This is a genomic window from Polymorphospora sp. NPDC051019 (genome assembly GCF_040683055.1).
GTDB classification, from domain to species: Bacteria; Actinomycetota; Actinomycetes; order Mycobacteriales; family Micromonosporaceae; genus Polymorphospora; species Polymorphospora lycopeni.
In genome coordinates this window covers 1-57,531 of sequence record NZ_JBFBCH010000025.1, presented here as the reverse complement: position 1 = coordinate 57,531, position 57,531 = coordinate 1, and the positions used below count along the sequence as shown (strand labels likewise).

Here is a 57,531-nt window from a genome sequence, read left to right as displayed (position 1 = left end):
GGCGGTCGACGGCCCGAGCGGCGCCGGCAAGACCCGGTTCGCCGGCCGGCTCGCCGCCGCCCTCGAAGAGGCCGCGACCACGCCAGCCGGTCCGGCCCGAACCAACCTGGCCGCTGGTCCGGCCCGAACCAACCTGGCCGCCGATCCGGCCCGCCCCGACGTGGCCGCTGGTCGGGCCGGGCGCTCCACCCCGACCGGCGGTGCGGGCGGGCGGGTCGCGACCGTCGTGCACACCGACGACCTGCTCGACGGCTGGGACGACCAGCTCACCTTCTGGGACCGGCTGGAGGAGTCGGTGCTCGGACCGCTGCGCGCCGGCCGGCCCGGCACCCACCACCGCTACGACTGGCTGCGCGCGGAGTTCGGCCCGGACCCGGTCGTCGTCGACCCGGCGCCGGTCGTCGTCCTGGAGGGGTTCAGCGCCGCCCGGGCGGCCGTGCGTCCCGAACTGAGCCTCGCCGTGTTCGTCGTCGCCCCGGCCGACCTGCGGCTCGACCGGGCGCTGTCCCGGGACGGCGCCGCCCTGCGGCCACACCTGGAACGGTGGCGCCGGACCGAGGACGTCCACTTCCGCGCCGACCGTACCGCCGACCACGCCGACCTGGTCGTCGACGGCGCGCCCGCGGTGCCGCACGACACCCGGCACTACGTCCGGATCGGGGGCGCGCGGTGGCCGGCGTGATCCCGACCCGGCGGGCGGGCGCCCCGGCCCGCCGACGGGCCGGGACGCCGGCCGGAACCGCCATCGGCGTAGACGCGCTGGCGTTGCTGGGGCACCATCGCAGGAAGCCCACCCAATGCCGAGTCGGGGAGCCACGATGACTGCGAGCGCACCATGACAGCCAGCGACGACACCGCGGCGGCCCCCGCCCGGCGCCGGGTGGCGCTGACCGGGATCAGCTCGCGCGCCTGGGAACACCCGGCCGACCGGGGCGCCCTGACCGCCCTGCGCGAACTGCGCGGCTTCGACGACGTGGTCAAGGCGTTCTTCGGGATGTGGAACGAGCGGGGCTTCCGGCTGTCGTATCTCGCGTCGGCGATCCGGGTCGACCACCGGCAGTACCCGCGGGTCTACCGCCTCTACACCGAGGCGGCCAGCACCCTCGACGTCCTCGAACTGCCGGAACTCTTCGTCACCCAGTCGCCGATGCTCAACGCCCAGGCGATCGGCCTGGAAAAGCCGTTCATCGTGCTCAACACCGCCTGCGTGCACCAGCTCGACGACGAGGAACTGCGGGCCCTGCTGGGGCACGAGCTGGGCCACGTCCGCAGCGGCCACGCCGTCTACAAGACCATCCTGATGATCCTCACCCGCTGGGCGGCCAACCTGAGCTGGTTGCCGGTCGGCGCGATCGCCCTACGCGCGATCATCGCGGCGATGATGGAGTGGTGGCGCAAGGCGGAACTGTCCGCCGACCGGGCCGGTCTCCTCGCCGGGCAGGACCCGGCGGCGTCGCTACGGCTGCTGATGAAGCTCGCCGGCGGCGGCGACCTGACCCAGATCGACACCGCCGCGTTCCTGGAGCAGGCGGCCGAATACGAGAGCGGCGGGGACGTCCGCGACAGCCTGCACAAGCTGCGCATGACCGCCTGGAGCAGCCACCCCGTGCCGGTCGCCCGGGCCGCCGACCTGCGGCAGTGGATCGACTCCGGGGCGTACGGGCGGGTCCTCGCCGGTGACTACCCGCGCCGTGACTCCGACTCGTCGGCGTCGGTGTCGGAGGAGATCAAGGCGGCCGCGGAGTCCTACCGCGAGGCGTTCGGGCGCTCCCAGGACCCGCTGGTCGGGCTGCTGCGCCGGCTCGGCGACGGGGCGAGCGACGTCGGCGAGTGGGCCGGCGGCGGGGCCGCCCGGGCCCGCTCCTGGCTCGGTGCGGCCGGTGAGGCGGCGGCCCGCGCCGCCCGCAAGCCCCGCACCCCGTCGGGCGGCTCCGAGGAAGGCCGCGACGCCTGGTCCGACGCCAGTGACGGACCTGGATGACCGGGCGAGCGCGGCGGCACGATCGGTAAGGTTCGGCCTACGATCGCGGTCATGACCGCAACTATCTTCACCGAGTCCGAGCTGCGCGCGGCCGTCGCGCGTGAGCTGCCCGGCGTACGCGCCGATCTGGAGCGCCTGGTCCGGATACCGGGCATCGCCTTCGACGGTTTCGACCACTCCCACGTCGAGCGGTCCGCCGAGGCGGTGGCCGAGTTGCTGCGCGACCTGCGGCTCGACGTCAAGATCGTCCGTGCCGGCGGCGGGCAGCCGGCGGTCATCGGTCGCCGGGCCGCCCCGCCCGGTGCGCCGACCGTCCTGCTGTACGCCCACCACGACGTGCAGCCGGTCGGCGATCCGACGTTGTGGGAGAGCGAGCCGTTCGAGCCGACCGAGCGGGACGGCCGCCTCTACGGCCGCGGTGCCGCCGACGACAAGGCCGGCATCCTGGCCCACGTCGCCGCGCTGCGGGCGTTCGGCGACGACCTGCCGGTCGGCGTGGTGCTCTTCATCGAGGGGGAGGAGGAGTTCGGCTCCGACAGCCTCGAACAACTCCTCGCCGACCACCGCGACGAACTCGCCGCCGACGTCATCGTCATCGCCGACTCCGGCAACTGGGACGTCGGCGTACCCGCGCTGACCACCTCGCTGCGCGGCATCGTCAACTGCTTCGTCGAGGTCCGCACCGGGCAGCACGCCATCCACAGCGGCATGTTCGGCGGCGCCGTGCCCGACTCGCTGACCGTGCTGTCCCGGCTGCTGGCCACGCTGCACGACGACGCCGGCGACGTGGCCGTCGACGGGCTGCTGGCCCGGGCGGCGGCGAACGTCGACTACCCCGAGGACCGGCTGCGGGCCGAGGCCGGCCTGCTCGACGGGGTGTCGTTCATCGGCACCGGGCGGCTCACCGACCGGATCTGGCACAAGCCCGCCCTGGCGGTGCTCGGCATCGACGCCCCGCCCACCAACGCCGCGCCGAACGCCCTGGTGCCGGCCGCGAAGGCGAAGCTCAGCATCCGGCTCGCGCCCGGCGACGACCCGAAGAAGGCGTACGCCGCCCTGAGCGCGCACCTGGAACGGCACGCCCCGTGGGGCGCCCAGGTCACGGTGACCCTCGAACACGACGGGGCGCCGTGCGTGATCGACGCGTCCGGCCCGATGTTCGACGCGGCCCGGTCGGCGTTCCGCACCGCCTGGGACGGCACCGATCCGGTCGACATGGGGGTGGGCGGGTCGATCCCGTTCATCGCGACGTTCCAGGAGATGTTCCCCCGGGCGGCGATCCTGGTGACCGGGGTCGAGGACCCGCACGCCCGGGCGCACGGCCCGAACGAGAGCCTGCACCTCGGCGAGTTCGCCCGGGTCTGCCTGGCCGAGGCGCTGTTGCTGGCCAACGTCGCCGAGGTCGGCGTCCAGCCCTAGCACCGCGACGAGCCGTACGCCGGCCCGGGCGCACCGGGGCGGCGTACGGCCCCGGCGGGTGTCCCGGCCGCCTGAGAAAAGTCCTTGATCGATGGGGTGAAACTGCTGCGCGCCGGTTCGGTGGCACGCTAGGGTTTCGAACATGAGTTCTAACGAGGCCATTGCGCGGCTGGACGCCGCCGTCAGTGCTCTGGGGGACGTACACGTCTCCGCGTGGTCCGACGAAACCCTTCAGGACCAGCTCGGCGAACTTTCCGCGGCACTCTGTGCCCTCGACGCCGTGCTGTCCCGGGTCGCCGACGAGGTCCGCGCCCGCGGGCTGCGGGTCGAGGAACCGCTCGCCGCCTGAGCCCGACACCGTCACGCCCGGCGACGACCGGCGACCGTACGCCCACGCCGGGCGGCGGCCGTACGCGAGGAATGCCGGCGGCGAACGCCCGGCGGCCGTTGTCCTTCGGGGCAGTCGTTACTGCCCCGAAGGCAGCCGGCGACGCATGCCGGCCGGGGGCGGCGCTGCGGCAGGGTGACCGCGACACGCTCGACGTGCTCAAGGCCGTCCGCCGGCTGGGCTGCCGGCGTTTCGTGCTGGTCGCCGCCGTCGACTCCGACGCCGCCCTGATCCCCGCCGTGGAACTGGGGGTACGGGCCCTCGCCGCGCGGTCCGAGGCGACCGGCCACCGGCTGGCGCAGCTCGTCGTCAACACCTCGACCGGTGGGGCGGCACAGGTGGCTGCCACGATGGGCGGATGCGGTTCGTGGACCTGGCGGCCACCTCGGCGGCCGTACGAGCGATCTCCGGCCGGCGGGCCAAGACAGACCTGCTGGCCGCGGCCCTGCGCGACCTGGCCCCCGACGAGGTGCCGGCCGGCTCCGCCTACCTCGCCGGCGAGCTGCGGCAGCGGCAGACCGGCGTCGGCTACGCCAGCCTGCGCGACCTGCCCCCGCCGGCGGCCGAGCCGACCCTGACCGTGGCGTCCGTCGACGCCGCCATCGCCGAGATCGCCGAGGTCGCCGGCCCGGGCTCGCAGGCGCGGCGGCGCGACCTGCTCGCCGCGCTGTTCGCCGCCGCCACCGCCGACGAGCAGCGACTCCTCGTCGGGCTCTTCAGCGGCGAACTGCGCCAGGGAGCCCAGGCCGGGCTGCTCGCCGACGCGGTCGCCCGGGCCGCCGGGGTGCCGGTCGCCGTCGTACGGCGGGCCCTGCTGCTCGCCGGTGACCTCAAGGCGGTCGCGGTCGCGGCGCTGGCCGGGGGAGAGCCGGCGCTCGCCGGGTTCTCGCTGCGGGTGGGGCGACCGCTGGCCCCGATGCTGGCGCAGAGCGCGGCCTCGGTCGACGAGGCGTTCGGCACCGTCGGCGGTCCCGCCGCCGTCGACGTCAAGCTCGACGGCATCCGGATCCAGGTGCACCGGTCCGGTGCCGATGTCGCCGTCTTCACCCGCAGCCTGGACGAGATCACCCCGCGGGTGCCGGAGGTGGTGGCGGCCGTACGCGCCCTGCCCGCCCGGGAGCTGGTGCTCGACGGCGAGGCCATCGCCCTCGACGCGACCGGTCGGCCCAGGCCGTTCCAGGAGACGTCCGCCCGGGCCGCGACCCGGGGCGCCCGGCGCGGGGTCACCGCCGGGATCAAGGGCGCCGGCCAGGCGAAGACCGGGGCCACCCCGGCCGCGTCGACGGGCGGCGCGCTGACGCCGTACTTCTTCGATCTCCTGCACCTCGACGGCACCGACCTGCTCGACGCACCCGGCCGGGACCGCTGGGCGGCGCTCGCCGACGCGGTCGCCGCGCCGCTGCTGGTCGGCCGCGTCACGGTCGACTCCGTCGAGGCGGCGACCGCCGCCTTCTCCGCCGCGCTCGACGCCGGCCACGAGGGCGTCGTCGTCAAGTCCCCGGACGCGCCGTACGAGGCGGGCCGGCGCGGCGCCGCCTGGATCAAGGTCAAGCCGCGGCACACCCTCGACCTCGTCGTGCTCGCCGTCGAGTGGGGCAGCGGCCGGCGCCAGGGCTGGCTGTCCAACCTCCACCTCGGCGCCCGCGACCCGGCCACCGGCGGGTTCGTCATGCTCGGCAAGACCTTCAAGGGGCTGACCGACGAGCTGCTGCGCTGGCAGACCGAACGGTTCCTCGGCCTGGCCGTCGAGCGCGGCGACTGGGTGGTGACCGTACGGCCCGAGCAGGTCGTGGAGATCGCGTTCGACGGGGTGCAGCGCAGCACCCGCTATCCGGGCGGGGTGGCGCTACGGTTCGCGCGGGTGGTCCGCTACCGCGACGACAAGTCCGCCGGCGAGGCCGACACCATCGACACCGTACGGGCGATCCACCGCGGCTGAGCCGGCCGGACCGCTCAGTCGCGGGAGCCGGCGACGGGCGGCGACACCGCCGCGACCTCCAGCCGGTCGCCGCGCGGCCGGCGCTTCCCGCTGCGGGTGTGCGCCTCCCGGCGGGCCACGTAGCCGTAGCCGACCAGGGCCATCCCGGCGAACAGCCACCACTGCACCACGTAGCCGCCGTTCTGCCAGTTGTTCTCGTGCCGGATCGGGATCGGGGTGAACGCCGGGTCGGCGGCCGGGGTCTGCTCGTCGACCAGCAGATAGGCGCCGTACGTCGGGTGCGGCAGCTCGGCGGCCAGCTCCGGTACGCCGATGCGGCGGGTCTCGATCCGCCCGTCCCGCTGGCTGACCGAACCCGCCATGCTCTCCGACAGGTGCACCCGCCCGACGACGGTCACCTCGCCCTCCGGCGTCGGCGGCAGTTCCGGCTGCGCGGCCGCGCCACCCGGCGCGGGCGGCACCCAGCCCCGGTCGACCAGCACCGCGGTCCCGTCGGCGAGCACCAGCGGTACGACGATCTCGAACCCGACCCGGCTCTCGACGGTGCGGGACCGGACCAGGACGACGTTGGCGCTGTCGTAGCGGCCGGTGACGGTGACCCTGGTCCACGCCGCGTCGGGGTGCGGCGCCGGGCCAACCGTGCCGGCCGTGGCGGGCGGCGTGAGGACATCGGTGAGCGGGACCGGATCGAGCCGGGCGGCCGCGTCGATCCGCTCGTTGATCGCCGACCGATCCTGGTAGCGACTCAACTGCCAGTTGCCGAGCATGACCATCACCACCGACGCGGCCAGCGTCAGCGCGAGTATGCCCAGCCAGCGCGGGGTCAGCAGGAACCGGTACACAGCACGAGGTTACCCGTGTGACCCGAGCCACTACTCTGGTGCCCGGATCGGCGCCCCCGCGTCGTTGCCCCTACCCGGTATGGTCGCCCGCGGCGGGCGGTCGCGTCGATACCGGCGGCGGCCGGCAGCCGACTCCGCACCCGATCCACGACAGTCGTAGCGGGGCTGTCCGATGACCTCGAGGAGCCGACGATGACCGCCGTACCACGCGTGGTGGTGAGCGCCCCGTCATCCGGCCACGGCAAGACGGCCGTCGCCGTCGGCCTGCTCGCCGCCTGCGCCGCCCGGGGGCTGACCGCCGCCGGATTCAAGGTCGGCCCCGACTACACCGACGCCGGCTACCTCGGGCTGGCGGCCGGCCGGGTCGGCCGCAACCTCGACCCCCGGCTGGTCGGTCCGCAGCGGGTCGCCCCGCTGTTCGCACACGGCAGCACGGGCGCCGACATCGCGGTCGTCGAGGGCACCATGGGCCTGTTCGACAGCCTCGCCGGCCGGGCCGAGAGCGACTCGACCGCCGGGGTGGCGTCGGTGCTGCGGGCGCCGGTCGTGCTCGTCGTCGACGTCGCCGCGATGGGCCAGTCGGTGGCCGCCCTGGTGCACGGCTTCCGGGCGTACGACGAACTGCTCTGGCTCGGCGGCGTGATCCTCAACCGGGTCGCGTCCGACCGGCACGAGCAACTGCTGCGCGACGCGCTGGAGGACATCGGCGTGCCGGTCTTCGGCGCGCTGCGTCGCCGCGACCTGCCCGCCGTCCTGCCGTCCCGCCAGCACGGCGTGGTGCCGATCGCGCACCGCACGGTCGAGGCACTGCGGGCCGTACGCCGGCTCGGCGAGGCCATCGCCGGTGCCGTCGACCTCGACCGCCTGCTGGCCGTGGCCCGGTCGGCGCCGCGACTGTCCGGCGAGGCGTGGTCGGCCACCGCGTCGTTCGCCGACGCGCCGCCGCTGCCGGCCAACCCCGGCGGCCGCCGCCCGGTGGTCGCGGTCGCCGGCGGCTCCGCCCTGTCCTACGGATACGCCGAGACCGCCGAGCTGCTCGCCGCGGCCGGGGCGACCGTGGTGGCCGTCGACCCGCTGGTCGACGAGGCCCTGCCGGCGGGGACCGACGCGCTGGTGATCGGTGGGGCGCTGCCGGAGACCTGCGCCGAGGAGCTGTCGGCCAACCGGCGGCTCTGCGCGGCCGTGGCCGAGCTGGCCCGGTCGGGTCGGCCGGTGCTCGCCGAGGGCGCCGGCCTGCTGTGGCTGGCCCGCGAGTTCGACGGCCGGCCGATGTGCGGGGTGCTGGACGCGACCGGGGTGAGCATGGACCAGATCGTGGTCGGCTACCGCGAGGCGACCGCGCGGGCGTCGACGGCGGTCGCGCCGCTGGGCGCCCGGCTGACCGGTTACAAGCACCACCGCGGGGTGGTCAACCCGCGGGCCGGCCAGGCGCCGGCGTGGACCTGGGCCGCCGGGGCACCCGAGGGGTTCGTCTGGCGGCGGGTGCACGCGTCGCAGCTGACCCTGCACTGGGCCGGCAACCCGGAGATCGCGCACCGGCTGGTCGCGGCCTCGACGCCGACGTCGCCCGTACCAACCCAGGGCGGCGCCCCGGCCCTGGCTCCGACCCCGGCTCCCGCTCCGGCGAACGGCGCCCCGGCGCTGGTGAAGTCCGGTCCCGCTGGTGCCGTGCCCGGACCGGCCGTTCCGGTGTCGGGTCCGGCGGTTCCGGTGTCGGGCGCCGTGGCGCCCGGCCCGGCCCCGGTGTCGGGTCCGACGGCCGCGCCCGGCGCGGGCTACCCCGCCGACGAGCCGACGGCCGACATCCGCCCGCCGGCCGCCGGCCCGGACACACCCGCCGCCACCGGCACACCCGCCCCGGGCAAGGGGGCGTCGCCGGCCGGCCCGGCCGAGGAGCGGGCGTGAGCGGCCACGTCGCGGTCCGGCGGTTCCCGACGCTGACCGTGTCGGCGCCCCGGATGCACGTACGCCCCCTCGACGCCGGTGACGCCAAGGCGGTCACCGAGGTGTTCGCCGACAAGCAGACCCAGCGCTGGCTGCCGTTCCCGCGTGAGTACGGCCAGATCGAGGGCTTGGCCTGGTGCACCGAGATGGCCCAGGAGCGGCGGGACAGCGGCAGCGGCGACCACTACGGGGTGGTCCGGCGCGAGGATGACCGGCTGGTCGGCTGCCTGTGGACCAAGCGCACCGACTGGGTGGGCCGGGTGACCGAGGTGTCGTACGCGATGGCGCCGCACGCCCGCGGGTTCGGCATGGCGGCCGAGGCGGTCGACGCGCTGGCCATCGCGCTGATCCTGGAGCACGGCTTCCAGCGGATCGAGTTGCGGGTCGCGCCGGGCAACGTGGCGTCCCGGCGGGTCGCGGAGAAGGCCGGCTTCACCTACGAGGGCCTGCTCCGCAACGCGGGCCACGTGCACAGCGGCCGGGTCGACCTGGAGGTGTGGTCGTTCGTGGCGGCCGACCTGCGCTGATCGTCGCGGTCCCGCCCGTGCGGTCCCGCCCCGCCCGATCGCGGACCGACCACCCCTGGCCCGGCCGCCCTCCGTCACGTCGCGGCGGGTAGGTCGCTGTTCCGGGCCACAGCGAATTCGCTGTGGATACGCCGAATTCGCTGTGGGCCGCGACAGCAATACGCCGTCGCGGCGGCGGGCTCCCAGGGGGAGCCGTAGAGGCCGATGTTGCGCCGCTCGGCACCGCCCGGCCGGACGCCCTGGACGGCCCGGGAGCCGGAACCGGCGCGGCTGTCCTCCTCGACGTGCCGGCCGCCCGGATCAGGGCGTGGCGGCCGGCCGCGGGCAGCCGGGGCGCCGTCAGCTGATGATGGCCGACGAGGGTGGCACGAAGTCGCGTACCGGCCGGTCCTTCAGGGCCTCCCGCAGGGTCGTCGCGACCGAGTCGATCGGCTTGTTCGACTGCCAGTCACCGACCGCGTTGAACGGGTTGTCCGGATCGGCGATGAAGCTGGCGGCCGCCAGTTCCGGGGTGAAGCCGACGAACCACGCCGACCGGGTGCTGTCCGTCGTACCGGTCTTGCCGGCGACCGGGCGCCCGACCGTCCCGCGTACCGAGTCCGCGGTCGACCAGCCGCCGCAGGAGCCGGCGGCCGGGCGGTCGGCGACCGGGCAGCGGGCCGCGTCGGCCGCCGCCCGCGCGACGTCCTTGCTGACCTCCTGCCGGCACCGGGGCTTCGCCACGTCGACCTGTTCCCCCTGGGCGTTGGTGAACTTCGCCTGCGCGCCGTCGGGTCCCAGCACCGACAGCACCGGCATCGGCTCGCAGTAGAGGCCGTCACCGGCGACGGTGGCGTACGCGTTGGCCATCTCCAGCGGCGTCGCGTCGGACACCCCGAGGGTGAACGCGCCCCACCCCTTGGCCCGTTCCGGTGACGCCTGGTTGCGGTCGACGTCGGTCCGCCACCGCAGGCCGAGCCGTTCGGCCATCTTCACCACCTTGTCCGCGCCGACCGACTGTTCGAGCTGCACGAAGTAGGTGTTGACCGACTGGCCGAACCCGGACCACATGGCGTGCCGGCCGGTCATCGCGGCGCTGGCGTTCGACGGGCACCAGTAGCCGCCGCAACTCGACGGGCCGCCGTCACCCGGATAGATGGACCGGATCCGGTACGGCGAGTTGTAAGCCGTCGACAGCGGCTTGCCGGCGTCGAGGGCGGCGAGCATGGTGAACATCTTGAACGTCGAACCGGCCTGGTAGCCGGGCATGTCGCCGCCGCCGAGCAGCGGGTTGACGGTGTTCGGATAGTTGCCCTTCATCCGGGCGCGTTTCTTGGGGTCGGAGTGGCTGCCGTTCTCGCTCTGGTCCAGCGAGTAGACGCGGTTGACCGCCATCGCCTTGACGCTGCCGCTGCCCGGCTCGACCAGGACGATGCCGTGCGCGAAGCGGCTGTCGATGGACTCCCGGCCGCTGACGTTGTCCTTCGCGATCTCCTGCACCTTCGGGTCGAGCGAGGTGACGATCGTGTAGCCGCCCCGGCGCAGCTTGTCCTCGCGTTCCAGCGGGTTGCCGCCGAACGCCGGCTGGGCTCCCCACCAGTTCTTGAAGTAGTCGCAGAAGAAGCCCCAACTGTTCTGCGCCTTCGCGATGGAGGCGCAGTCGTTGGGCGGGGTGGTCAGCTTCAGCGTGATCGGTTCGGCCTTGGCCTGCGCCGCGGCGTCCGGGGAGATGTAGCCGATGGCGGTCATCCGGTCGATGACGTAGTTGCGCCGCTCGGTGGCGGCCGCCTTGTCCCGGGTGGCCGGGTCGTACTCGGACGGGGCCTTGACCAGGCCGGCGAGGGTGGCCGCCTCGATGACGGTGAGGTCCTTCGGCAGCTTGGAGAAGAAGACCTCGGCGGCGGCGTAGATGCCGTAGGCGCGGTGCCCGAAGTACGCCGAGTTGAGGTAGCGCTCCAGGATCTCGGTCTTGGAGATCTGCTTCTCGAGTTCGGTGGCGAGCCGCATCTCGCGGATCTTGCGCCCGCTGGTCTGTTCGGTCGCGGCCTGCACCTCGACCGGGCTCTGGGCGCTGTCCCGCAGCGCCATCCGGACGTACTGCATGGTCAGCGTCGAGGCGCCCTGGGAGACCGCGCCGGACTGCTGGTTGGCGACGAACGCGCGGGCGATGCCCTTGGCGTCGACGCCGTTGTGCTCGTAGAACCGCGAGTCCTCGGAGGCGACGATGGCCTGCTGGATGTGCGGCGACATCTGGGAGATGGGGGTGTAGCGCCGGTGCTCCTCGTAGAACATCGTCAGCAGCGTCTTACCGTCGTTGGCGTAGACGTACGTGGTCTGTGCCGGGGGCACCGTACGCAGTTCGCGGGGCATGTTCTGGATGATCTCGGCGCCGGCCTTGGCGCCCAGCCCACCGATCGCGACCAGCGGATACGCGACGGCCGACACGACCACCCCGGCGATGAGACCGGCGCGGAGGAGGGGTGCGAGCCGTCCGAGAACATGAAGGGTGCGGTTCATCACCCTTTGAAGGTATGACAAATGCTGCTATGACCTGATTAAAAGGACCAAACAAGCCGCAGGTCAGCCGCCCCGTCGCACGGCCGGGAACACCGCCTCCCGCATGCTGTACCCCGACGGCGCCCGGCAGGGCGGAGGAAGGGGTGGAAGGCGACCGATGACCGCCGAAGATCTGGCCCACCACGGCGACGCGGAGGCCACCCCCGGACTGGTCGACCTCGCGGTCAACGTCCGACGCGACCCGATGCCGTCCTGGCTCGCCGAGCCGATCGCCGCGACCCTGCACGACCTCGCCGGCTATCCCGACGCCGGCCCCGCCACCGCCGCCGTCGCCGCCCGCCACCACCGGCCCGCCGCCGAGGTGCTGCTCACCGCCGGCGCCGCCCAGGGCTTCGTGCTGCTGGCCCAGGCGCTGCGCGACGCCCGCCGGCCGGTCGTGGTGCACCCGCAGTTCACCGAGCCCGAGGCGGCGTTACGGGCCGCCGGGCACCGGGTCGAGCGGGTCCTGCTGCCGGCCGGCACCGGCTTCCGGCTGGACCCCGCGCTCGTACCGCCCGACGCCGACCTCGTCTTCGTCGGCAACCCCACCAACCCGACCTCGGTGCTGCACCCCGCCGCCGACGTCGCCGCCCTGGCCCGGCCCGGCCGCGTCCTCGTCGTCGACGAGGCGTTCGCCGACACCACCGGGCCGGGCGAACCCGAGTCGCTCGCCAGCCGGCGCGACCTTCCCGGCCTGGTGGTGCTGCGCAGCCTCACCAAGACCTGGGGGCTGGCCGGACTGCGGATCGGCTACCTGCTCGCCGCCACCGACCTGATCACCCGGCTGGCCGCGGCGCAGCCGCTGTGGGCGGTGTCGACCCCCGCGCTCGCCGCCGCCACCGCCTGTGCCGGACCGCGGGCGGTCGCGGCCGAGCGGGAGATCGCGGTACGCCTCGCCGCCGACCGGGACCATCTGGTCGACCGCCTGCGGGCACTGCCCGGGGTGACCGTCGCCGGCCGGCCGGCGAGCGCGTTCGTGCTGATCAACATCGCCGGCGCCGACCGGGTCCGGCTGGCGCTGCGCGAGCGCGGCTACGCCGTACGGCGCGGCGACACGTTCCCCGGTCTGGGCGCCGACTGGCTACGCGTCGCCGTCAGGGACACTGCCACCACGGACGGCTTCGTCGCCACGCTCGCCGAGGTGCTCGCCGACACCGGCCCGGCCACCGGCGCCGGCCCCGGACGGCCCGACGGCCCCGACGGAAGGACTGAGGATGCGTGAGACCCTGGCGGCGATCCGGCCGCTGGACACCGACGCGATGGCGGCGGCCCGCGCCCTGCACGCCCGGCTGACCAAGCCGGCCGGCTCGCTCGGCACCCTGGAGGAGCTGTCGGTACGCCTCACCGGCCTCGCCGGGACCTGCCCGCCCCCGCTGCCCGGGCCGGCCGCTGTCGGGGTCTTCGCCGGTGACCACGGCGTACACGCCCAGGGGGTCACCCCGTGGCCGCAGGAGGTGACCGCCCAGATGGTCACCAACATCCTCGCCGGCGGGGCCGTGATCAACGCGTTCGCCCGGCAGGTCGGCGCCCGGGTCACCGTCGTCGACGTCGGCGTCGCCGGCCCGCCCGCCGGAGCCACCCCCGGCCCTGCCGGCGGAGCCGCCGCCGAGCCTGCCCCGGCCGGGCCGATCGGTGCCGGCCCGCCCGGGGACGCACCGGAACTGGTCCAGGCCCGGGTCCGGGCCGGCACCCGGGACATGACGGTCGAGCCGGCCCTGACCCGTGACGAGGTCGCCGCCGCCGTCGCGGTCGGCATCGACACCGCCGACCGGCTGGTCGACGCCGGTGCCGGCCTGCTCGTCACCGGCGACATGGGCATCGCCAACACCACGCCGGCCGCCGCCCTCGTGGCCGCGTTCACCGGCGCCGACCCGCTCGACGTCACCGGCCGGGGGACCGGGATCGACGACGGGACGTACGAGCGCAAGGTGGCGGTGGTGCGGGCCGCGCTCGCCCGCCACGACCCGGACCCCGCCGACCCGGTCGGCGTCCTCGCGGCGGTCGGCGGGCTGGAGCACGCCGCTCTGGCCGGCTTCGTGCTGGCCGGCGCCGCCCGCCGGGTACCGGTGCTGGTCGACGGGGTGATCGCGGCGGCCGGGGCGCTCGCCGCGGCGGCCCTGGCCCCCGACGCGCGCGGGGCGATGGTCGCCGGGCACCGCTCGGCGGAGCCGGGCGCCACGGTCGCCCTGCGCCACCTGGGCCTCACCCCGCTGCTCGACCTCGGGATGCGGCTCGGCGAGGGCTCCGGCGCCATGCTCGCGGTGCCCGTCGTCGCCGCCGCCGTACGGGTGCTGCACGAGGTGGCCACCTTCGACTCGGCGGGGGTGTCGAGCAAGTGACCGATCCTGGCCTCTACCCGCTGGCGCTGCGCCTCGCCGGCCGTCGCGTACTGGTCGTCGGTGGCGGCGCGGTGGCCACCCGCCGGGTGCCGGCACTGCTCGACGCCGGCGCGGAGGTGCTGGTGGTGGCGCCCCGGCTGACCCCGGCCCTGCGGGCGTACGTCGACGCCGGCCGGGTGGGCTGGGCCGACCGGCGGTTCGAGCCGTCCGATGTGGACGACGTGTGGCTGGTGCAGGTGGCGGTCGACGACCCGGTGGCGGCGGCCGAGGTGAGCGCCGCCGCCGACGCCCGCCGCACCTTCTGCGTACGCGCCGACGACCGCTTCGCCGCGACCGCCTGGACGCCGGCGACCGCCCGGCACGGCAGCGTGACGGTGGCGGTGACGGCCGGCGGTGACCCACGGCGGGCGGTGGCGATCCGGGACGCGATCCGCGACCGGCTCGCCGACGGCACGCTGCCGAGCAGCCACCTGCCGGTCGCCGGACAGGTGGCGCTGGTCGGCTCCGGGCCGGGCGACCCGGAACTGATCACCGTGAAGGGCCGGCGGCTGCTGGCCCGCGCCGACGTCGTGGTCGCCGACCGGCTGGTGCCGGGGCTGCTGCTCGACGAACTCGGCCCCGACGTCGAACTGGTCGACGCGTCCAAGATCCCGTACGGGCCGTCCCGTGCCCAGGAGGAGATCAACCGGATCATCGTCGACCGGGCGCTGGCCGGCCGCTTCGTCGTCCGGCTCAAGGGCGGCGACCCGTACGTCTTCGGCCGGGGCGGCGAGGAGGTGGTGGCCTGTGCCCGGGCCGGGGTGCCGGTCGTCGTCGTACCCGGGGTCACCAGTTCCATCGCGGCGCCGGCCGGCGCCGGCATCCCGGTGACCCATCGCGGCGTCGCGCACGAGTTCACCGTCGTCTCCGGCCACGTCGGCCCGGACGATCCGGCGTCGCTGGTCGACTGGCCGGCACTGGCCCGGATGCGGGGCACCCTGGTCGTGCTGATGGGGCTGAAGAACCTGCCGGCGATCACCGCGACGCTCCAGGCACACGGCCGGTCGCCGAAGACCCCGGCGGCCGTGGTGCAGGAGGGTACGACCGGCGCCCAGCGGGTGCTGCGCTCGACGCTCGGCGAGGTGGCGCGGACGGCGGTCGCCGAGGGCTTCCGGCCGCCGTCGGTCGTCGTCGTCGGCGACGTGGTGCACGCCCTCGACGCGGGCGGCACCGGCCCGGCCCGGGCCGGTGCCGCCGCCGGCAGCGGCATGTTCGGTGCCCCGGACGACGAAGGCGTGGGCGACGCGGGGTGACCCGCGCCGCCCACGCCTTCGCGTGGGTGTCTTCTCAGACCTTGACTTCGTCGTCCAGCAGCAGCGCGCACCGGATCAGGCCGAGGTGGCTGTATGCCTGCGGGTGGTTGCCCAGCCCGCGCTCGACCATCGGGTCGTACTGCTCCGGCAGCAGCCCGGTCGGGCCCGCCGTGTCGATCATCTGGGTGAACAGCTCCTCGGCGTCACCGCGCCGGCCGGTGCGCAGGTAGGCCTCGATCAGCCACGCCGTGCAGATGTGGAAGCCGCCCTCCCGGCCCGGCAGGCCGTCGTCCCAGCGGTAGCGGTAGACGACCGGACCGCTGCGCAGGTCGGACTCGACCTTGAGCACGGTGGCGAGGAACCGCGGGTCGTCGTCGGGGAGCAGCCCGGACAGGCCGATCCACAGCGAGGACGCGTCCATCTCCTCGTCGCCGTACGCGACCGTGTAGGCGCTGGCACCGTCGTGCCAGCCGTGCTCCAGCACGTTCTGCCCGATCCGGTCCCGCAGCTCGACCCACTCCGGCCGGTCGCCGTCGCCGTGCCGCCGTACGACGTGCAGCGCCCGGTCGACGGTCATCCAGCACATGACCTTGGAGAAGACGTGGTGCCGCGGGGGGAGGCGGGCCTCCCACAGGCCGTGGTCGGGCTCGTGCCAGCGGCGTTCGACCGCCTGCACCATCGCCTCGATGACCCGCCACTCGTCCTCGCGCACCGAGCCGCGCGCGTCGGCGACGGCCGCCAGCAGGTCGGCGACCGGCCCGAACACGTCGAGCTGGAGCTGGTGGTTGGCGAGGTTGCCGACCCGGACCGGCCGGGACCCGGCGTAGCCGGGCAGGGTGTCGATGACCGCCTCGGCACCGAGTTCGTAGCCCTCGACGGTGTAGAGCGGGTGCAGCCGTTCGGGGTGGCCGCCGGTGCGCTCGATGCAGCCGTCGACCCAGCGCAGCAGCCCCTCGGCCTCCTCCAGCGAGCCGAGGTCGACCAGCGCGCGGGCGGTCATCGCCGCGTCACGCAGCCAGCAGTAGCGGTAGTCCCAGTTGCGGACCCCGCCCACCTCCTCGGGCAGCGAGGTGGTGGCGGCGGCGAGGATCGAACCGGTCGCCTCGTGGCACAGCCCGCGCAGGGTGAGCGCGCTGCGCGTCACCAGGTCGCGGGCCTGCGCCGGCAGCTTCAGGCTGGCCACCCAGTCCCGCCACGGCTGCTCGGCCGCGTGCTGCCGGTCGTGCAGGGCGATGGCGTGGTGGTCGAGGCTGTGCGAACCGAACCGCAGCTCCAGGGTGACCGAGCCGCCGGCCGACGACAGGTCGACGACGGCGCGGGCCGTGTCGTATCCGCCGTCCTCGGTGACCTCCCACTCGACGCCGGGGGAGTAGAGCGCCACCGGCTCGTTGGAGCCGAGCACCAGCAGGCCGTCGCCGACCGGCTGGAGGCGTACGGCGACCTGGCCGAACTCCGGTCGCGGGGCGAACTCGACGCGGGCCCGGCCGGAGCCGGTGAGCACCCGGATCAGGGTCGAGTCGCCGCCGGGGATGACGGTCTCGCCGGCGGCGCCGTCGGCGGCCGGGCAGTCGAGCCAGTCGGTGACGGTCAGCCCCGACCAGCGGGTCTCCACCGTCATCGTGCCGGGCCGGTAGCGCTGGCCGAGCGGCAGGCCGCCCCGGTCGGGAGCCACGCTGAAGTGACCGGCCGGGGCGCCGCCGAGCAGGTCGGCGAAGATCGCCGACGAGTCCGGCTTGGGGTGGCACAGCCAGGTGACCCGGGCCTCCGGGGTGAGCAGGGCGACGGTACGTCCGTTGGCGAGCATCGAGTGCCGCTCGATCGGCACCGCCCGCTCGCCGAAGAGCCAGTTGCGCCGGGTCTCCAGCAGCAGGCCGAGCAGCCGGGCCGCCTCGACCGGGCTGTCGACGTGGAAGTCGGCCCGGGTCTCCCCGTCGCCGATCTTGATACCGACGTCGGGCCCGTGCAGGTTGCCGAACGCGTTCTCGTCGGTGACGTCGTCACCGAGGTAGAGCACGCCGCTGGCCGAGAGCTGGGTGCGGAGCTGGTCGATGGCCAGACCCTTGTGGGTGGCGATCACCGACAGCTCGATGACCTCCTTGCCCCGGGTGACCGTGACGTCCGGCCAGTTCACCGGGCCGGCCTCGACCGCGGCGACCACCTCTTGGCGGACCTGCGGGTCGGCGCCCCGGGTGTGTACGGCGATGCTCGCCGGCTTGCTCTCCAGCCGTACGCCGGGCTTGTCGGCGACGATCCGGCGCAGTTCGGCCCGCAGCCGGGTGCGGACCTCGACCAGTTCGGGGGAGAGCCGCTCGACGAAACCGATGTCGAACTCGGAGCCGTGGCTGCCCACCAGGTGCACCTCGCTGGGCAGCCGGGAGAGCGTGGCCAGGTCACGCAGCGCCCGACCGGAGACCACGGCGACGGTGGTCTGCGGCAGGGCGGCCAGCGCCCGGATCGCGGCGACCGACTCGGGCAGCGGGACGGCCTTGCTCGGGTCGGTCACGATCGGCGCCAGGGTGCCGTCGTAGTCGCAGGCGACCAGCAGGATGGGCAGGCGGGCGATGCGGCCGATGGCGGCGCGCAGCGCCGGGTCCATCAGGTCGGCCTGGCGCGGACCCGCCTCCAGGACAGAAGTGTTCACGCCGCCTCCGTCTCGGGCACCCCGAGCTCGTTGAGGAAGGACCGGGCCCACTGGCCCACGTCGTGGGTCCGCAGGTGCCGCTGCATGATCCGCATCCGGCGGCGGGCCTCCACGTTGTCGACGTGCACGGCCCGCAGCAGCGCGTCCTTGACGCCTTCGGGGTCGTGCGGATTACAAAGAAAAGCCTGGCGCAGCTCCGTTGCCGCGCCGGCGAACTCGCTGAGCACGAGCGCGCCGCCACTGTCGGCGCGCGATGCGACGTACTCCTTGGCCACCAGATTCATTCCGTCTCGAAGCGGGGTCACCATCATGACGTCGGCGGCGCAGTAGAGCGCCGCCAGTTCACTGCGAGAGTACGACTGGTGGAGGTAATGCACAGCAGGCACGCCGACACGGCCGAATTCGCCATTAATCCGACCAACTTCGCGCTCTACCTTTACCCGTAGGGCCTGGTAGTGCTCGACCCGCTCGCGGCTCGGTGTGGCGACCTGCACCATAACCGCGTCGGGAACTGTCAGCTTTCCGTCAGAGAGCAGCTCCCGGAACGCCTTCAGCCGAAGTTCGATCCCCTTGGTGTAATCCAGCCGGTCGACGCCCAGGATCACCGTCTTCGGATCGCCCAGCTCGGCCCGGATCTGCTTGGCCCGGGCCTGGACAGCCGGGTCGGACGCCATCCGCTCCATCTCGGCGACGTCGATCGAGATCGGGAACGCGCCCGCCTTGACCGTCCGGCCGTCGACCTCGATCGTCTGCCCCGAGTAGCGCAGGCCGAGCAGGTGGCGGGCCAGCCGCACGAAGTTCTGCGCCGCCAGCCGCTGCTGGAAGCCGACCAGATCGGCGCCGAGCAGGCCGCGCAGCACCTCGGCCCGCAGCGGCATCTGCATGAACAGCTCGATCGGCGGGAACGGGATGTGCAGGAAGAAACCGATCCGCAGGTCGGGCCGCAACTCGCGGAGCATCGCCGGCACCAGTTGGAGCTGGTAGTCCTGCACCCAGACCGTGGCGCCCTCGGCCGCCGCGTCCGCCGCGGCCTCCGCGAACCGCGCGTTGACCAGCCGGTACGCCTCCCGCCAGCGGCGCTTGTAGGCCGGCGTCTCCACCGCGTCGTGGTAGAGCGGCCAGATCGTGGCGTTGGACTGGCCCTCGTAGTAGCGTTCGAGTTCGTCGGCGCTCAACGGCACCGGATGCAGGTGGATGCCCTCCACCTCGAAGGGTTCCGGTGCGGCGCCCACCCCACCGGCCCAGCCGACCCAGGTCCCCTTGTGCTGGGCCAGCACCGGGTGCAGGGCGGTTACCAGACCACCCGGACTCCGCCGCCATTGCCGGCCCTCGGGTGTGTTGACCTCGTCGACGGGCAGGCGGTTGGCTACGACCACGAATGAGCTGCGAACCGTCACGCTCCGTACACCTCCGGTGATTACGGGTCTCGCGGAGAGCCTACTTCGCGCGGTTGGTCCGCCGGCGTCCCCGGTTGTCTTTGGTGCCCAGCCCGCCGCGACCGTCAAACCCGCAGGCCGTACCCCTGATTGTGGGGCCTGCGTCACCCGGCGTCTGCGGTCTGCGCCACGCTCCGGTGCCGGCATTCGGCATCCGCGGGGTGGATTGCCGGCGGATGGCACGCTGAGACCGTGTCAGTCTTCGATACCGACCGGCCGCGCGGAGCGTGGCTCGGCCCGCTCGCCATCGCGGTCGTCCTGCTCGCCGTGATCGGCGGCGCCGTGGGTTTCCTGTTGGCCAACACCGGCGGCGACGGAGGGCGCGGGACGGGCGCCGGCCCGGGGCCGACGGTGAGCCCGACCCTGGTCGCCGAGGCGCCCGACACCCCGACACCCGACACCCCGACATACGCCCCGGACCCGACGTACGCCACGACCCCGGCCGGGCAGCCGGTCCGCACGACGGCGGCCGGGCACGGCCGCCCGACGACCTGTCCGGCGCACACCGAGACCCTGGCCAGGGAGGCGGGCTCGGCCGGCGACCTGTCGCTCACCCTCTACCTGCGCACCCGGCACTCCGAGGTGTGGATCTGCACCGACCGGCACGGCACGCTGTTCTACCAGGGCCACTCCGGGCAGCCGGGGGAGAAGCTGGTCGAGGGTCACAACGCGCTGTTCCTCACCGACGTCTCGGCGGCCGGCGGCGGCTACCTGGCGACCAACCACACCGGCCGGGGGACCACCCGTTACCTGGTGACCGCCGACAAGCTGGTGATCGAGCACGAGGGTGGCGGGACGGAGACCCAGGCCGCGATCTGACCTGGCTGTCGGGGTGATGTGCGTCCACCGGCCCCGACCTGTCAGGATTGACGACGGCGTTCGCCGACTTTCGCAGCGATTCTGGAGGTAGGCCGCACCGTGGCCCAGTACATCTACGTCCTGGAGAAGGCCCGCAAGGCGCACGGCGACAAGGTCGTGCTGGACAACGTGACGCTCAGCTTCCTGCCGGGCGCCAAGATCGGCGTGGTCGGCCCGAACGGCGCGGGTAAGTCCAGCCTGCTCAAGATCATGGCTGGTCTGGACCGACCGAGCAACGGCGAGGCCCGGCTCATGCCCGGCTACACCGTCGGCATGCTGGCCCAGGAGCCGCCGCTCAACGAGGCCAAGACCGTCCTCGGCAACATCGAGGAGGCGGTCGCGGAGACCAAGGCCAAGCTGGAGCGGTTCAACAAGATCGCCGAGCAGATGGCGACCGACTACTCCGACGAGCTGATGGAGGAGATGGGCAAGCTCCAGGAAGAGCTCGACCACGCCGACGCGTGGGACATCGACTCCAAGCTCGAACTCGCCATGGACGCGCTGCGGTGCCCGCCGCCGGACGCCGACGTCACCCAGCTCTCCGGCGGTGAGCGCCGCCGGGTCGCGCTGTGCAAGCTCCTGCTGGAGGCGCCCGACCTGCTGCTGCTCGACGAGCCGACCAACCACCTCGACGCCGAGAGCGTGCAGTGGCTGGAGCAGCACCTGGCCAAGTACGCCGGCACCGTCATGGCGATCACCCACGACCGCTACTTCCTCGACAACGTCGCCGGCTGGATCCTCGAACTCGACCGTGGCCGGGCCATCGGCTACGAGGGCAACTACAGCACCTACCTGGACAAGAAGGCCCAGCGGCTGGCGGTGCAGGGGCGCAAGGACGCCAAGATGCAGAAGCGGCTCGCCGACGAGCTGGAGTGGGTCCGCTCCAACGCCAAGGCGCGGCAGACCAAGTCCAAGGCCCGCCTCGACCGCTACGAGGAGATGGCCAACGAGGCCGAGAAGACCCGCAAGCTGGACTTCGAGGAGATCCAGATCCCGCCGGGCCCGCGGCTGGGCAACACGGTCATCGAGGTCGACGACCTGACCAAGGGCTTCGACGGGCGGGTGCTGATCAACGACCTCAGCTTCTCGCTGCCGCGTAACGGCATCGTCGGCATCATCGGCCCCAACGGCGTCGGCAAGACCACCCTGTTCAAGACCATCGTCGGGCTGGAGCAGCCGAACGAGGGCTCGGTCAAGGTCGGCGAGACCGTCAAGCTGTCGTACGTCGACCAGAACCGGTCCGGCCTCGACGGCGACAAGACGGTGTGGGAGGTCGTCTCCGACGGGCTCGACCACCTGATGGTCGGCAAGGTCGAGATGCCGTCCCGGGCCTACGTGGCCGCCTTCGGCTTCAAGGGCCCCGACCAGCAGAAGCCGACCAAGGTGCTCTCCGGCGGCGAGCGCAACCGGCTCAACCTCGCGCTGACGCTGAAGATCGGCGGCAACGTGATCCTGCTCGACGAGCCGACCAACGACCTCGACGTCGAGACGCTGTCGTCGCTGGAGAACGCACTGCTGGAGTTCCCCGGCTGCGCCGTGGTCATCTCCCACGACCGGATGTTCCTCGACCGGGTCGCGACGCACATCCTGGCCTGGGAGGGCACCGAGGAGAACCCGTCGAACTGGTTCTGGTTCGAGGGCAACTTCGAGGCGTACGAGAAGAACAAGGTCGACCGGCTCGGCGCCGACGCCGCCCGGCCGCACCGGGTGACGTACCGGAAGTTGACGCGTGACTGACCGGTTCGTCTACCACTGCGCCCTGCGCTGGTCCGACCTCGACGCGTACGGCCACATCAACAACGCCCGGTTCCTCACCCTCTACGAGGAGGCCCGGGTCGCGCTGATGTTCATCGGCGGGCGGGCCTGGGGGGTCGGCTCGTTCGCCGACGGCGTCGTGATCGCCCGGCACGAGGTCGACTACCTGCGGCCGGTCGACTACAGCACCGCCCGGACGACCGCCGACCAGCCGCCGACGGTCCGCATCGAGCTGTGGGTGGAGGACGTCCGGGCATCCCGGTTCACCATCGCCTACGAACTGTTCGACGGCGAGGTGCTGGCCAGTCGGGCCCGCTCCGTGCTGGTGCCGTTCGATCTCGCCGCCAAGCGGTCCCGCCGGTTGTCCGACGACGAACGGGAGTTCCTGCGGCCGTACGTCCTCGAGCCGCCGGTGCCCACCACGTCCGGTCGGTCGTAGTGGCGGGGACGGGTCACGGGTTGGCCGCCGGCGGTGACGCGGCGGCCTTCCTGGCCCGGCTGACCCGGCTCGACCGGGCCGCCGTCGTACGGCTGCGGCCGGTCCCGGCCGGCGACGGCCCGGCGGTGACCGCGCTGTGGGGGTGGCTGCCCTGGTCGGTGCTGGTGACCCGGGTGGTTGCCGGCGCCGTCCCCGGCGACGCGACGGTTGCCGCCGCCGACCTGTTGGCCGAGCTGGGCCGCGGCGGCGGCGACCTGCCGGCCCGGTGCGACGTCCGCTGGCGGTGGCCGCTGCCGCCGCCGGCGAGCCGGGTGGTGGAGACGATGGCCGGTGCCGACGTACGGCGGGTGGCCGATGCCGCCGCCGGCACGCTGCGTGCCGCGTCGACCGCCGGGGTCGGCGGCCGGGCGGTGGGGCAGCGGGCGCTGCGCGACGCCCTGCTCGACCACGTCGCGGTGGTGGTGGAGCACGGGCCGGTCGACGGCACCGGGCCGGGCCGGGTGGAGGTGCCGCAGCGACTCGTCCAGGCGGTGGTCCGGATGGGCTTCCTCGGCACCGTCGACACCACCGTCGAAAGCCCCGTCCGGGTACGTCTCGCCGGTCGATGGATCGGCCTCGCGGCACCTTTTGGGACCGCCTGGTTGCCCCCGGTGCAGCAATTTGCGATAAGTCCGACCAGACATCGTCCGAAAGTATGAGACGGCATGGGCCGTCTGGGTTTCTGGTGTCGTTGGGGGGATGCCCTCTGTCGGCTATCCGGGTACCGTCTTGCCTCGGGCCGAACGCAAAGTAGGCGATTGGATCCGCTGGGGAGCGAGGTGCACAAGCTATGCCGTGGTGGTCATGGCGCCCCGGCCACGCCGGTGGCGTAGAGCCGGAGACCCGGAGCAGGATCGCAGAGGACGGCAACATCAGGGTAGGGCCACCGGCACAACGGGAACCCGCCCACGACCGCGCGTCCACCGAACGGACGCTCACGAAGGACATGCCCACGACCGTCGCGCCGGTGACCCTCTGCCGAATCGGTGAGGCGCTGGATCTGCTCGACATCCGCTACCTGGCCGACGGCTACGGCAGCCTGCTGGCCATGTGGGAGCGGCACGCCGTGCTCTTCGCCCTCGAAGGGCCGGAGGACGAGATCCTGGTCATGCGGGCCCGCCCGCACTCGACCGTCCCGCCCGACTGGGCCGACCGCGCCTACCGCGTGGTCAACGAATGGAACCTCGCCGGCCGGTTCGGCAAGGCGTACGTCGGTGACCCCACCGAACGCGGCCAACTGCCGGTCTACGCGGAGATCCAGGTACCGCTGCGCGCCGGCGCCCACGACGCGCTGCTGGTCGAGATGGTCGACTCCGGGCAGACCATGTCGGCCGCGTTCGTCGACTGGCTGCACGACGAGGGTGCCCTGCTCTGATCTGACCCTCGACCCCCTCGTGGCACCGGCCGGCCGCCCACCCCCGCCGGGCGACCGACCGGCCACGAGGGCGGGGGCGCCGGCCTCGGCCGGCCGCTCGCTCACGGCATGGGGAACATGCCGATCCGGCCGTGGTACTCACGGCCCAGCTGGTCGGTGTCCGAGCCGACCCAGAGCCCTTTCGGTGTGGCGAGGAACGCGCGCACCCCGACCCCACGGCTACGGGTCGGGTTCCACGGCAGTGCCTTGCCCGAACGCGGGTCGATCGCGCCGATACCCGGCCGGGACACCGCACCCGGACCGGCCGACTTGTCGCCGTACGGGTTGTCCAGCCAGCGCTGGTGACCGCCGACGTACACGGCACTGCCGGTGACGGCGACCGAGTAGAGCGTGTTGCCGCCGGTGTGGTTGATCCACGTCGGGTTGTGCCGGCCGGTGCCGGTGGTCTCGAAGCGGGCGGCGGTGTTGCACAGCCGGCCCGGACCGGAGTCGTGGCCGGTGGTCACCACCACCAGGTAGGAGCCGTCCGGCGCGAAGTCGACGCCGCGCAGGTAGGTGGCGTAGTCGCCGTCGCAGGTCTGCCGGTAGGCGTCGGTGTACCAGTTGGCGAGCACCGCGTTCGGGCCGCCGGTCTCCAGCATGACCAGTTGCGGGCGGGCCACCCCGCGTACGTGGGTGATCGCACCGGCCAGGACGAGCCGGTTCCCGTCGGGGGAGAGGGCGAAGTCCTCGACCCGTACCCGGGGCAGGCCCTGCCCGGTGAGCGCGGCGTCGAAGCCGGCGTCGACGGCGCCGGTGGCCGCGTCGAGGCGGGCCAGCGCGGTCCGGTTCACCCCGCTGACCTGGCTGAAGGTGCCGCCGGCGTAGAGCCGGGCACCGGAGACGGCCAGGGCGCGTACGTCACCCCAGTTGATGCTCGCGGCGAACCCCGGGACGCGGGCGCCGTCGGCCAGCGACAGCCGGGCCAGCCCGCGCTGGTGGACCCCGTTGACCGTACGGAAGGCGCCGCCCGCGTAGATGGTTCCGTCGGCGCCGGGGGCGAGGGCGTACACCGGGCCGTCGAGGCGGGGTGCGAAGGACCGCACGGTGCCGTCGCCGGCGTCGAAGGCGAGGAGGTACTGGCGGCGCTGGGGATTGCGGCGGTCGCTGTCGGTCACGGCGGTGAAGTCGCCGCCGACGACGACGGTGTCACCGACCACCGTGATGGCCCGGACGGTTCCGTCGAGGATGTGCGGCGTCCAGTCGACCGGGTCGTCGGACACGACGGTGGGGTGTGCCATGTCGGCGACGGCGGGCAGTACGCCGGCGAGGCCGGAGACGGCCAGCACGGTGGCGGCTGCGATGAGGCGGCGGCGCATGGTGTGGGGGACTCCTCGGCGGCAGAGTGGCCGGGAGTCGGCGCCCCCGGTCGTTGACTACGTGCGGATCAACGACCGAGGACGGCGGGCGACGCGTTATGGGGTGGTTCTAGCCGTTTCCCGATGGAATGTCGTCCATCGTGTTCACCATGAAGTACGCGGCCCGTTCCAGGTAGTCCCACAGGGTCGCGGCCTGGTCGGGCGGCAGGTCGATGCTGTCGACGGCCTGCCGCATGTGGCCCAGCCAGGCGTCGCGCTCGGCCGGGCCGATCCGGAACGGGGCGTGCCGCATCCGCAGCCGGGGATGGCCGCGCTGCTGCGAGTAGGTGTTGGGACCGCCCCAGTACTGCATCAGGAACAGCGTCATGCGCTCGGTGGCCGGTCCGAGATCGGCCTCCGGGTACATCGGGCGCAGTACGGGATCGGCGGCGATGCCCCGATAGAACTCGGCGACCAGCTTGCGGAAGGTCGGCTCGCCGCCGATCAGCGCGAAGAAGGTCTCGGGCGAGGTCTGGTCAGCCGACGGCTGGCCCTGTGCTGGCTCCGCTGCTGGATTCACCATTCCATCCTGCCAGGCGTTCCGGGGGACGGATCGGTGGCCCGACCCGGGGTCACAGTGCGCCGACGCCCGGCTTGGAGGCGGCCGGGCGGGGCTGGGACGGTACGGCGGTGCGGTCCGGGCCGTCGGGTTGCGCCGGTCCGGCGGGGTCGGGGTCGGCCTGCTCGCGGCCCTGGCGGCTGGCCTTCGCGATCGCCTCGTTGAAGCGCTCGGCGCTGGGCCAGTGCGCCGCGGTCAGGAGCATGAGCAGCACGCCGGCCGCGCTCCACACCCCCACCACGGTCGGGATCGAGAAGCGGGAGGCGAGCAGGCCGGTCAGCAGCACCGCGCCGCCCTGGGTGACCTGCATGCCGGTCTGCATCACACCGAACGCCCGGGCCCGGTAGCCGTGCGGCAGCGCCTGCACGAAGAGGCCGTTGGCGACCGGGAGCAGGCCGGCGATGGCCACCCCGGAGACCGCCGCCAGCAGCGCGACCACCGTCGGCGAGGGATTGAGCAGGGCCGGCACCAGCGCCAGCGGGGCCAGTACGGCGAACGGCCGGATCAGCGCGCGGCGGATGTCGGGCCGGATGGCGCGGCCGACGACCAGGCTGCCCAGGATGAAGCCCACCGGTCCGGCCGCCATGATCAGCGCCTGGGACAGGCCCCGGCGGCTCTCGTCGTCGCCGAGCGGGCGCTCGGCGGCCCAGGCCGCGGCCAGCCCTTCCGGCACGATCGCGAACAGCATCGCGGCGAAGACCATCACGGCGGTGGCCCGGAGGACCGGGGTGCCGAAGACGATCTGGAAGCCCTCGCCCGTCTCCCGGAACAGGTTGCTGCGGTGCGCCGAGGTCATCGCCGGCGGCCGCTTGCGTACGCCGAGTCGCAGGATCAGCGCCGAGGCGGCGAACGCGGCGGCGTTGATCACCAGGGCGATGCGCGGGTTGACGGCGGCGATCGCGGCACCGGCGACGTAGCCGCCCACCTGGGCGGCCTGGCTGGTGCTGGTGGTGACCGACAGGCCCACCACGAGCCGGTCGCCCTTGAGCAGGACCGGCATCAGCGCGGACCGGGCGGCCTGGCTCGGCGGGTTGGCCAACGTCATCAGGAACAGCAGCCCGATCGTCGCCCAGACCGGCAGGAACGGCAGTGCGACCAGCGCGATCAGCACCATCCGGATCAGGTCGGCGGTGACCATGACCGTCCGGTAGGGGTGCCGCTCGGCAACGGTGGCCAGCAGGGGGCCGCCGATGATCCAGGGCAGGAAACTCACCGCGAACGCGGCGGCCGACATCGCGACCGATCGGGTCTCGTTGTAGACCATCACCGTGATCGCGGCCTTGGCCAGGTAGTCACCGATCCACGTGAGTGTGGTGGCCGAGTAGAGCGCCCGGAACTCGGCCTGGGCGAAGACCTCACGGAAGGTGGCGGGTCTCAGGGGGGCTTGGGTCTCCTCGGACACCGGGGGCCTCCATACGTTCCGTGACCGTGACCATTTGTGATGGAAGTCGGGAACGCCTGCCAGACGTAGGGGTGGGTGACATCTTCGTGACGCTCTGAAAGCGAGCTTGTCACGGATTCTGCCCGATCGTCCGACGCCTGGCTAGTGCGAATGGTCAATGCGTCGGTAGTGCGACTGAACGAACGGACGATATCGGACCACCCACCCGGCGCGCGACCCCGTCCGGTGGCCGCGCGACCCGGGTTGTCCTGGTTATCCGATCAGGTGGCGCCACCCTGTCCGGTTCCGCCCTCGTCGGCCGTCGCGGCCGGTTGGGCGTACATCCTGGAGGCCGCCAGCCGTGCCGTGATGCCGGAATTCTCCAGTGCCTCCGCCAGTCGACGGCGCAATTCCCGGCCGACCGCGAACTGTCCTTCCGCGGTCGTCTTGGCAATTGTCCGGATTACCGTGCCATCGACCGTCACCGTCTCCACCCCCAGCACCTCCGGCGGCTCGACGATGTGTTCGACCAGGTCGGGATCGGCGGCGACCGCGGCGGCGGCGGCCCGCATGATCTCGGTCGCCTTCTCGGTGCCGCCGAATCCGATCGGCATGTCGACGATGACCATCGCCCAGCCCTGGCTCTTGTTGCCGACCCGGATGATCTCGCCGTTCCGGATGTACCAGAGGACCCCGCGGCCGTCACGGATCGTGGTGATCCGCAGGCCGACCGCCTCCACGACACCGGTGGCGTCGCCCAGGTCGACCGTGTCGCCCACGCCGTACTGGTCCTCCAGCAGCATGAAGAGGCCGGCGATCAGATCCTTGACCAGCGACTGGGCGCCGAAGCCGAGCGCGACGCCGACGATGCCGGCGCTGGCCAGCAACGGCGCCAGGTTGAAGCTCAGCTCGCTGAGCACCAGCAGGGCCGCGATCGAGAAGACCACCGCGGTGACCGTGCTGCGCAGCACCGACCCGATCGCCTCGGCACGCTGCCGTCGTCGCTCGGGGAAGACCGCCGTGGGGTCGCTGGCCGCGGTGGGGATGCGTTCCCGCAGGGGCCGCAGGATGGTCGGCACCGCCGTGGTCGACGTACGGCGGACCAACTGGTTGATCCCGCGGTGCAGCAGGTAGCGGATGATGACCGCGACCACCACGATGAGCACGATGCGCAGCGGCTTGACCAGGATGTAGTAGCTGCCCTCGGCGAACCACGGCAGCCCGGTCCACTCGAAGAGCTGGTTGCACAGCAGGTCGCCCGCGCAGGTCGCACTCGGCTCCGGGGTCTCCTCGGGTGCCGGCGAGACCGGACCCGGCGGGGTCGGCTGGGCCAGCACGATCGAAGAAATGTCGGATTTTGAGATGCCGGTCGTCACGACTGTCTTCGTACCGCACCCGCCGGACGGGCTCCACGCCGCCCCCGTACGGCCGTGAGGGACAGCGCCGTTCGGCCCAACCAAACGCTACGGAACCGGTCATCTTGCCACGGGACACGAAAGCTTCATGCGGGACCCCCCGATTAGTACGTGCAATTGGTCGGGTCATCGGGGACTATTGGCGCACGGACGCCGGTGACCAGCCGGCGTCGGTCGCGGTCCGGGCTGGCCGGACTGCGCTGTGCACGCGGGTGACTACGGAACGGGTGAGACCGAAAACCGAGAGGTGAGCGCGATGCCTGACATACGACCCACGGTGGGCTCCGGAGCGTTGGTGCTCAACGCAAGCTACGAGCCGCTGTGTGTCGTATCGGTACGTCGGGCCGCGATCCTCGTCCTGTCGGCCAAGGCCGTCTGTGTCGCCGACGGCGAGGGCGTCCTGCACAGTGCCCGGCACGCGCTGCCGGTGCCGTCGGTCGTCCGGCTGACCCGCTTCGTCCGGGTGCCCTACCGCTCGCACGTCGGCCTGTCCCGCCGGGCCATCTTCGCCCGCGACGGCTGGCGCTGCGCCTACTGCCGCGGCCCGGCCGAGACCATCGACCACGTCTTCCCGCGCAGCCGCGGCGGCGGGCACGCCTGGGAGAACGTCGTCGCCGCCTGCGCGAAGTGCAACCACACCAAGGGCGACAAGACCCCGGCCGAGCTGGGCTGGCGGCTGCACAGCGCCCCGGCCGCCCCGAAGGGCACGGCGTGGCGGGTGCTGGGCCACCGGGCACCGGATCCGCGTTGGGCCGACTGGCTCGACCTGCCGGAGACCGAGGCCGCCTGACCGACCACGGTCAGCGCCGCCGGCACCGCCCGGGCGGTGCCGGCGGCCTCAGCGCGTGCGGGCCTTGACCAGCGAGGCGAAGACGATCACGTTGTCGGCGTATCCGGTGGTGCCGCCGACCCACTGGCCGCCGCAGGTGATCAGCCGCAGGCCGGGGCGGCTGAAGTCGTCGAAGACCCGGTCGACCGGAAAGTTGCCCTTGTCGAAGCGCTCGACGGAGTTGACCTCGAAGACGGCCACCGACTTGTCCTTGCGGGCGATCTCGATCCGCGTACCCGCGTGCAGGTTGGTCAACCGGTGGAACACCGACGGGCCGGTGGGTCCGTCGACGTGCCCGACGATCACGGCGGGGCCGAACTCGCCCGGCGTCGGCCCCTGCTCGTACCAGCCGGCCTCGTTGCGGCGTTCGAGCCCCGGCACCTCGATGGTGCCGTCGGCGCCGATCCCCACGTCGTGCACCGGCGTCCTGACCCCGATGTCCTTGATCGTGACCCGGACCGGCCGGCTCGCTTCCATGACCGGGAACTCCCGGGGCGGCGGTTTGCTGCCCGGCCGGAAGGTCACCAGGTCGAGACCGCCGAGCTGGCCCAGCCCGAGACCGGTGACGAAGATGCCGACGAGCAGCATGACCACCGACATCGAGCCGGTGCCGCGCCGGTTGCGCGGCGGCGCGGCGATCAGCGACCCCTCCGGTGCCGGGCTGACCCCGCGTACGGTGGCGCGCCCGACCGCCCGGTCCGGCCCGGCCTGACCCGACCAGGGGCCGGTGACCCACCCGCCGCCCGATCCGTTGGTCGGCCTCGGCCCGGTGACCCGGGCGGTGCCGGTGGCCCGGCGCCGCCCGGTGGTGCCGGTGCCCGGCTCAGGCACGGGCGCCGCCGCGGCGCCGTCGCGCCGTCGCCAGCGCCAGCCCGGCGCCCAGGGCGAGCGTGGCGAGCCCGCCGATCAGCACCGTACGGCCGTCCAGGCCGCCCGCCATGCCGCCGCCTCCGGCGGCCGGGCCCTGGGTCGGCCGGGTCTGGTTGATGACGTTGAGGTTGGTGTCGGCCGTGCTCCCGTTGGCACAGGTGAGATGCACGTTGTAGTTGCCCGGTGCCTTGCTGCCGGGCACCGTCACCGCGCCGGTCAGCACACCGTTCTCGGGCTGGAGAATGACCTGGCCGAAGGCGTCCGACTCGACCCGCGCCTGGTTGAGGTTGTCCCCGCAGTTGGCGGTGATCCCGACCCGGTTGCCGGCCTGGACGGTGGGCGGATTGAGGTCGATCCGGACCGTCTGGGCGAGTGCGGCCGGTGCGCCGAGCAGTAGTACGGCGCATACCGTGGCGACCGTCACGGCCAGTGCGGTGCGGGTACGGCTGACAAGTCTGCGGATCCCCATGCTGGCCCCTTCCTGGCACGGCTGGACCGCTCTTCTGTCCCCGTCATCGTCGCACTGGTAACGGGGCAAAATCCTTCGAACCAGGCAGTCCGACGGGGTGCGATAGTGGTGAAACGGGCATCAGGGACGACCGTACGAACATCGCCGCCACCTCGACCGTGGACTGCCGAACCGGCCGTCGAAACCGCCGTACCGGCACCCGGAAAACTGCCGTACGATGCCCTCCGCTACCGTGAATCACCTGAGTCGGGGCTGGCCAACTGGCCGACCGGCCGGTGACCCTGGTCCGCTTTCCCGCCTGGGGGCGTTGAGTTGTCTGTTACCAACACGGTGCTCATCTACGTCGGCATCCCGGCCCTCATCGTGCTCGTGATCGCCGGCCTCGGCATGGTCGGCGGCGGTGGCCGGGGCACGCCGCGCTACCGGCCCGGTCGACCCTTCGACTTCACGCCGGTGTGGTTCCTGTCCTCGCCGGAGCAGGTGTCGCCGGGGGCCGAGGCCGCCGCGCTGCCCGCGGGCGGGCAGCGGCGCGAACTGACCGGTGGCACCGAGAACGAGGGCACGCCGGTCGCGGCGCGCGGGACTGGAGGCGCAAGTGACCGCTGGTGAGTTGACGGCCCCCAGCCTGAGCGGGCGGCCGGAGGTGCTCGACGGGCCGTTCTCCACCCGCCAACTGCTGCGGATCGACGAGGCGCTGCGGCTGGCCGACGAGTCGACCGACTACATCTTCAGCATCTACGTCGGCGACCTCGAGGAGCCGGTACGCGAGCACGCCGAGCGGCTGCACGGCCAGATCACCGAGCCCGACCGGGCGGTGCTGATCGCGGTCTCGCCCAACCAGCGCCGGCTCGAGGTGGTCACCGGCGCCGAGGTGCGCAAGCGCATCCCGGACCGCGACGCCAAGCTGGCCGCGCTGTCGATGGTGGCGTCCTTCGGCGGCGGTGACCTCGCCGGTGGCCTCGTCACCGGGCTCGACCAGCTTGCCAGCCGGGCCCGCAAGGGGTGACCCCGCGAGCCGGTCTTCCGGCTCCACCACGAACGGCGAAGGTTCCACCACGAACGACGAAGAAGGCCCCGGGCTCGACCAGCCCGGGGCCTCTTCACGTCCGGTCGCTCAGCCGGCGGCCGCGTCCTTCGCCCGGGCCTGCTGGGCGCGTACGACCCCGTCGCGGCCCTCGCCGACCAGCCGGCGCAGCGGCGCCGGGTGCCCGTCCTGCGCCAGCCACGCGTCGGTGGCGGCCACCGTCTCCTCGCTGACCTGGAAGGCCGGGTAGGCGTGGAGCACGAACTCCTGCGCCGGCTCGCTGTCCCGGCTGGCCCACACCTGGCCGACCGCCTCGAAGAAGCGGGTGGTGTAGCCGGCGGTCAGCTCGACCTGCGCCGGGTGGTGGAAGCCGCGCAGCAGCGCGCGGTTCTGCCAGTTCGGCAGGGCCTCGCCACCGGTGAGCCGGGCCCACACCGCTTCCTTGTTGGCGACGGTCGGCACCAGCGCGTGGGCCAGCGCCGCCTCCCGCTCACCGCTGGCCGTACGGTCCCGGCCGAGTTCGGCGTCGATCTCGTCGGCGCCGGCCGCGCCGTTGGCGACCAGTGCCTGCAACAGCGCCCAGCGCAGCTCGGTGTCGATGGTCAGACCCGCCGGGACGTCGGCGCCGTCGAGCCAGCCGCGCAGCACCGCCAGGTCCTCGGCCGACCGGGCGGCGGTCGCGAAGGCCCGCGCCCACGCGAGTTGCAGCCCGCTGCCCGCCTGCGCGGCGGCCAGCGCGGCGCGCGCGGTCCGGGCGTATTCCGCCCAGCCCTGCGGCGCCCACGTCGGGTCGGCGTAGTTGGCCAGCGTGCTGCCGCCCTGCCGCAGCGTCTGGGTGACCAGGTTGATGTCGCCCTCGCTGGGCAGCCCGGCCAGCACCAGCGCCACGTAGTCGCGGGCCGCCAGTTCGGCGTCGCGGACCATGTCCCAGGCCGCCGACCAGCACAGCGCGCGGGACAGCGACGATTCGAACTTGCCGATGTGCTGCACGACGGCGGCCATCGACCGCTCGTCGAGCCGCAGCTTCGCGTACGTCAGGTCCTCGTCGTTGAGCAGCAGCACGTCGGCCGCCCGAACCCCGGCGAGCCGCTCGACCACGGTGCGTTCCCCGGTGACGTCGATCTCGATCAGGTCGCGCCGGACCAGACGCTCGCCGTCGAGGTCGTAGAGGCCGACCCCGATCCGGTGGGTGCGCAACGTCGGGTAGTCGGCGGGCGCCTCCTGCAGCACGGTCACCCGCTCGTAGGTGCCGTCGGCGCCGATCGACACCTCGGGGCGCAGCGTGTTGACCTGTGCGGTCTCCAGCCACTGGGCGGCGAACTTGCGCAGCTCGCGGCCGGAGGCGGCCTCCAGCTCCGACAGCAGGTCGTCGAAGGTGGCGTTGCCCCACGCGTGCTTGCCGAAGTATGCCCGCAGCCCGGCCAGGAACGGCTCCAGCCCGACGTAGGCGACCAACTGCTTGATCACGCTGGCGCCCTTGGCGTAGGTGATCCCGTCGAAGTTGACCTCGACGGCCTCCAGGTCCGGCATCTCGCAGTAGACCGGGTGCGTGGAGGAGAGCTGGTCCTGCCGGTAGCCCCAGTTCTTGCGGACCGACAGGAACGTCGTCCACGCGTCGGTGAACCGGGTGGCGTGGGTGTTGGCCCAGTGGCTGGCCCACTCCGCGAAGGACTCGTTGAGCCACAGGTCGTTCCACCAGCGCATGGTGACCAGGTCGCCGAACCACATGTGCGCCAGCTCGTGCAGGATCGTGTTGGCCCGCTGCTCGTGCTCGAAGTCGGTGACCTGGGAGCGGAAGAGGTAGTGCGCCTCGGAGTGGGTGACGCAGGCGAAGTTCTCCATTGCGCCGGCGTTGAAGTCGGGCACCCAGAGCTGGTCGTACTTCGGCAGCGGGTAGCGCACGCCGAACTGCTCGTGGAAGAAGTCGAAGCCCTGCGTGGTGATCAGGTGCAGGTTGTCGGTGTCGAGGTGCTCGGCCATGCTCGCCCGGCAGAAGTAGCCCATGTCGATGCCGTCGTGGGTGCGCCGTACCTCGTGGTAGGGGCCGGCGCACAGGGCCGTGATGTAGGAGCTCATCCGCGCCGACGTGGCGAAGTGGACGGTCTTGGTGTCGTCGCCCGGCTCGACACGGTCCACCGTGGAGTTCGAGACGACCGTCCAGTGTGCCGGCACGGTGGCGTGCCAGGTGTAGACGCTCTTCAGGTCGGGCTGGTCGAAGCAGGCGAAGACCCGCTGCGCGTCGGCGGTCTCGAACTGGCTGTAGAGATAGGTCTCGCCGTCGACCGGGTCGACGCTGCGGTGCAGGCCCTGCCCGCTGGCCGAGTACGCGAAATCGGCGTCGACGACGAGGACGTTGTCGGCCGCCAGGCCGGGCAGCGTCAGCCCCTTCTCCGCCGACCACCCGGAGAGATCCAGCGATGTGCCGTTGAGGGTCGCGGACCGTACCGTCTCGGCGGCGACCTCGATGAACGTCGACGCCCCGGGCTCCGCGCAGGTGAACCGGACCTCGGTCACCGACCGGAAGGTGCGGTTGTCCGCGGCCCGCCCGGCCGAGGAGAGGTCCAGGTTGATGTCATAGCCGGTCACGTCGAGCAGGCGGGCCCGCTCGGTCGCCTCGACCTGGTTCAGATTGCGCACTCCGGGCACTATCAGTTCTCCATCCGCGTCTTACCCGCTGTCCCCGTTGACAGGAACGGGCCACGACGATGATGGCCCGCGTCGAGTCTTCCATGTCGAAAAACAACTGGCGGGGGTGGTCCAGGTCACGTTCTGGTAATGGTGCCGTCACGGCCTTCGTGGGGGAAGGATTCGGCGCAGGGGCGCGACATCCCGCGCCGACCATGGGAAAGGACAGCATCGTGGCTGAGCGCGAGACCGTCGACATGTGGTTCGACCCCATCTGCCCCTGGGCCTGGGTCACCTCCCGCTGGCTGCTCGAGGTCGAGAAGGTACGCGAACTCGACATGCGGTTCCACGTCATGAGCCTGTCGGTGCTCAACTCCGGCCGGGACGTCCCGGAGCAGTACGCCAAGCTGCTGGAGGCCGGCTGGGGGCCGGTACGGGTCTGCATCGCCGCCGAGCGCGAGCACGGCGCCGCCGTGCTGCGTGACCTCTACACCGCGCTCGGCACCCGGATCCACTTGGGCCGGCAGGAACTGGGCCGGCAGCTCTACGTCGACGCGCTCACCGACGTCGGCCTCGATCCGGCGCTGGCCGACGCCGCCGACTCCACCGAGTTCGACGAGGCGCTGGTGGCCAGCCACAACGCCGGCATGAAGCCGGTCGGCACCGACGTCGGCACCCCGGTCATCCACGCGCCCGGCCCGGTCCCCGGCCAGCCGGTCGCGTTCTTCGGGCCGGTCGTGACCCCCGCGCCGAAGGGCGAGGCCGCCGGTCGGCTCTGGGACGGGGTCGTGCTGGTCGCGGGCACGCCGGGCTTCTACGAGCTCAAGCGGTCCCGCGACGAGGACCCGTCCTTCGACTGACTGTGAGCATGGCGGGGTCGGCGTCGGCCTGGCCCAGGACTGCGTCGACGGGGTCGGTTCACCAGTGGTGAGCTGATGCTGGTGGTAGTGGGCGTGACCCTTCGTCTGGCCGGCTTCGTGCCTTCGACACGACCTGTCCGCCCGCTACCGCCGGCGCCGGCCCGGCGGGAGACGTTTGGCCTGGTCAGGAGCTTGACTGCCAGTCAGCGGCTGGCGTGTCCCGGCACCGTACCGAACTGCTCGCCGTGGCCGGGCAGTGCTCAGGGCGGTGGGTGCCGGCCCGGTCCACCGGCCCACCCGGAGGCCCGATACCACTGCCACGCCCTACAGTGAATTCGCTGTACGTACGCCGAATTCGCTGTGGACCGCAACACCTGAGGGGTCCTTCCCCGGCAGGCGCGGGCGCCGGGACGAGGTGGTGGTGGCCGCCGCCAGGGCATCCGTGATCATCTGCTGCCCAGCAGTTCGACACGCCGTACCTGCAACGGCGGGACAACTGACGATCACCACCCGCCGCCCTGCCACGAAGGGCACGGGGGCGGCGGCCGGCGGGAAACGGCCCGGCCGGCGGCGGTATCCGCCTATCGTGGGGCTGACGGCGCCGTGACAAGTGGTCGACAGCCTCGTTGCGCAGGGTGTTCATCACGGCGACCCGGAACGGGTCGTGCTATCGCCGCAGCGGAGGCATTTCGATGGTCGAGACCCGCGAACCAGCCGCGGAGCCCGCAGAGCCCGCCGAGGTCGCGCAATGTCTGGGCGGCCGCTGGGCGGTCGAGGTCGGCCGGTGGAGTGACCGGCTTCCACCCGGATGTGCCGACCTGCTGGCGCCGCCCGTGGTGGTGTCGGTGCTGGCGGCCACCGGAGCACCGCAGGCTGCGGTGCCGGCGGCCGTTGCGGTGCCGGCCGCAGCAGCGGTGCCGGTGCCGGTGCGCAGGGCCGCCCCGACCCGCCGCCGCCGGATGGCGGTCGTCGGGTCCGGCACCCCGCGCGACAATCCGGTCCGGCCCGCCGTCCGCCGCCCGGCCCGCGCCGCCTGACCCGACCCCCGGACCAGCCGGTACGTCCGGACGGCCGCCGCGGCCCCGCCCATCAGGCGGTGAACCGCCGGGGTATCGGGCGTCACACCGGGGTGCGACGGTAGCGTCACCGAACATGACGGTCGTGCATCCGATCGCCCGGGCCTGGATCACCACTGGCGGCACCGGCGCGCAAAACTACGACGAGTTCGCCGACGACGCGGAAATCACCGCGATCATCGGGGCCAACCCGCACAGCGCCCTGGCGATCGAGATGCCGCACAAGGCACCCGACGCCGAGGGCCGCTCCTTCCTCGACAGCCTGCCCGCCGCCGTCGCCCGGCTGGCCGAGGCGAAGGCCGACGGCAGCTACACCCCGGCCGAGCGGGTCGTGGTGCTCTACCGGATCTCCGAGCCGGCCAGCGACGGCGCCGCGTACGGGCTCTTCGCCGCCGTCGACACCGACCAGATCTCGACCAGCGCCGACGAACCGGGGCTGGTGATCCGCAACGAGGACGTGTTCATCGAGAAGGTCCGCGAGCGGGTCGCGCTGGCCGAGGAGACCGGGCACCTGCTGTCGCCCGTACTGCTGTTGCAGACCGGGCGGGGCGAGGAACTGCACACGGCGCTGGCCGCGGCGACCGAGCGGGCCGGCGCACCGGCGGCGACCGATGTCGACCAGTCGGGGCGTACGCACGCGATCTGGCTCGTCGGGCCCGGCCCCGGGCAGGACGAGCTGACCGCGCTGGCCGGGGGCGGCGAACTCGTCGTCGCCGACGGCAACCACCGCAGCCTGGCGGCGCAGACCGGCGGCCTGCGCCGCTTCCTGGCCGTGGTGACCACCCCGGCGTCGGTCGCCATCCAGCCCTACAACCGGCTGGTCGCCGAGCTGACCGTGACTCCCGACGAACTGGTCGCCGAGCTGACCGCCGCCGGTGCCACGGTCGAACCGGTCGCCGGTCCGGCCACCGTGCCGACCGGTGGCGGGGTCGTCCACCTCTACACCGCCGGCCGCACCCTGGCGGTCAAGCTGCCGGCCACCGCCGGTGGCGGCGTCGTCGACAATCTCGACCACGCCCTGGTCGAGCGGGTGCTGCTGCGCGGTGTCCTCGGCCTCGACCCGGGCGACAAGCGGATCACGTACGTCGGCGGCGACTACCCCGCCGAATGGCTGACCGGTGAGGTCGACGCCGGACGGGCGGAGCTGGCCGTGCTGATCGCCCCGGTGACCGTCGACGACTTCGTGGCGGTCAACCTGGCCCGCCAGAAGCTGCCCCGCAAGAGCACCTGGTTCACCCCGAAGGCCCGCGCCGGCCTCGTCCTCGCCCAGCTCGGCGAGGACGGGGCAGGGGCGTGAGCGCGTGACCCTTCACCCGCAGGTGGTGGCCGCGCTCGCGGTACGGCCACGGCCGACGTCCGAGGTGGTCGACGCCGATCCGCTCGCGGCGCTGGCGGCCGGCCGGGCGGCCATGCTCGCCGCGGTGCCGGCGGAGTGCGGACCTCCGGTGCCGGTCGCCTCGGTGTCCGATGTGGACGCCGACGGGGTGCCGTGCCGGCTCTACGCGCCCGCTCCCGGCGTACCGGTGCTCGTCTACGTGCACGGCGGCGGCTGGGCGATGGGCAATGTGGAGATCGTCGACGCGTTCTGCCGGCGGGTCGCCGACCGGTCCGGCTGCGCGGTGCTCTCGGTCGACTACCGGCTCGCGCCCGAGCACCCGTACCCGGCGGGGGTCGACGACGTCGAGACCGCGCTGACCTGGCTGCGCCGCGAAGGTCTCGGGCTGGACGTGAGCCGGGTGGCGATCGGCGGCGACAGTGCCGGCGGCCATCTGGCCACCGTCGTCGCCCGCCGGCAGCGCGACGCCGGCCGGCCGCTGGCCCACCAGGTGCTGATCTATCCGGTCATCGACCCGGCGATGGCCTCGGACTCCTACCGCGACCTCGGTGGGGCCGGCCTCGACCGGGCGACCATGGCCCGGTTCTGGGACCTGTTCGTGCCCGACCCCGCCGACCGGGCCGCGCCGGACGTGGCACCGCTCGCGGCGCCGCTGGCCGGCATGCCGCCCACCCTGCTGATCACCGCCGAGTACGACGTCCTGCGCGACGAGGGCGAGCGGTACGGCGTCGAACTGCTCGCCGCCGGCGTGCCCGTGGTGACCGTCCGCTACCAGGGCGTCAACCACGGCTTCGTCCGCAAGCTCGCCATCTTCGACGCCGCCGCGGTGGCCACCGACCAGATCGCGGCGGCGCTGCGCGCGGCGCTGGTGTGACCGATCGCCCGGCGCCGTGTCCCGGCGCCGGGCTCCGGCCGGCGGCTGACAGACTGCCGGTCATGCGCGTATACCTGGGAGCCGACCACGCCGGCTTCGAGCTCAAGGCACACCTGGCCAACCACCTCGCCAAGCAGGGCTACGACCTGGTCGACGTCGGCCCGCACCACTACGACCCCGACGACGACTATCCGGTGTTCTGCCTGCACGCCGGGGCCCGCGTGGTCGCCGACGAGGGCAGCCTCGGCATCGTCATCGGCGGGTCCGGCAACGGCGAGCAGATCGCGGCCAACAAGGTCGACGGGGTACGGGCGGCGCTGGCGTGGAACGTCGACACCGCGCAGCTCGCCCGCCAGCACAACGACGCCAACGTGGTCGCGATCGGCGCCCGCCAGCACACCCTCGACGAGGCGACCGCGATCGTCGAGGCGTTCCTGGCCACCCCGTTCTCCGGCAACGACCGGCACGCGCGCCGGATCGCGACGATCACCGGGTACGAGGCGACGACCGAACTGCCCCCGCTGCCGTAGCCGGGTGACCGGGCGGCCGTCAGCGGTTGCGCGGCAGGTCTTCGCGGGGCACCCAGTTGCGGCGTACGACCACCAGCCGATCCTCGGCTTCGGCCAGGTCGGCGGCGGTCGGCCGGGACGCGTCCCGGGCCCGCAGTGCGGCGCGTACGTCGACCTGCGAGGTCCCGGAGCCGATCAGCCCGCGCAGCCCCCGTTCGGCTTCCCGGTCGTCGGCCGGCGGGCCGCCGTTGCCGCGCCTGCCGTCGCCGCGCCCGTTGCCCCGCCCACCGGCACCGCGACCACCACCGGTGGCCGGAGCTCCAGCGGCCGGTCCGTCACCGGCGGCGGTCGTTCCGCCGCCGGTGGGGCCGGTGCCGCGGCGGGAGTCGGTGGGCCGGCCGGTGTCGCGCCGCCGGGGCGCCGACGGCTCCGGCCGTGGGTCGTGCACCTGTGCGGTCGACGCCGACGGCCCGTCCGGCCGCCCGGAGTCGTCCGGCCACGCGGCCGGCCGGGCGGGTCCGTCCGGTCCGGCCCCGCCCTCGGCCGGGTCGTCGGGGCTGACCGGGACGCGTCCGGCCTTGGTGTGCCGCAGCCGGCGCCGCCGGCGTTCGGGATCCGCCATGTGCCGACGGTACCGGCCCGGCCCGGTCAGAACACCTCCAGCGACGCCGGGGCCCGGTCCCAGCCGAACGCGGCGGAGGTACGCGCCACCGCGCCGGGAACCAGCTCGCCGACCCGGCCGGCGGCGGCGAGGGCGTTCAGGTCCGGCCCGCCCAGGTAGACCGCGCCCAGGTCACGGACGTCGCAGGTGAGATCGGCCGGGCCGCCGGTGCGTTCGCAGTGGGCGCCGGTACGGTCGCCGGTCAGCCGCCACCGGCCGGTGTTGTCCGGCAGCAGCGGATCGGTGACGTCGACCACCACGTCAACCGGGGTCCGGTAGCGGCGGGCGGCCAGCGCGGCACCGACGTCGAGCAGCCGTACCCAGAGCGCGTCGGCGACCCTGGGGACCAGTTGCCTCGGCTCGGCGACCAGGTGCTGCAACGGCTCGTCGAGCGACCCGAACGGATAGGTCGCGGTCCGGGTCAGGTCGATCGACAGCAGGAACCGCCACAGCTGGCGGTAGGCGTCCGGGGTCGCCGCGACGACCTCCTGGACGCGTACCTCGCCGGTGGGTCCGCCCGGGGTCCAGCCGCCCTTGGTACGCCACAGCGCGTAGCCCTCGACGCCGTCCGCGCCCTCGTACAGCACGGCCCGGCGTTCCGTGGCGCCGTCGCGCTGACCGGGGAAGTCGCCGAGCAGGTGGTCCCACCAGCGGCCGGGGCGGCTGGACCAGCCGGGCCGGTCCGGCAACAGCCGGTCGTACAGGTCGGCCAGTTCGGTCCGGAACGTGTCCGGCGGGCCGGTCCGCAGCCGGCCCCCGGCGGCCTCGGGCAGGCCGGCCTCCAGGGCCGTGACGTCGAGGACGAGGCGCTGGCTGGCGAGGCCGTAGCCGAACCTCGGGTAGATCCGGCCCTCGCTGGCCCACAGCACCGCGACCGGCTCGCGGCCGGCGTCGCGGGCCTCGCCGAGCTGCCGCTCCATGAGCCGGGTCAGCAGCCGGCGGCGCCGGTGGGTGGGCGCGACCCCGACCATGGTCACGTGCGTCGCCGGCACCACCGCTCCGGGGACGGTGAGGTCGCGGGTGAACGCCGCGGCGTGCGCGACGACACGTCCCTCGTCGCGGACCACCAGTGACCGGTCGGGTTCGAAGACCAGCCGTTCACTCTCGTGGACGTCGGACTCCAGGGCATGGTGGAACGAGGCGGCCATCAGGGCGCCGACCTCGTCCCAGTCGTCGGGGGTGGCCGGCTGGATCGGCAGTTCGGCTTCGGTCATGTTGCGTGTCTAGCCGATCGGCGCACGGTGGGCGACCGTTTTGTCGGCTCGGTACCCTCGTATGCGAACGGTGGCCGGCGCTCGAAGGGGCAGGGGCGGTCGATCCCGGTGCGGATCGACCAGGGTCCGACGGATCGGCGCCGGGTCGATGCGCCACCGACGGGGAGGAAGCATGGCAGACCAGCCGAACCAGAGCCAGTCGTGGGAGCGCACCGTCGAGGTGCCCCGGCAGGAGGTGCCGCTCGGGCCGGCACCGTTCCGGCGCGGGGTGGCCCAGGTCGGCCCGCGTCCCGCCCCCACCGAGTCGTTTCCCGCCGCCCACGAGCACGAGCCCACCGGCACCGGCTGGCCCGGGGCGCCGGACCCGCACCAGCCCCGGATGCCGCTCAGCTACCACATGCGCCAGTTGCGGCTGGGCAGCGAGTGGAGCATCGTCGGCGGCCTCTTCGCCTTCGTCTGCTGGGGAATCTGGGCCATCTCGGCCCGCGGCGACCTCACCAGCCCGGTCGTCACGTTCGTCCTGACCCTCTTCGTCGCCGCCGGTGTCTTCGGGCTGTCCCGGCTGCTCGGCCGGGTCGTGCTGGAGCGCCAGCTCGGCCGGGTCCGGCGCACCGCGAAGGGCGCCCACCTGGCGACCGGCGTGTTCCTGGTCGGCGTCGGCATCGCCTACCTGCGCCAGACCGAGTGGGTGATGGGGATCTGGAACTGGTTCGCCGCGCTGTTCTGAGCGGCCGGGGCGCGGGCCGTGGAATTTGACGGCGTGCGACCCGGCTGCCGCATAATTGCTCCGCCCGACGGACGGAGAGGTCGACCCAGGTGGCGTTGCTCAGTGTGATCGTGCCGGTCTACCGGGTCGAGGAATACCTGGCCGAGTGTCTGGACTCCATCCTCGGGCAGTCGTTCGGTGACGTCGAGGTGGTCGCCGTCGACGACGCGTCCGACGACGGGTGCGCCGAGATCCTGGCCGGTCACGCCGCCCGTGAGCCGCGCCTGAAGGTCGTCACGCTGAGCCGCAACAGCGGGCTGGGCGCCGCCCGTAACGCCGGTCTCGCGGCAGCGACCGGCCGTTACGTCTGGTTCGTCGACAGCGACGACTGGCTGCCCGAGGGCACCCTCGAAGCCGTCGCCGCGCGGCTCGCCGACACCGAACCGGACCTGCTGGTGGTCGGCTACGCGCGGGTCTACCCCGACGGCACCCGGCGGTACGAGTCGCTGGCCAAGGTGACCGGCGGCCGGCCGATGCCGGACACCTTCACGCTGGCCGGGCAGCCGAGCATGCTCAACGTCCTGCACATCGCCTGCAACAAGATCGTACGGCGGGACTTCCTCGCCGAGACCGGCATCGGGTTCGGCCCCGGCTGGTACGAGGACGTGTCGTTCAGCCTCCCGCTGATGCTGGCCGCCGACCGGATCGCGCTGCTGGACCGCGACTGCTACGCCTACCGCCAGCGGCAGGCCGGCGCGATCACCCAGACGGTCAGCGACCGGCATTTCGAGGTCTTCCCGCACTGGGAGCGGGTCTTCGCCTTCATGGACGAGCACCCCGCCGAGACCGGGTCCGTGCGACCGCTCATTTTCCAGCGGATGATCTGGCACTATCTCAGTGTGTTGGGGCACTCACACAGGGTGCCCAAGATGCGGCGGAAGGAGTTCTTCACCCGCATGGCACAGCACTACCGGAGATATCTGCCACCGGCCGGCTACCCGATGCCGGGCGGCGCCGCCGGGCTCAAGCACCGGCTCGTCGGCCGGGGCGCCTACCGCCTCTTCGAGGCGCTGCGCGCGGTCAAGAAGGGCCGCCTCGACACGGCCACCCGGACGCCGCAACCCCGTGCCGCCACACCCGAGCTGACCGACGGGCGCGGACTGGCCCGATGACCGGCGCCGGGACCGCGGGCATCACCTGGCGGCTCACCGGAGCCCTGCCGGTGTCCCGTTCGGAACGGATCAGCCGCGCGGTCGGCACCCATGTCGTACCGACCGGTATCGGATCGGTCGCGGTGCTGGCCGGCTCCGTCGACCGGCTGCGGCACCTGGTCACCGCCCCGTCGACGCTGCGCACCGTCACCAGCGCCGTGATCACCGTCGGCTGGTGGCGCAGCCCCCGGCACGGCTGGTCGGGCCGGGTCGGCTGGCTCGACCACCTGGTCGGCCACCGGGTGACGCTGCCCCGGGGCGGGCGCGGGCCGGCCGTCGTACGGGTCACGCTGCGCCGGCCGACGCAGTTGCGCCTCGTCGTCGGCGCGGCGCTGGAAGCCCTCAGCCCCACCCGGCCGCTGCCCCGCCCGGCCGGCGCCCGGCTGACCGCCCGGGACACCCTGCCCGGCTTCCTGCCGATCCGCCCACCGGCCACCGTCGTCACCGGCGACCCGGCCGGCCAGGACGACGTACGCGCCCACGACCTGCTCCTGTGCCCGCCCGGCGGCGCACCGGACCAACCCGACCGGTACGCGGCGACGGCCGGCGCCACCCCGTACGGGCTGCGCACGGCCGGACGCACCACCATCCTGGTCGACGCCCAGCGGGTCAACCCGCGCGGGCGCACCGCCGGCGCGTACGCCCCCGACGCCCCCCGTGTACGCCTGGACTTCCGTCCGTCCGGGGCAGCCGTCGACGGGCGCGGCCCCGACCCGGCGACCCTCGCCGCCCTGCGCGGGGTCGGTGTCGTCGAGTGCCCGCGGGTCCCGGTCAACGACCCGGTCGCCGTCGCCGGCACGTTCGTGCAGCTGGCGATGACCGGCGCGGTGCTGTACGTCCCCCACCTGCCGCCGACCGTCGGCGACCTGCTCGGCGCGGAACTGCGCCGCCTGGTCACCACCGCCGTCGACGGCACCGAACCGCTCGCCCTGGAGGTACGCAGCGTCGCCCAGCGCCGGGCCGCGATGCGCGACCACGGGACCGCCTTCGCGCTGCCGGCGGCGACCGGCGCGGCGTTTCCGGGCCTGCGCCGCCCACCGGCGGTCAGCGCGCTGCTGGTCACCCGCCGCCTCGACATGGTGCCGGGCGCGCTGCGGGCGATCGCCGCGCAGACCTACCCGGAGCTGGAGATCGTGCTGTGCCTGCACGGCGTCGAGGCGCCGGAGCCGCTGCGGGCCAGCCTGCCCGGCTACGACCGGCCGATCGAACTGGTCGAGGTCCCGGCCACGGTCAGTTTCGGCGAGGCGCTGGGGGTGGCCACCGCCCGGGCCCGGGGCAGCCTGGTGACCAAGTTCGACGACGACGACACGTACGGCGCCGAGCACGTCTGGGATCTGGTGCTGGCCCGGCAGTTCTCGGGCGCGGCCCTGGTCGGCAAGGGCGCCGAGTTCGTGTTCCTGGAGTCGAAGGGGATCACCGTACGGCGGTCCGCCGGCGCGGCCGAGTCGGACGCGCAGGTGATCGCCGGCGGGACGATGATGATGGGCCGGGGCGACCTGGAGGAGGTCGGCGGCTGGCGCCCGGTGCCCGGCTCGGTCGACCTCGGGCTGATCGACCGGGTCAAGCGCCACGGCGGCCTGATCTTCCGCACCCACCCGCTCGGCTACGTCTACCACCGCCGAGCCACCGGCCACACCTGGGACCCCGGCGCCGCCTACTTCCAGAAGAACCTCTCCGCGAGCTGGCCCGCGCTGCCGCCCTACGAGGAGTTCGGCACCCTGCTGACCCCCTCATGATCCGCGTGATCAGGGACTGAATCGCGCGTGTCGTCGGCGTGCCGCGCCACAGACTCCCTGATCACCCGGATCTTGACCGGCGGGCCGGGCCGGACGCGCGGGCCGGGAGCCGGTCGCGTCCCGGAGCCGGCCGGGCCGGAGGCGGTCGCGCCCGGGAGCGCGGGTAGGTTGGCCGGATGCCCCGTGCCCTGATCATCGGCGGGACCGGCCTGATCGGCCGGGCCACCGCACACCGCCTGCTCGCCGCCGGCTGGCGGGTCGACGTCACCGGACGGAATCCGGCCAACCTGCCGGCCGACCTCGCCGCCGCCGGCGCCCGCTTCGTCGCCGCCGACCGGGCCGACCCGGCCGCGCTGCGTACGGCCCTCGGCACCGGCGCCGACCTGCTCGTCGACTGCGTCTGCTACACCGCGCGGGACGCCGAGGCGCTGCTGCCGCTGGCCGGCGACGCCGGCTCGACGGTCATGATCTCCAGCAAGGCCGTCTACGTCGACGCCGACGGCAACCACTCCAACTCCGACGCGCCGCCCCGGTTCGCCGGCCCGGTCCGCGAGACCCAACCGACCCTGGCGCCCGGCGACGGCGACCACCAGACCCGGGAGGGCTACGGCCCGAACAAGGTCGCGGCCGAGCGGGTGCTGCTCGACAGCGGCGCCCCGGTCACCGTGCTCCGTCCCTCCAAGGTGCACGGTACGGGCGCCGTCCGGCCGCGCGAGTGGGTCTTCGTCAAGCGGGTCCTCGACCGGCGGCCCGCCGTGTTCCTCGCGAACCGGGGCGAGGGCACCGACCACACGACCGCCGCCGCCAACATCGCCGCCCTGGTCGAGGTGGTGGCGGCCCGGCCGGGGCGGCGGATCCTGAACAGCGCCGACCCGGACGCGCCGAGCGCGCTGGAGATCGCCCGTACGGTCGCCCGCCACCTCGGCCACGAGTGGGCGGAGGTGTTGCTCGACGGGGACGCCGACCCGGCGCTGGGGCAGCACCCGTGGCCGGCGCCGTACCCGATCGTGCTGGACATGACCGCGGCGCTGGACCTGGGCTACGTCCCGGCCGGCGACTTCGCCGCCACGGTCGCCGCCGAGATCGACTGGCTGGTCGAGGCCACCACGCGCGGGGCCGGCGTCCCGGCCGGGGTCGACACGGACTGGTTCGCCCCGATGTTCGACTACCCGGCCGAGGACGCCTACCTGGCCGGCCGCCGGTCCTGACCCGCGGGTCAGGACCGGCCGGTCACGGCGCCCAGGGGCCGGTGACGTTCCAGGTCACGTCGGCCAGCCACGACGCCGGCGAGTTGTACGCCGGTCCGCCGGCGCCGTTGCTCAGCCACGCCTCCGCGCCGTGGTGCCGCAGGTAGGACCCCCGGAAGTTGTACGACTCGAACGACACCCCGCCGCCGGTCAGCCCGGTACGGGCACACCAGGTGGCGTCGGCGCGCAGCAGCGCCGACCCGTCGTCGGGGGAGTTGCGGACCCGGGAATCGACGTGCCGCAGGAACTGGCCGGGGAAGTTGACCGACTCGAACGAGTAGCAGCCCGTGCCGGCGAGCCCGGGCCGGACCGTGTACGTCGCGTCCTGCCTGAGCACCGTCGGGCTGCCCGCGTCGACCACCTCGGTGTACGCCAGTCCGTTCATGTGCCGCAGGTAGCGGTTGGTGAAGCCGGGGGTGGTCACCTGCGACGACCGTCGGGTGTGGACGGGCAGGGTGACCGGGCCGGAGCTGCCGAGCGCCTTCGACGCCGCGATCAGCGCCTGGTTGGCGGCGCGTACCCGGTTCTGGTCCATCTTGACCACCTGCCGGTCGTACGTGAGAAAGCCGTTCAGCTCGCCCTCCAGGTCGGTGATCTCGGTGTAGACCGACGCGCTCAGCCCCTTGCCGACCATCAGGTTGTGGGTGCCGGCGACGAGGCCGACGTAGACGTGCCAGTCGTCCATGTCGCCGTTGCCGGGGTTGCCGAGCGACTGGCAGCAGTTGTGTCCGCCGTGGGTGTTGACCAGGCGAATCGGGTCCTGGTTCTTGACGTTCTGGCCGACCCGACGGGTGTCGGCCAGCTCCCGCTCGCCCCAGCCCTCGTTGTAGACGACGTACGCGACGACCGACGGCGAGCTGCGGGCCGGAGTGTCACTGGCCACCGTCTCCAACGTCGTCAACGGCTACCGCCCGGTCGGCGAACAGACCCGGCGGCGGGTGCAGCGGGCGATCGACGAACTCGGGTACGCGCCCAACCTCGGCGCCCGGCACCTGCGCCGCGGCCGGACCGGTCTCATCGCCCTGGCCATTCCCGAACTCAACAACCCGTACTTCGCCGAACTCGCCGGCTCCGCCATCCGCGAGGCGGCCAGCCTCGGCTACACCCTCGTCCTGGAGGACACCGCCGCCGACCGGGACCGGGAACTGGCCCTCACCGACGGCTCCCGCCGACCCGTCATCGACGGCCTCATATTCAGCCCGGGGCGGATCGGCCGCGACGAGATCCTCGCCCGCACCGACCCGACCCCGCTGGTGCTCATCGGCGAAGGCGTCCACGACGTACCGCACGACCACATCGCCATCGACAACATCGCCGCCAGCCACGCCGCCGTACAGCACCTGGTGTCCATCGGCCGGCACCGGATCGCCTTCGTCGGCGCGCAGGCCGACGACCGCCAATCCGCCCACCTGCGGCTACGCGGCTACCGCGAGGCCCTGACCGGCGCCGGGCTGCCGTTCGAGCCCACCCTCGTCGCGGCCACCACGCAGTTCCGCCGCGTCGACGGGCTGCGCGCGATGCGCGACCTGCTCGCCCTCGACGAGCCGCCGGACGCGGTCTTCGGCTACAACGACCTGATCGCGATCGGCGCCATGCGCGCCATCGGCGAGGCCGGCCGGCGGATCCCCGACGACATCGCCGTCATCGGCTTCGACGACATCGAGGAGGGCCGGTTCGGCAACCCGACCCTGACCACGATCTCGCCGGACAAGGAGCGGATCGGCCGGCTGGCCGTACGGTCACTGGTCGCCCGGATCGAGGGCAGACCGGTCCATCCCCCGTACGACGTGCGGCCGCCGTTCCACCTCGTGCCCCGGGAGAGCACGCTAGCCCAGTAGCTTCTTCTGCACCTTGCCGAGCGCGTTACGGGGCAGCGCGTCGAGCAGGTGCACCGCCCGCGGCCGCTTGTGCACGGCCAGGTTGCGGGCCACGAACTCGACCAGCTCCGGGCCGGTGACCCCGTCGGCCACCACGTACGCCGTCACCCGCTGCCCCAGGTCCGGATCCGGTACGCCGATCACGGCCGCCTCCCGAACACCGGGGTGGGCCAGCAGCGCGTCCTCGACCTCGCCGGCCCCGATCCGGTAACCGCCGCTCTTGATCAGATCGGTGGAGGCCCGGCCGACGATCCGGTGCACCCCGTCCGGCCCGATCGTGGCGACGTCGCCGGTGCGGAACCAGCCGTCCCCGGCGGTGCTGGCCGCGTCCGAGTCCGGCCGGTTCAGGTAGCCGCTGAACAGCGTCGGCCCGGCCACCAGCAGCTCGCCCATCGCCTCGCCGTCGGCCGGCACCGGCCCGCCCCGCTCGTCGGCGAGCCGGGTCCGTACCCCCGGCAGCGGCGTCCCGACCGTGCCCGGCCGGCGTGCACCGTCCGCCCGCGCGCTCACCGTGATCAGCGTCTCGGTCATCCCGTACCGCTCCACGATCCGGTGCCCGGTCAGCTCCCGCAGGTCGGCGAAGACCGCCGCCGGCAGCGCCGCGCTGCCGGACACCAGCAGCCGCGCACCCCGCAGCGCCCGCGCCGAATCCGGGTCCGCGGCCACCCGCGACCACACCGTCGGCACCCCGAAATAGAGGGTGCCGCCCGCCGCCGCGTACCGCCGCGGCTGCGGGCGTCCGACGTGGTCCAGCCGGCTGCCGTGCCGCAACGGCCCGAGCACCCCGAGCACCAACCCGTGTACGTGGAACAGCGGCAACCCGTGCACCAGCAGGTCGTCGGGCGTCCACGCCCACGCGTCGGCGAGCCCGTCGAGACAGGCCGCGATCGACCGCCGGGAGACGACCACGCCCTTCGGCGCCCCGGTGGTGCCACTGGTGTAGAGGATCACCGCGGCCCGCTCCGGCTCCGGCTCCGGCCACGTCCGGTCGGACCGCTGGGCCAGATCCACCGGTACGACCGGCGGCCCGCCCGGCGCCACGTCGCTGCCCCTGGCCGCCAGCAGTGCCGCCACACCCGAGTCGGCGAACATGTGCCGGCGCTCCATCGCCCCGGCGTCGGCCGGTACGGGCACCACGGCCACCCCGGCGAGCAGCGCCCCGACGACGCCGACCACCGTCTCCATCGTCGGGGTCGCCTCGACCGCCACCCGCTCCAGCCCGTGCACCCGGTCGGCGACCGCGGCCGCGCACCGCAGCAGTTCGGCGCCGGACAGCGCGCTGCCGGCGACCCGGACCGCGTCCGGCCGCTCGTCCGGCGACTCTGACAACCGCTTCAGCAGCGACACGGCGGCGACGCCCTCCTCGAACGGGGACGGCGGTCCCCGGCGACCCTGGCCGCCCGACCGTAGCCGCACCACCCCCGGGTCGCCACCCGTGTCCGTACGGCGGGTCGGTCCACCCCGGCGACACCCGGACGGCGCGCGGGCGACGCCGGCTCCGGCGGGTAGCCGGGGTTCCGGACCGGCGCTGCTGGGATACTGACCGAAGCAGGGATCCGATCCGAGACTGAGGCGGGACGGCTGTGACCCAGACCGACAAGGCGGCGGAGGCTCTGGCCCGGGCCGCCGCGATGGCGGGGCACGCCCCGTCGGTGCACAACACGCAACCGTGGCGGTGGACGGTCCATCCGGACCGGCTCGAGCTGTCCGCCGTAAGCGACCGGCAGCTCGCCGCGACCGACCCGGAGGGGCGGCTGCTGATGATCAGTTGCGGCGCCGCGCTGCACCATGCCCGGACGGCGCTCGCCGCCGACGGCTGGGACTGCGCGGTGCGGCGGCTGCCCGACCCCGACCGCCCCGACCTGCTGGCCGTGCTCACCCCCGGCGGGCACCGTACGCCCGACCAGGCCGCGGTGCGCCTGGTCCAGACCATGTCGGTACGGCACACCGACCGGCGCCCGCTCAGCGACGAGGTGCTGACCGACGACGTCCTGAAGACGATCTCGGAGGCGGTCCGCGCGGAGGGGCCGCACCTGCATGTGCTCACCGGCGAGCAGGTCTACGACCTGGCGTCCGCGGCCGACCGGGCGGGCACCGCCGAGCGGGAGGACCCGGCGGTCCAGGAGGAGCTGGCGTACTGGATCGGGCGCGGCGACGGGCTCGGCGTCCCGGCCCACGCCCTGCCCGAGGTCCAGCCGGCGACGACCGTGCCGGGGCGGGACTTCGGTCAGCCGGGCACCCTGCCGATCGCGCCGGGCCACGACCGGGCGGCGTTCTACGGCCTGCTGTACGGCGACGGCGACGAGCCGCTGTGGTGGCTGCGGGCCGGTGAGGCGCTCTCCGCGGCCTGGCTGACCGCCACCCGGCTCGGCGCCTCGGTGCTGCCGCTGAGCGCGGTGGTCGAGGTGACCGCGACCCGGGCGGCGCTGCGCCGGCTGGTCGCCGAGTTGGGCTGGCCCTACCTGGTGATCCGCCTGGGGGTGGCCGACCCCGAGCACGCCGGCCCGGCCCACACCCCCCGCCTGCCGACCCCCCAGACGGTCGACACCTCCCCGACCACCAACCCCCCAAGATCCGCGTGATCAGGGACTGAGTCGAGCGTGTCGCCGGCGCGTCTGCCGGTGAACTCCCTGATCACCGGGATCTTGCAGGTGGCGGTGACACACGGAACTCGCCGGCGGGTCGAGCCGCCGGCGAGTTCGTGTTCGGGTCATTACCTGAGAATCCGGATCGCTACCTGAGGAAGGGAAGGCGCTTGACGATCGGGACGCGGGCCCAGAGCCGGCCCAGGCCGAGAGTGTCACCGGCCGCGGTCAGCGCCAGGACCAGGAGCACACCCGCGTAGATCAGGTGGTCGTCCATGAAGGGGTTGTTCGCCGGGGGCAGGACGGCGGTCCACATCAGCACCATCATCAGGCCACCGGCCGCGGCGGCCACCCGCATGCCCACGCCCAGGATGAGCGCGGTGCCGATGGCGGCGAGCCCGATCATGAAGAGCCAGTCGGCCCAGGCCGCCCCGGCGAAGCCGCGGTAGAAGTCGGCGAACGGACCGGCCACGGCGTTGCCGAGGAAGCCCCTGGTGGGGCTGCCGCCGTTGACCCAGGCCTGCTCCGCGGCGGTCCCCTGGCCGAGGCCGAAGAGCTTGTCGAGGAACGCCCAGAGGAAGATCCAGCCGAGCGCCAGCCGCAGCCCGGCGAGGGTGTAGCGGGTGGCCTTGCGGCCGGTGGTCTCGGCCGGGCGGATGGCTCCGGTGACCGGCGGGATCACCGCGTTGGTGGTCACCCGGTGGTTGGCGGTGCGTTCGATCGTCGTCGTCATGGCCGTTCACGCCTTCCTGACTCTCGCTGACGAATCAATTCGACCACCGGGAGAGGGGCTGCGATCAGTGCCGGGAGACCGCTCCTGACGGGACCTTCGGCACGGTCGCGCAGGGACCATCGGCGAGCGGGTGTCACGGGGGAAGACCCTGGACGGTACGAGACGAGACGCGGAGCGGGCGACGAGAATCGAACTCGCGTAATCAGTTTGGAAGACTGAGGCTCTACCATTGAGCTACGCCCGCATGCACCTCGATCACCCGAGGTACGGCCACAGCATAGCGGGTCCGGCAACCTGGTTCCCAGTGCGTTCCCGGCCCCGGCCCGCCCGGAGACGGATACCAGGCGGCGCGCCCGGCCGTCGACGTCATACACTTCTCTCCGCCACGGGGTGTGGCGCAGCTTGGTAGCGCACTCGCTTTGGGAGCGAGGGGCCGTGGGTTCAAATCCCGCCACCCCGACTGTGATCCACCAGCGGTGTCGGGTGCCCGCCGGGCCGGCCGATCGGCTCGCCTACACTCGATGGGCTGAATCACGCCCAGACCAAGACTGAGATCCGTCAAGGAGTACGCCTGTGAAGAGCACCGTCGAGACTCTGAGCCCGACGCGCGTCCGGCTCGCCATCGAGGTGCCGTTCGTCGAGCTCGAGCCGAGCCTCAGGAAGGCGTACCGGGAGATCGGCCAGCAGGTCAACATCCCGGGCTTCCGCCGGGGCAAGGTGCCGTCCGCCGTCATCGACCAGCGGGTGGGCCGCGGCACGGTGCTCAACGAGGCCGTCCAGGAGGCGATCCCGGAGAACATCCTCGCGGCCGTGCGCGAGCACGACGTCAAGACGCTCGGTCGCCCCGAGGTGGAGATCACCGAGTTCACCGACGGCGAGCCGCTGAAGTTCACCGCCGAGGTCGACGTCCGGCCCGAGATCGCCATTCCCGACCTGGCCGGCATCGAGGTCACCGTCGACGAACTCCAGGTCGGCGAGAACGAGATCGAGGAGCAGCTCAACGGGCTGCGGGAGCGGTTCGCGACGCTGAAGACGGTCGAGCGGGCGGCCGCCGACGGCGACTACGTCCAGATCGACCTCGCGGCGACCGTCGATGGTGTCGAGGTGCCCGGCGGTTCCGCCAGCAACATCTCCCACGAGGTGGGCAGCAAGCAGCTCCTGCCCGGCCTGGACGAGGTGCTGGTCGGCATGTCGGCCGGTGACGAGGCGACCTTCGTCACCCAGCTCGTCGGTGGCGACTTCGCCGGCCGTGACGCCGACGTGGCGGTGACCGTCCGCACGGTCAAGGAGAAGCAGCTTCCGCCGCTCGACGACGAGTTCGCTCAGCTCGCCAGCGAGTTCGACACGCTGGAGGAGCTGCGCGGCGACCTGAGCGAGCGGGTCACCCGGGTCAAGAAGGTCGAGCAGATCTACGCCGCGCGGGACAAGGCGCTGGAGCAGATCGTGGCCGCCGCCGACGTACCGGCGCCGGAGGGCGTGGTCCGCGACGAGGTCGAGCACCGCAAGCAGGCCATGATCGACCAACTCGAGCGGATCGGCGCCTCGATGGAGGACTACCTCACGTCGGAGGAGAAGACCGAGGAGCAGGTCGACGAGGAGCTCAACGCCGCCGCGACCGAGGGCGTCAAGATCCAGCTCCTGCTCGACACGCTCGCCGACGCCGAGGACGTGCAGGTCAGCGACGACGAGTTCGGCCACGAGATCGTGCACCGCGCACAGCGGGCCGGCGTCGCCCCCCAGCAGTACTACGACCAGCTCGTCCGGTCCGGCACGGCCGGCGCCGTCTTCGGCGACGTACGGCGGGGCAAGGCGCTGACCGCCGTCCTGGAGCGGGTGAAGATCACCGACACCGCGGGCAACGCGCTGAGCATCGACGAGCTGCGGGCTGCCAGCGAGCACAACCACGAGCACTGAGTCGTTCGACGGGCGGCCGTCGCACGTCCTCGGACGTACGGCGGCCGAATCCCTTTCTGTGGGCCGGCTCCGGCCCACTGCGCTGAGAGCGAACACTGTGCGCGGAAGGAAGCTGCGACCCCCGGCAGCGGTTAGTGTCGGGCGTAAGACGCACGGAGAGCGAAGGGCTGCCATGACCGAACTGCACATCCCAGCGGTGCCGTCGCGGGCGATCGTCGCCCGTGGTGGGGACTCCCTCAGTGGCAACCTCGACGACACGGTTTACAACCGGTTGCTCAAGGAACGGATCATCTTCCTGGGCAGCGAGGTGACCGACCAGGTCGCCAACCGGATCTGCGCGCAGCTGCTCCTGCTCGCCGCCGAAGACCCGGAGAGCGACATCAACCTCTACATCAACTCGCCCGGCGGCTCGGTCTACTCCGGCATGGCGATCTACGACACCATGCAGTACGTCACGAACGACGTGGCGACCATCGCGATGGGCATGGCGGCGTCGATGGGGCAGCTGCTGCTCTGCGCCGGCACCAAGGGCAAGCGCTACGCCCTGCCGCACGCGCGGATCATGATGCACCAGCCGTCCGGCGGCATGGGGGGCACCGCGTCCGACATCGCCATCCAGGCCGAGCAGATGCTGTACACGAAGCGGATGTTCCAGGAGCGGGTCGCCCACCACACCGGTCAGGACCCGGCCCAGATCGAGGCCGACTCCGACCGTGACCGCTGGTTTACGGCCGCCGAGGCACGCGACTACGGCTTCATCGACCAAGTGATCACCGGAGCGACGCAGGTCCCGACCGGCGCCGGCACCCGCAACTGAGGAAGGCGACCATGAGCGACCTGACCCTGCCGCCGCAGCTCGCCGCGGTGCACAACCGCTACGTCCTCCCGTCCTTCGTCGAGAAGACCTCGTACGGGATCAAGGAGTCCAACCCGTACAACAAGCTGTTCGAGGACCGGATCATCTTCCTCGGGGTCCAGGTGGACGACGCGTCGGCCAACGACGTGATGGCGCAGTTGCTGACGCTCGAGGGCACCGACCCCGACCGCGACATCACCATGTACATCAACTCGCCCGGTGGCTCGTTCACCGCCATGACGGCGATCTACGACACCATGCAGTACGTCCGTCCGGACATCCTCACCGTGTGCCTCGGGCAGGCGGCCAGCGCGGCGGCGGTGCTGCTCGCGGCCGGCACCCCGGGCAAGCGGATGGCGCTGCCCAACTCGCGGATCATCATCCACCAGCCGGCCACCGAGGGCGGCTACGGCCAGGGCTCGGACATCGAGATCCAGGCCCGGGAGATCCTGCGGATGCGTACCCAGCTCGAGGAGATGCTGTCGCGGCACTGCGACCGGCCGCTCGACCAGGTCCGCAAGGACATCGACCGTGACAAGATCATGACGGCTGAGGAGGCGCGCGAGTACGGCCTCGTCGACACCATCCTCACCAGCCGCAAGAAGGGCCTGCTCGCCGCCAACGCGGCGGGCTGATCCGACCCGGGTCAGGGGCCGGCCGGCCCGCGAAAGCCGGCCGGCCCCTGACACACCCGTTTCGGGGGTCGGAGAAATCCCCGGCAGCGGGTAACGTCGAGACTGCACCGTTCGGCCGGCTCGACCGGCGGAACGATCGGGAAGCGCGGCAACACCACGGCGGCAAGCCGGGGCAACAACGCGAACCACAGACCGACGTGATCGACAGACCGGCATGAACGACCAGGGCTGATGACTGCGATCGACAGCGATCGTGGATGATCGAGCCGGACGTGCAGGACCGGGACGACGACGATCGGAGCGACGGGGCACCCCGTCCTCAGGCCAGGGCCGGTGAGCGAACCGGCCGATGAGCGCAGGGAGAACGTAGGTGGCACGGATCGGTGACGGTGGCGACCTACTCAAGTGCTCCTTCTGCGGTAAGTCGCAGAAGCAGGTCAAGAAGCTCATCGCGGGCCCAGGGGTCTACATCTGCGACGAGTGCATCGATCTCTGCAACGAGATCATCGAAGAGGAGTTGGCCGAGTCCGGCGAGGTGAAGTGGGAAGAGCTTCCCAAGCCGATGGAGATCTGCCAGTTCCTCGACTCGTACGTGGTCGGCCAGGACCAGGCGAAGAAGGCACTCGCGGTCGCGGTCTACAACCACTACAAGCGCATCCAGGCCGAGGCCGCCGGGGCGCCGGGGTCGGGCAACGACGCCGTCGAGGTGGCGAAGTCCAACATCATGCTGATCGGCCCGACCGGCTGCGGCAAGACACACCTGGCCCAGACGCTGGCCCGGATGCTCAACGTCCCGTTCGCCATAGCCGACGCGACGGCTCTCACCGAGGCCGGCTACGTCGGTGAGGACGTCGAGAACATCCTGCTCAAGCTGATCCAGGCGGCCGACTACGACATCAAGCGGGCCGAGACGGGCATCATCTACATCGACGAGGTCGACAAGATCGCCCGCAAGTCGGAGAACCCGTCGATCACCCGCGACGTGTCCGGCGAGGGCGTCCAGCAGGCACTGTTGAAGATCCTGGAGGGCACGGTCGCCAACGTGCCGCCACAGGGCGGGCGCAAGCACCCCCACCAGGAGTTCATCCAGATCGACACCACCAACGTGCTCTTCATCGTCGGTGGTGCGTTCGCCGGCCTCGACCGGATCATCGAGTCCCGCACCGGCCAGGGTGGCACCGGCTTCGGCGCCCGCCTGCGGGCCGTGTCGGAACGGTCGACCGACGACATCTTCAGCCAGGTGATGCCCGAGGACATGCTGAAGTTCGGCCTGATCCCGGAGTTCATCGGCCGGCTTCCCGTGATCACCAACGTCCGCAGTCTCGACCGCGAGGCGCTGGTCCGCATCCTCACCGAGCCGCGCAACGCACTCGTACGGCAGTACCAGCGCCTGTTCGAGCTCGACGGGGTCGAGCTGGAGTTCGACGCGCCCGCCCTCGAAGCGATCGCCGACCAGGCGATGCTGCGGGGCACCGGGGCCCGCGGCCTCCGCGCGATCATGGAGGAGGTGCTGCTCTCGGTGATGTACGAGGTGCCCAGCAACCCCGACGCCGCGCGTGTGGTCATCACCCGTGAGGTGGTGCTGGAGAACGTCAACCCGACCATCGTGCCGCGTGAGTTCACCGGCCGGCGGGGTCGTCGCGACCAGCGTGAGGAAAAGTCGGCCTGAGCCGTCGCCTCTGGCCGGCTCGTCACCCGGCCCGTAGGCTGCCAGCATGCGTGTCGCCGTGTGCCAGCTCAACGCCCGTGACGAGCCGCAGGAGAACCTGAAGACCGCCCACGACCTGCTGCGCCGGGCCGCCGCGGCCGGTGCCGACCTCGCCGTGCTTCCCGAGTACGTCGACTACCTCGGCCCCTCGGCCAAGCAGCCCGAACCGCAGCCCGTCGACGGGGAGTTCGGCGCCTTCTTCGCCGACGCGGCCCGGGAACTCGGGATGTGGGTGCTGGCCGGCTCCTTCCACGAGGCCGGCCCGGACCCGGAGCACACGTACAACACGTCGCTGGTCTTCGACCGGGCCGGCAGTCTCGCCGGCACCTACCGGAAGATCCACCTGTACGACGTCGAGATCCCCGGCCGGGTCTCCTACCTGGAGTCGGCCGGGGTGGCGCCGGGCACCGAACCCGTCGTGGTCGACGTCGAGGGCGTGCCGGTGGGCCTGTCCATCTGCTACGACCTGAGGTTCCCCGAGCTCTACCGCCGGCTGGCGGTCGCCGGCGCCGAGATCCTGGTGGTGCCCGCGGCGTTCATGCTGCACACCGGGCGCGACCACTGGGAGATCCTGCTGCGGGCCCGGGCGATCGAGAACCAGTGCTTCGTGGTCGCCGCCGGCCAGATCGGTGACCACGACCCCGGCCGTACCTGTTTCGGCCGCAGCATGGTCGTCGACCCGTGGGGGACGGTGCTCGGCCAGGCGCCGGACGTCGTCGGGGTGACGGTGGTCGACCTCGACCTCGAGCGGCTGCACCGGATCCGGCAGGAGCTGCCCAGCCTGGCGAACCGCCGCCTCTGATCCGCCGCCCTGATCCGCTGTCCGGGTGGGCCGGGCGGCCTGCCCCCGGTTCGGGGGAGTGGTCAGCCCTGCAGGAGGACGCCGAGCACGGCCAGCCCGACGATGGCGCCGCCGGTGACGAGCAGTGCGGTCGTCATCCTGGACTGGCCACGGCTGGCCAGCCGCCGTACGGAGACGACGACGGCGAGGAGCACGAAGATCCCGATGAGGATCTGCCAGAAGGGCAGCAGCAGCCCCAGCAGTGCGTCTTCGGCGAGAACGACCGGCGTGTGGGGCATGGCTGCCACTGTGGCACGCAGCGGCGCCGAACGGCAGTCGCGGCCGTCAGGATGGCATCGCGGCGCCGCCGAGCATCGTAGCGATGAACGCTGATTTGTGTTCTGCGGGCGGGGCGCGTAACTTTCTCTCTGCACGCGGGACACCGGACAAAACGGGCCGGGACAGCGGGCAGCCAGGCCGAGGCGAGAGATCGCCGAGCCGGACTGGTCCGGGCGGGGCAATCAGAATCGGGCTACCGACGACGAGTTGCGCACCTGACCGGGACAAAGCTGGATGATGCGGTGTTGATCGGAAATATTGGGTTGACACGGTAGAAACTGGCGGGTAACGTAGTAAAAGTGCCTGGCGCTGAGCGCGGGGTGCAGGGTGTGGAGCCCCGGGTTCGGGTCCTGCT

49 protein-coding genes, 2 tRNA genes and 2 pseudogenes (1 of these 53 only partly in view) are annotated in these 57,531 nt (G+C 72.9%); 35 read left to right on the top strand and 18 right to left on the bottom strand.

Going from position 1 to position 57,531, the window contains the following annotated elements; genetic code table 11:
• The 5 genes from AB0M79_RS31090 to AB0M79_RS31070 form a co-directional block, all read left to right on the top strand.
• Nucleotides 1-682, top strand: the 3' portion of a protein-coding gene (locus AB0M79_RS31090; protein ID WP_364220649.1) for a hypothetical protein. Its footprint begins 83 nt before the window's first position; 682 of the gene's 765 nt are visible here — the last part of the coding sequence; its start codon lies off the left edge, out of view; it ends in the stop codon at nt 680-682.
• A 153-nt stretch (nt 683-835) separates the two neighbouring features.
• Nucleotides 836-1,981 (top strand): M48 family metallopeptidase, encoded by a 1,146-nt coding sequence (locus AB0M79_RS31085; RefSeq protein ID WP_357542580.1) that lies wholly within the window; start codon nt 836-838, stop codon nt 1,979-1,981.
• A gap of 51 nt (nt 1,982-2,032) precedes the next feature.
• Nucleotides 2,033-3,400 (top strand): dipeptidase, encoded by a 1,368-nt coding sequence (locus AB0M79_RS31080; protein WP_364220646.1) that lies wholly within the window; start codon nt 2,033-2,035, stop codon nt 3,398-3,400.
• A gap of 142 nt (nt 3,401-3,542) precedes the next feature.
• Complete coding sequence (locus tag AB0M79_RS31075; protein WP_357542576.1) at nt 3,543-3,749, top strand: hypothetical protein; 207 nt, start codon at nt 3,543-3,545, stop codon at nt 3,747-3,749.
• Nucleotides 3,750-4,146: 397 nt separating this feature from the next.
• Entirely contained in the window at nt 4,147-5,727 is a 1,581-nt protein-coding gene (locus AB0M79_RS31070) for an ATP-dependent DNA ligase (protein ID WP_364220642.1), read from the top strand.
• A gap of 14 nt (nt 5,728-5,741) precedes the next feature.
• Here AB0M79_RS31070 and AB0M79_RS31065 read toward each other — a convergent pair whose 3' ends face one another.
• Nucleotides 5,742-6,569, bottom strand: a complete 828-nt coding sequence (locus tag AB0M79_RS31065; protein WP_364220639.1) for an SURF1 family protein — start codon at nt 6,567-6,569, stop codon at nt 5,742-5,744.
• 192 nt (nt 6,570-6,761) lie between these two features.
• On the opposite strand from AB0M79_RS31065, the gene AB0M79_RS31060 reads away from it, so the two are divergent.
• Nucleotides 6,762-8,474 carry a cobyrinate a,c-diamide synthase gene (locus tag AB0M79_RS31060; protein WP_364220636.1) on the top strand — a complete coding sequence of 571 codons (1,713 nt, stop codon included), beginning with the start codon at nt 6,762-6,764 and terminating at the stop codon, nt 8,472-8,474.
• Entirely contained in the window at nt 8,471-9,040 is a 570-nt protein-coding gene (locus tag AB0M79_RS31055) for a GNAT family protein (RefSeq protein ID WP_364220633.1), read from the top strand. The genes AB0M79_RS31060 and AB0M79_RS31055 overlap by 4 nt, the downstream gene beginning before the upstream one ends.
• Before the next feature lie 339 nt (nt 9,041-9,379).
• Here the strand turns inward: AB0M79_RS31055 and AB0M79_RS31050 are convergent, their stop codons facing one another.
• The gene (locus AB0M79_RS31050; protein ID WP_364220630.1) at nt 9,380-11,536 is read right to left on the bottom strand and encodes a transglycosylase domain-containing protein; all 2,157 of its coding nucleotides are present in this window, start codon (nt 11,534-11,536) and stop codon (nt 9,380-9,382) included.
• Nucleotides 11,537-11,693: 157 nt separating this feature from the next.
• On the opposite strand from AB0M79_RS31050, the gene cobC reads away from it, so the two are divergent.
• From cobC to cobA, 3 genes and pseudogenes are all read left to right on the top strand, one after another.
• A complete protein-coding gene (gene cobC, locus AB0M79_RS31045; protein WP_364220627.1) occupies nt 11,694-12,797 on the top strand; it encodes an Rv2231c family pyridoxal phosphate-dependent protein CobC in 1,104 nt (367 codons plus the stop codon).
• Complete coding sequence (locus AB0M79_RS31040; RefSeq protein WP_364220624.1) at nt 12,790-13,914, top strand: nicotinate-nucleotide--dimethylbenzimidazole phosphoribosyltransferase; 1,125 nt, start codon at nt 12,790-12,792, stop codon at nt 13,912-13,914. The genes cobC and AB0M79_RS31040 overlap by 8 nt, the downstream gene beginning before the upstream one ends.
• A pseudogene (gene cobA / locus AB0M79_RS31035) lies at nt 13,911-15,113 on the top strand (uroporphyrinogen-III C-methyltransferase); the annotation flags it as partial. The gene AB0M79_RS31040 and the pseudogene cobA, both read left to right, overlap by 4 nt.
• 127 nt (nt 15,114-15,240) lie before the next feature.
• Here the strand turns inward: cobA and otsB are convergent.
• The gene (gene otsB / locus AB0M79_RS31030; protein WP_364220754.1) at nt 15,241-17,802 is read right to left on the bottom strand and encodes a trehalose-phosphatase; all 2,562 of its coding nucleotides are present in this window, start codon (nt 17,800-17,802) and stop codon (nt 15,241-15,243) included.
• Nucleotides 17,803-17,843: 41 nt separating this feature from the next.
• The gene (locus tag AB0M79_RS31025) at nt 17,844-19,244 is read right to left on the bottom strand and encodes a trehalose-6-phosphate synthase (RefSeq protein ID WP_357542560.1); all 1,401 of its coding nucleotides are present in this window, start codon (nt 19,242-19,244) and stop codon (nt 17,844-17,846) included.
• Nucleotides 19,245-19,475: 231 nt separating this feature from the next.
• On the opposite strand from AB0M79_RS31025, the gene AB0M79_RS31020 reads away from it, so the two are divergent.
• The 5 genes from AB0M79_RS31020 to AB0M79_RS31000 all read left to right on the top strand — a co-directional run bounded on the left by AB0M79_RS31020 (nt 19,476) and on the right by AB0M79_RS31000 (nt 23,749).
• Complete coding sequence (locus AB0M79_RS31020; protein WP_364220619.1) at nt 19,476-20,102, top strand: hypothetical protein; 627 nt, start codon at nt 19,476-19,478, stop codon at nt 20,100-20,102.
• Between the two features lie 99 nt (nt 20,103-20,201).
• Nucleotides 20,202-21,878 carry an energy-dependent translational throttle protein EttA gene (ettA, locus tag AB0M79_RS31015; protein ID WP_364220616.1) on the top strand — a complete coding sequence of 559 codons (1,677 nt, stop codon included), beginning with the start codon at nt 20,202-20,204 and terminating at the stop codon, nt 21,876-21,878.
• Entirely contained in the window at nt 21,871-22,335 is a 465-nt protein-coding gene (locus tag AB0M79_RS31010) for a thioesterase family protein (RefSeq protein WP_357542554.1), read from the top strand. The genes ettA and AB0M79_RS31010 overlap by 8 nt, the downstream gene beginning before the upstream one ends.
• Nucleotides 22,335-23,033, top strand: a complete 699-nt coding sequence (locus tag AB0M79_RS31005; RefSeq protein WP_364220613.1) for a hypothetical protein — start codon at nt 22,335-22,337, stop codon at nt 23,031-23,033. Before AB0M79_RS31010 ends, AB0M79_RS31005 begins: the two co-directional genes overlap by 1 nt.
• A gap of 131 nt (nt 23,034-23,164) precedes the next feature.
• Nucleotides 23,165-23,749: a YbjN domain-containing protein gene (locus tag AB0M79_RS31000; protein ID WP_357542550.1), complete on the top strand. Its 585-nt coding sequence runs from the start codon at nt 23,165-23,167 to the stop codon at nt 23,747-23,749.
• Between the two features lie 101 nt (nt 23,750-23,850).
• Here the strand turns inward: AB0M79_RS31000 and AB0M79_RS30995 are convergent, their stop codons facing one another.
• The 4 genes from AB0M79_RS30995 to AB0M79_RS30980 all read right to left on the bottom strand — a co-directional run bounded on the left by AB0M79_RS30995 (nt 23,851) and on the right by AB0M79_RS30980 (nt 28,426).
• Nucleotides 23,851-25,107 (bottom strand): delta-60 repeat domain-containing protein, encoded by a 1,257-nt coding sequence (locus AB0M79_RS30995; protein WP_364220609.1) that lies wholly within the window; start codon nt 25,105-25,107, stop codon nt 23,851-23,853.
• A 109-nt stretch (nt 25,108-25,216) separates the two neighbouring features.
• Nucleotides 25,217-25,669, bottom strand: a complete 453-nt coding sequence (locus AB0M79_RS30990) for a globin (protein WP_357542546.1) — start codon at nt 25,667-25,669, stop codon at nt 25,217-25,219.
• 49 nt (nt 25,670-25,718) lie between these two features.
• Nucleotides 25,719-27,107, bottom strand: coding sequence for an MFS transporter (locus AB0M79_RS30985; RefSeq protein WP_364220606.1), 1,389 nt, complete (start codon nt 27,105-27,107; stop codon nt 25,719-25,721).
• 260 nt (nt 27,108-27,367) lie between these two features.
• On the bottom strand, nt 27,368-28,426 hold the full coding sequence (locus AB0M79_RS30980; protein ID WP_364220751.1) for a mechanosensitive ion channel family protein: 1,059 nt from the start codon (nt 28,424-28,426) through the stop codon (nt 27,368-27,370).
• A 331-nt stretch (nt 28,427-28,757) separates the two neighbouring features.
• On the opposite strand from AB0M79_RS30980, the gene AB0M79_RS30975 reads away from it, so the two are divergent.
• A complete protein-coding gene (locus AB0M79_RS30975; protein ID WP_357542542.1) occupies nt 28,758-29,291 on the top strand; it encodes an HNH endonuclease in 534 nt (177 codons plus the stop codon).
• Between the two features lie 48 nt (nt 29,292-29,339).
• Here AB0M79_RS30975 and AB0M79_RS30970 read toward each other — a convergent pair whose 3' ends face one another.
• Both AB0M79_RS30970 and AB0M79_RS30965 read right to left on the bottom strand, forming a co-directional pair.
• On the bottom strand, nt 29,340-30,161 hold the full coding sequence (locus tag AB0M79_RS30970; RefSeq protein ID WP_364220603.1) for a class F sortase: 822 nt from the start codon (nt 30,159-30,161) through the stop codon (nt 29,340-29,342).
• A complete protein-coding gene (locus AB0M79_RS30965) occupies nt 30,154-30,669 on the bottom strand; it encodes a hypothetical protein (protein WP_364220600.1) in 516 nt (171 codons plus the stop codon). Before AB0M79_RS30965 ends, AB0M79_RS30970 begins: the two co-directional genes overlap by 8 nt.
• A gap of 330 nt (nt 30,670-30,999) precedes the next feature.
• Between AB0M79_RS30965 and AB0M79_RS30960 the strand changes: the two genes are divergently transcribed.
• Nucleotides 31,000-31,278: a hypothetical protein gene (locus AB0M79_RS30960; protein ID WP_364220748.1), complete on the top strand. Its 279-nt coding sequence runs from the start codon at nt 31,000-31,002 to the stop codon at nt 31,276-31,278.
• The gene (locus AB0M79_RS30955; RefSeq protein WP_364220597.1) at nt 31,265-31,675 is read left to right on the top strand and encodes a DUF5130 family protein; all 411 of its coding nucleotides are present in this window, start codon (nt 31,265-31,267) and stop codon (nt 31,673-31,675) included. The genes AB0M79_RS30960 and AB0M79_RS30955 overlap by 14 nt, the downstream gene beginning before the upstream one ends.
• A gap of 108 nt (nt 31,676-31,783) precedes the next feature.
• On the opposite strand, the gene pepN is transcribed toward AB0M79_RS30955, so the two are convergent.
• Nucleotides 31,784-34,330 (bottom strand): aminopeptidase N, encoded by a 2,547-nt coding sequence (gene pepN / locus AB0M79_RS30950; protein ID WP_364220594.1) that lies wholly within the window; start codon nt 34,328-34,330, stop codon nt 31,784-31,786.
• 221 nt (nt 34,331-34,551) lie between these two features.
• On the opposite strand from pepN, the gene AB0M79_RS30945 reads away from it, so the two are divergent.
• The 5 genes from AB0M79_RS30945 to AB0M79_RS30925 all read left to right on the top strand — a co-directional run bounded on the left by AB0M79_RS30945 (nt 34,552) and on the right by AB0M79_RS30925 (nt 38,994).
• The gene (locus AB0M79_RS30945) at nt 34,552-35,178 is read left to right on the top strand and encodes a disulfide bond formation protein DsbA (protein ID WP_357542532.1); all 627 of its coding nucleotides are present in this window, start codon (nt 34,552-34,554) and stop codon (nt 35,176-35,178) included.
• 692 nt (nt 35,179-35,870) lie between these two features.
• Nucleotides 35,871-36,215, top strand: coding sequence for a hypothetical protein (locus AB0M79_RS30940; RefSeq protein WP_364220591.1), 345 nt, complete (start codon nt 35,871-35,873; stop codon nt 36,213-36,215).
• Nucleotides 36,216-36,330: 115 nt separating this feature from the next.
• Nucleotides 36,331-37,551: a DUF1015 family protein gene (locus tag AB0M79_RS30935; RefSeq protein ID WP_364220588.1), complete on the top strand. Its 1,221-nt coding sequence runs from the start codon at nt 36,331-36,333 to the stop codon at nt 37,549-37,551.
• 4 nt (nt 37,552-37,555) lie between these two features.
• Nucleotides 37,556-38,464: an alpha/beta hydrolase gene (locus AB0M79_RS30930; protein WP_364220585.1), complete on the top strand. Its 909-nt coding sequence runs from the start codon at nt 37,556-37,558 to the stop codon at nt 38,462-38,464.
• A gap of 62 nt (nt 38,465-38,526) precedes the next feature.
• Nucleotides 38,527-38,994 (top strand): ribose-5-phosphate isomerase, encoded by a 468-nt coding sequence (locus AB0M79_RS30925; RefSeq protein ID WP_364220582.1) that lies wholly within the window; start codon nt 38,527-38,529, stop codon nt 38,992-38,994.
• A gap of 19 nt (nt 38,995-39,013) precedes the next feature.
• Here the strand turns inward: AB0M79_RS30925 and AB0M79_RS30920 are convergent.
• Together AB0M79_RS30920 and AB0M79_RS30915 are read right to left on the bottom strand one after the other, a co-directional pair.
• Nucleotides 39,014-39,196: pseudogene (locus AB0M79_RS30920) on the bottom strand (hypothetical protein); the annotation flags it as partial.
• A 425-nt stretch (nt 39,197-39,621) separates the two neighbouring features.
• A complete protein-coding gene (locus AB0M79_RS30915) occupies nt 39,622-40,848 on the bottom strand; it encodes a GNAT family N-acetyltransferase (RefSeq protein ID WP_364220579.1) in 1,227 nt (408 codons plus the stop codon).
• Nucleotides 40,849-41,020: 172 nt separating this feature from the next.
• Between AB0M79_RS30915 and AB0M79_RS30910 the strand changes: the two genes are divergently transcribed.
• The 4 genes from AB0M79_RS30910 to AB0M79_RS30895 all read left to right on the top strand — a co-directional run bounded on the left by AB0M79_RS30910 (nt 41,021) and on the right by AB0M79_RS30895 (nt 45,709).
• Nucleotides 41,021-41,575 (top strand): hypothetical protein, encoded by a 555-nt coding sequence (locus AB0M79_RS30910; RefSeq protein WP_357542519.1) that lies wholly within the window; start codon nt 41,021-41,023, stop codon nt 41,573-41,575.
• Nucleotides 41,576-41,664: 89 nt separating this feature from the next.
• Nucleotides 41,665-42,726 (top strand): glycosyltransferase family 2 protein, encoded by a 1,062-nt coding sequence (locus AB0M79_RS30905; protein ID WP_364220576.1) that lies wholly within the window; start codon nt 41,665-41,667, stop codon nt 42,724-42,726.
• Complete coding sequence (locus AB0M79_RS30900) at nt 42,723-44,501, top strand: hypothetical protein (RefSeq protein ID WP_364220573.1); 1,779 nt, start codon at nt 42,723-42,725, stop codon at nt 44,499-44,501. The genes AB0M79_RS30905 and AB0M79_RS30900 overlap by 4 nt, the downstream gene beginning before the upstream one ends.
• Nucleotides 44,502-44,677: 176 nt before the next feature.
• Entirely contained in the window at nt 44,678-45,709 is a 1,032-nt protein-coding gene (locus AB0M79_RS30895) for an NAD-dependent epimerase/dehydratase family protein (RefSeq protein ID WP_364220570.1), read from the top strand.
• Nucleotides 45,710-45,731: 22 nt separating this feature from the next.
• On the opposite strand, the gene AB0M79_RS30890 is transcribed toward AB0M79_RS30895, so the two are convergent.
• Nucleotides 45,732-46,631: an AbfB domain-containing protein gene (locus AB0M79_RS30890; RefSeq protein ID WP_364220567.1), complete on the bottom strand. Its 900-nt coding sequence runs from the start codon at nt 46,629-46,631 to the stop codon at nt 45,732-45,734.
• Here AB0M79_RS30890 and AB0M79_RS30885 point away from each other — a divergent pair.
• Nucleotides 46,618-47,586, top strand: a complete 969-nt coding sequence (locus AB0M79_RS30885; protein ID WP_364220564.1) for a LacI family DNA-binding transcriptional regulator — start codon at nt 46,618-46,620, stop codon at nt 47,584-47,586. The two genes, AB0M79_RS30890 and AB0M79_RS30885, sit on opposite strands and share 14 nt — an antisense overlap.
• Here the strand turns inward: AB0M79_RS30885 and AB0M79_RS30880 are convergent.
• Entirely contained in the window at nt 47,575-48,972 is a 1,398-nt protein-coding gene (locus AB0M79_RS30880; protein ID WP_364220561.1) for an acyl-CoA synthetase, read from the bottom strand. The two genes, AB0M79_RS30885 and AB0M79_RS30880, sit on opposite strands and share 12 nt — an antisense overlap.
• A gap of 284 nt (nt 48,973-49,256) precedes the next feature.
• Between AB0M79_RS30880 and AB0M79_RS30875 the strand changes: the two genes are divergently transcribed.
• Nucleotides 49,257-50,207 (top strand): nitroreductase, encoded by a 951-nt coding sequence (locus AB0M79_RS30875; RefSeq protein ID WP_364220745.1) that lies wholly within the window; start codon nt 49,257-49,259, stop codon nt 50,205-50,207.
• 151 nt (nt 50,208-50,358) lie between these two features.
• On the opposite strand, the gene AB0M79_RS30870 is transcribed toward AB0M79_RS30875, so the two are convergent.
• Entirely contained in the window at nt 50,359-50,943 is a 585-nt protein-coding gene (locus tag AB0M79_RS30870; protein WP_364220558.1) for a DoxX family protein, read from the bottom strand.
• 173 nt (nt 50,944-51,116) lie between these two features.
• Nucleotides 51,117-51,187, bottom strand: a tRNA-Gly gene (locus AB0M79_RS30865).
• Nucleotides 51,188-51,329: 142 nt separating this feature from the next.
• Here AB0M79_RS30865 and AB0M79_RS30860 point away from each other — a divergent pair.
• The 6 genes from AB0M79_RS30860 (at nt 51,330) to AB0M79_RS30835 (ending at nt 56,858) form a co-directional block, all read left to right on the top strand.
• A tRNA-Pro gene (locus tag AB0M79_RS30860) sits at nt 51,330-51,403 on the top strand.
• Between the two features lie 113 nt (nt 51,404-51,516).
• A complete protein-coding gene (gene tig / locus AB0M79_RS30855; RefSeq protein WP_364220555.1) occupies nt 51,517-52,857 on the top strand; it encodes a trigger factor in 1,341 nt (446 codons plus the stop codon).
• A 172-nt stretch (nt 52,858-53,029) separates the two neighbouring features.
• Nucleotides 53,030-53,674, top strand: a complete 645-nt coding sequence (locus AB0M79_RS30850) for an ATP-dependent Clp protease proteolytic subunit (RefSeq protein WP_212821860.1) — start codon at nt 53,030-53,032, stop codon at nt 53,672-53,674.
• Between the two features lie 11 nt (nt 53,675-53,685).
• Nucleotides 53,686-54,348 carry an ATP-dependent Clp protease proteolytic subunit gene (locus AB0M79_RS30845; protein ID WP_364220551.1) on the top strand — a complete coding sequence of 221 codons (663 nt, stop codon included), beginning with the start codon at nt 53,686-53,688 and terminating at the stop codon, nt 54,346-54,348.
• Between the two features lie 370 nt (nt 54,349-54,718).
• Nucleotides 54,719-56,017: an ATP-dependent Clp protease ATP-binding subunit ClpX gene (gene clpX / locus AB0M79_RS30840; protein ID WP_212821858.1), complete on the top strand. Its 1,299-nt coding sequence runs from the start codon at nt 54,719-54,721 to the stop codon at nt 56,015-56,017.
• Between the two features lie 46 nt (nt 56,018-56,063).
• Nucleotides 56,064-56,858 carry a carbon-nitrogen hydrolase family protein gene (locus tag AB0M79_RS30835; RefSeq protein WP_357544449.1) on the top strand — a complete coding sequence of 265 codons (795 nt, stop codon included), beginning with the start codon at nt 56,064-56,066 and terminating at the stop codon, nt 56,856-56,858.
• A 62-nt stretch (nt 56,859-56,920) separates the two neighbouring features.
• Here the strand turns inward: AB0M79_RS30835 and AB0M79_RS30830 are convergent, their stop codons facing one another.
• Nucleotides 56,921-57,145, bottom strand: coding sequence for a hypothetical protein (locus tag AB0M79_RS30830; RefSeq protein WP_364220547.1), 225 nt, complete (start codon nt 57,143-57,145; stop codon nt 56,921-56,923).
• Nucleotides 57,146-57,531 lie beyond the last annotated feature (386 nt).

Bases quoted from the DNA above. Each gene is read 5' to 3' on its own strand.
- AB0M79_RS31085 (WP_357542580.1), top strand. From the start codon at position 836: ATGACAGCCAGCGACGACACCGCGGCGGCCCCCGCCCGGCGCCGGGTG.
- AB0M79_RS31080 (WP_364220646.1), top strand. From the start codon at position 2,033: ATGACCGCAACTATCTTCACCGAGTCCGAGCTGCGCGCGGCCGTCGCG.
- AB0M79_RS31075 (WP_357542576.1), top strand. From the start codon at position 3,543: ATGAGTTCTAACGAGGCCATTGCGCGGCTGGACGCCGCCGTCAGTGCT.
- AB0M79_RS31070 (WP_364220642.1), top strand. From the start codon at position 4,147: ATGCGGTTCGTGGACCTGGCGGCCACCTCGGCGGCCGTACGAGCGATC.
- AB0M79_RS31060 (WP_364220636.1), top strand. From the start codon at position 6,762: ATGACCGCCGTACCACGCGTGGTGGTGAGCGCCCCGTCATCCGGCCAC.
- AB0M79_RS31050 (WP_364220630.1), bottom strand. From the start codon at position 11,536: ATGAACCGCACCCTTCATGTTCTCGGACGGCTCGCACCCCTCCTCCGC.
- cobC (WP_364220627.1), top strand. From the start codon at position 11,694: ATGACCGCCGAAGATCTGGCCCACCACGGCGACGCGGAGGCCACCCCC.
- AB0M79_RS31040 (WP_364220624.1), top strand. From the start codon at position 12,790: ATGCGTGAGACCCTGGCGGCGATCCGGCCGCTGGACACCGACGCGATG.
- otsB (WP_364220754.1), bottom strand. From the start codon at position 17,802: ATGGACCCGGCGCTGCGCGCCGCCATCGGCCGCATCGCCCGCCTGCCC.
- AB0M79_RS31000 (WP_357542550.1), top strand. From the start codon at position 23,165: ATGCCGTGGTGGTCATGGCGCCCCGGCCACGCCGGTGGCGTAGAGCCG.
- AB0M79_RS30995 (WP_364220609.1), bottom strand. From the start codon at position 25,107: ATGCGCCGCCGCCTCATCGCAGCCGCCACCGTGCTGGCCGTCTCCGGC.
- AB0M79_RS30990 (WP_357542546.1), bottom strand. From the start codon at position 25,669: ATGGTGAATCCAGCAGCGGAGCCAGCACAGGGCCAGCCGTCGGCTGAC.
- AB0M79_RS30975 (WP_357542542.1), top strand. From the start codon at position 28,758: ATGCCTGACATACGACCCACGGTGGGCTCCGGAGCGTTGGTGCTCAAC.
- AB0M79_RS30965 (WP_364220600.1), bottom strand. From the start codon at position 30,669: ATGGGGATCCGCAGACTTGTCAGCCGTACCCGCACCGCACTGGCCGTG.
- AB0M79_RS30940 (WP_364220591.1), top strand. From the start codon at position 35,871: ATGGTCGAGACCCGCGAACCAGCCGCGGAGCCCGCAGAGCCCGCCGAG.
- AB0M79_RS30935 (WP_364220588.1), top strand. From the start codon at position 36,331: ATGACGGTCGTGCATCCGATCGCCCGGGCCTGGATCACCACTGGCGGC.
- AB0M79_RS30925 (WP_364220582.1), top strand. From the start codon at position 38,527: ATGCGCGTATACCTGGGAGCCGACCACGCCGGCTTCGAGCTCAAGGCA.
- AB0M79_RS30915 (WP_364220579.1), bottom strand. From the start codon at position 40,848: ATGACCGAAGCCGAACTGCCGATCCAGCCGGCCACCCCCGACGACTGG.
- AB0M79_RS30910 (WP_357542519.1), top strand. From the start codon at position 41,021: ATGGCAGACCAGCCGAACCAGAGCCAGTCGTGGGAGCGCACCGTCGAG.
- AB0M79_RS30900 (WP_364220573.1), top strand. From the start codon at position 42,723: ATGACCGGCGCCGGGACCGCGGGCATCACCTGGCGGCTCACCGGAGCC.
- AB0M79_RS30895 (WP_364220570.1), top strand. From the start codon at position 44,678: ATGCCCCGTGCCCTGATCATCGGCGGGACCGGCCTGATCGGCCGGGCC.
- AB0M79_RS30875 (WP_364220745.1), top strand. From the start codon at position 49,257: ATGGCGGGGCACGCCCCGTCGGTGCACAACACGCAACCGTGGCGGTGG.
- AB0M79_RS30870 (WP_364220558.1), bottom strand. From the start codon at position 50,943: ATGACGACGACGATCGAACGCACCGCCAACCACCGGGTGACCACCAAC.
- AB0M79_RS30850 (WP_212821860.1), top strand. From the start codon at position 53,030: ATGACCGAACTGCACATCCCAGCGGTGCCGTCGCGGGCGATCGTCGCC.
- AB0M79_RS30845 (WP_364220551.1), top strand. From the start codon at position 53,686: ATGAGCGACCTGACCCTGCCGCCGCAGCTCGCCGCGGTGCACAACCGC.
- AB0M79_RS30835 (WP_357544449.1), top strand. From the start codon at position 56,064: ATGCGTGTCGCCGTGTGCCAGCTCAACGCCCGTGACGAGCCGCAGGAG.